Source organism: Streptomyces sp. NPDC048419 (assembly GCF_043200415.1).
Lineage (GTDB): Bacteria > Actinomycetota > Actinomycetes > Streptomycetales > Streptomycetaceae > Streptomyces.
Genome location: NZ_JBICXT010000001.1, coordinates 403382 through 461052 on the forward strand (window position 1 = coordinate 403382; position 57671 = coordinate 461052).

The 57671-nt window shown below is 72.3% G+C and carries 45 protein-coding genes and 2 pseudogenes (1 of these 47 cut by a window edge); 23 read left to right on the top strand and 24 right to left on the bottom strand.

Annotated features, from left to right (window positions below; genetic code table 11):
* Positions 1–171 precede the first annotated feature (171 nt).
* Together ACGFYN_RS01775 and ACGFYN_RS01780 are read left to right on the top strand one after the other, a co-directional pair.
* Positions 172–411, top strand: coding sequence for a hypothetical protein (locus ACGFYN_RS01775; protein WP_393863720.1), 240 nt, complete (start codon positions 172–174; stop codon positions 409–411).
* A gap of 60 nt (positions 412–471) precedes the next feature.
* Complete coding sequence (locus ACGFYN_RS01780; protein ID WP_393863721.1) at positions 472–1131, top strand: TIGR04222 domain-containing membrane protein; 660 nt, start codon at positions 472–474, stop codon at positions 1129–1131.
* A gap of 85 nt (positions 1132–1216) precedes the next feature.
* On the opposite strand, the gene gcl is transcribed toward ACGFYN_RS01780, so the two are convergent.
* The gene (gene gcl, locus ACGFYN_RS01785; protein ID WP_393863722.1) at positions 1217–3001 is read right to left on the bottom strand and encodes a glyoxylate carboligase; all 1785 of its coding nucleotides are present in this window, start codon (positions 2999–3001) and stop codon (positions 1217–1219) included.
* A gap of 187 nt (positions 3002–3188) precedes the next feature.
* Between gcl and ACGFYN_RS01790 the strand changes: the two genes are divergently transcribed.
* Positions 3189–3878, top strand: a complete 690-nt coding sequence (locus ACGFYN_RS01790; protein WP_393863723.1) for a hypothetical protein — start codon at positions 3189–3191, stop codon at positions 3876–3878.
* A 47-nt stretch (positions 3879–3925) separates the two neighbouring features.
* On the opposite strand, the gene ACGFYN_RS01795 is transcribed toward ACGFYN_RS01790, so the two are convergent.
* Both ACGFYN_RS01795 and ACGFYN_RS01800 read right to left on the bottom strand, forming a co-directional pair.
* Entirely contained in the window at positions 3926–5515 is a 1590-nt protein-coding gene (locus ACGFYN_RS01795; RefSeq protein ID WP_393863724.1) for an AMP-binding protein, read from the bottom strand.
* Positions 5512–7188 carry an AMP-binding protein gene (locus tag ACGFYN_RS01800; RefSeq protein WP_393863725.1) on the bottom strand — a complete coding sequence of 559 codons (1677 nt, stop codon included), beginning with the start codon at positions 7186–7188 and terminating at the stop codon, positions 5512–5514. Before ACGFYN_RS01800 ends, ACGFYN_RS01795 begins: the two co-directional genes overlap by 4 nt.
* 112 nt (positions 7189–7300) lie before the next feature.
* Here ACGFYN_RS01800 and ACGFYN_RS01805 point away from each other — a divergent pair, with 112 nt between their 5' ends.
* The 3 genes from ACGFYN_RS01805 to ACGFYN_RS01815 all read left to right on the top strand — a co-directional run bounded on the left by ACGFYN_RS01805 (position 7301) and on the right by ACGFYN_RS01815 (position 12091).
* Complete coding sequence (locus ACGFYN_RS01805; protein ID WP_393863726.1) at positions 7301–8134, top strand: response regulator transcription factor; 834 nt, start codon at positions 7301–7303, stop codon at positions 8132–8134.
* Positions 8135–8293: 159 nt separating this feature from the next.
* Positions 8294–11095: an AAA family ATPase gene (locus tag ACGFYN_RS01810; protein WP_393863727.1), complete on the top strand. Its 2802-nt coding sequence runs from the start codon at positions 8294–8296 to the stop codon at positions 11093–11095.
* Positions 11096–11299: 204 nt separating this feature from the next.
* Entirely contained in the window at positions 11300–12091 is a 792-nt protein-coding gene (locus tag ACGFYN_RS01815) for a S1 family peptidase (protein WP_393863728.1), read from the top strand.
* 120 nt (positions 12092–12211) lie between these two features.
* On the opposite strand, the gene ACGFYN_RS01820 is transcribed toward ACGFYN_RS01815, so the two are convergent.
* Positions 12212–13078, bottom strand: a complete 867-nt coding sequence (locus ACGFYN_RS01820; protein ID WP_393863729.1) for a LysR substrate-binding domain-containing protein — start codon at positions 13076–13078, stop codon at positions 12212–12214.
* 66 nt (positions 13079–13144) lie between these two features.
* Between ACGFYN_RS01820 and ACGFYN_RS01825 the strand changes: the two genes are divergently transcribed.
* A complete protein-coding gene (locus tag ACGFYN_RS01825; protein ID WP_393863730.1) occupies positions 13145–13792 on the top strand; it encodes a LysE family translocator in 648 nt (215 codons plus the stop codon).
* Between the two features lie 26 nt (positions 13793–13818).
* Here the strand turns inward: ACGFYN_RS01825 and ACGFYN_RS01830 are convergent, their stop codons facing one another.
* Positions 13819–14940, bottom strand: a complete 1122-nt coding sequence (locus ACGFYN_RS01830) for a winged helix DNA-binding domain-containing protein (protein ID WP_393863731.1) — start codon at positions 14938–14940, stop codon at positions 13819–13821.
* Between the two features lie 145 nt (positions 14941–15085).
* Here ACGFYN_RS01830 and ACGFYN_RS01835 point away from each other — a divergent pair, with 145 nt between their 5' ends.
* The 4 genes and pseudogenes from ACGFYN_RS01835 (at position 15086) to ACGFYN_RS01850 (ending at position 19826) form a co-directional block, all read left to right on the top strand.
* Positions 15086–16246 (top strand): magnesium and cobalt transport protein CorA, encoded by a 1161-nt coding sequence (locus ACGFYN_RS01835; RefSeq protein ID WP_393863732.1) that lies wholly within the window; start codon positions 15086–15088, stop codon positions 16244–16246.
* 97 nt (positions 16247–16343) lie between these two features.
* Complete coding sequence (locus tag ACGFYN_RS01840) at positions 16344–16961, top strand: thiol:disulfide interchange protein DsbA/DsbL (protein WP_393863733.1); 618 nt, start codon at positions 16344–16346, stop codon at positions 16959–16961.
* Between the two features lie 74 nt (positions 16962–17035).
* Positions 17036–17475, top strand: a pseudogene (locus tag ACGFYN_RS01845) (SRPBCC family protein).
* Between the two features lie 122 nt (positions 17476–17597).
* On the top strand, positions 17598–19826 hold the full coding sequence (locus tag ACGFYN_RS01850; RefSeq protein WP_393863734.1) for a PQQ-binding-like beta-propeller repeat protein: 2229 nt from the start codon (positions 17598–17600) through the stop codon (positions 19824–19826).
* Between the two features lie 9 nt (positions 19827–19835).
* On the opposite strand, the gene ACGFYN_RS01855 is transcribed toward ACGFYN_RS01850, so the two are convergent.
* The 5 genes from ACGFYN_RS01855 to ACGFYN_RS01875 all read right to left on the bottom strand — a co-directional run bounded on the left by ACGFYN_RS01855 (position 19836) and on the right by ACGFYN_RS01875 (position 26523).
* A complete protein-coding gene (locus ACGFYN_RS01855) occupies positions 19836–20987 on the bottom strand; it encodes an XdhC family protein (RefSeq protein WP_393863735.1) in 1152 nt (383 codons plus the stop codon).
* A gap of 46 nt (positions 20988–21033) precedes the next feature.
* Entirely contained in the window at positions 21034–22491 is a 1458-nt protein-coding gene (locus ACGFYN_RS01860; RefSeq protein ID WP_393863736.1) for an NCS2 family permease, read from the bottom strand.
* A 170-nt stretch (positions 22492–22661) separates the two neighbouring features.
* Positions 22662–25046: a xanthine dehydrogenase family protein molybdopterin-binding subunit gene (locus tag ACGFYN_RS01865; protein WP_393863737.1), complete on the bottom strand. Its 2385-nt coding sequence runs from the start codon at positions 25044–25046 to the stop codon at positions 22662–22664.
* Between the two features lie 5 nt (positions 25047–25051).
* Positions 25052–25633 carry a (2Fe-2S)-binding protein gene (locus tag ACGFYN_RS01870; RefSeq protein ID WP_393863738.1) on the bottom strand — a complete coding sequence of 194 codons (582 nt, stop codon included), beginning with the start codon at positions 25631–25633 and terminating at the stop codon, positions 25052–25054.
* Positions 25633–26523 carry an FAD binding domain-containing protein gene (locus tag ACGFYN_RS01875; protein ID WP_393863739.1) on the bottom strand — a complete coding sequence of 297 codons (891 nt, stop codon included), beginning with the start codon at positions 26521–26523 and terminating at the stop codon, positions 25633–25635. The genes ACGFYN_RS01870 and ACGFYN_RS01875 overlap by 1 nt, the downstream gene beginning before the upstream one ends.
* Before the next feature lie 343 nt (positions 26524–26866).
* On the opposite strand from ACGFYN_RS01875, the gene ACGFYN_RS01880 reads away from it, so the two are divergent.
* The gene (locus tag ACGFYN_RS01880) at positions 26867–28567 is read left to right on the top strand and encodes a PucR family transcriptional regulator (RefSeq protein ID WP_393863740.1); all 1701 of its coding nucleotides are present in this window, start codon (positions 26867–26869) and stop codon (positions 28565–28567) included.
* Between the two features lie 167 nt (positions 28568–28734).
* A complete protein-coding gene (locus ACGFYN_RS01885; RefSeq protein ID WP_393863741.1) occupies positions 28735–29502 on the top strand; it encodes a hypothetical protein in 768 nt (255 codons plus the stop codon).
* A gap of 1 nt (position 29503) precedes the next feature.
* Here ACGFYN_RS01885 and ACGFYN_RS01890 read toward each other — a convergent pair whose 3' ends face one another.
* Positions 29504–29809: a hypothetical protein gene (locus ACGFYN_RS01890; RefSeq protein ID WP_393863742.1), complete on the bottom strand. Its 306-nt coding sequence runs from the start codon at positions 29807–29809 to the stop codon at positions 29504–29506.
* A 127-nt stretch (positions 29810–29936) separates the two neighbouring features.
* Positions 29937–30758: a GntR family transcriptional regulator gene (locus ACGFYN_RS01895; RefSeq protein ID WP_393863743.1), complete on the bottom strand. Its 822-nt coding sequence runs from the start codon at positions 30756–30758 to the stop codon at positions 29937–29939.
* A 155-nt stretch (positions 30759–30913) separates the two neighbouring features.
* On the opposite strand from ACGFYN_RS01895, the gene ACGFYN_RS01900 reads away from it, so the two are divergent.
* Both ACGFYN_RS01900 and ACGFYN_RS01905 read left to right on the top strand, forming a co-directional pair.
* On the top strand, positions 30914–31774 hold the full coding sequence (locus ACGFYN_RS01900) for a (2Fe-2S)-binding protein (protein WP_393863744.1): 861 nt from the start codon (positions 30914–30916) through the stop codon (positions 31772–31774).
* 304 nt (positions 31775–32078) lie between these two features.
* Positions 32079–33122 carry a DUF2637 domain-containing protein gene (locus tag ACGFYN_RS01905; protein WP_393863745.1) on the top strand — a complete coding sequence of 348 codons (1044 nt, stop codon included), beginning with the start codon at positions 32079–32081 and terminating at the stop codon, positions 33120–33122.
* Positions 33123–33186: 64 nt separating this feature from the next.
* Here the strand turns inward: ACGFYN_RS01905 and ACGFYN_RS01910 are convergent, their stop codons facing one another.
* Positions 33187–33639 (bottom strand): ATP-binding protein, encoded by a 453-nt coding sequence (locus ACGFYN_RS01910; protein ID WP_393863746.1) that lies wholly within the window; start codon positions 33637–33639, stop codon positions 33187–33189.
* 217 nt (positions 33640–33856) lie between these two features.
* Here ACGFYN_RS01910 and ACGFYN_RS01915 point away from each other — a divergent pair.
* Positions 33857–36867 (top strand): annotated as a pseudogene (locus ACGFYN_RS01915) (alpha-mannosidase).
* Here ACGFYN_RS01915 and ACGFYN_RS01920 read toward each other — a convergent pair.
* Positions 36868–37329 carry a hypothetical protein gene (locus ACGFYN_RS01920; protein ID WP_393863747.1) on the bottom strand — a complete coding sequence of 154 codons (462 nt, stop codon included), beginning with the start codon at positions 37327–37329 and terminating at the stop codon, positions 36868–36870.
* A 101-nt stretch (positions 37330–37430) separates the two neighbouring features.
* The gene (locus ACGFYN_RS01925; protein ID WP_393863748.1) at positions 37431–38048 is read right to left on the bottom strand and encodes a hypothetical protein; all 618 of its coding nucleotides are present in this window, start codon (positions 38046–38048) and stop codon (positions 37431–37433) included.
* Between the two features lie 217 nt (positions 38049–38265).
* On the opposite strand from ACGFYN_RS01925, the gene ACGFYN_RS01930 reads away from it, so the two are divergent.
* Positions 38266–39657, top strand: coding sequence for a helix-turn-helix domain-containing protein (locus ACGFYN_RS01930; protein WP_393863749.1), 1392 nt, complete (start codon positions 38266–38268; stop codon positions 39655–39657).
* Between the two features lie 7 nt (positions 39658–39664).
* On the opposite strand, the gene ACGFYN_RS01935 is transcribed toward ACGFYN_RS01930, so the two are convergent.
* Entirely contained in the window at positions 39665–41407 is a 1743-nt protein-coding gene (locus ACGFYN_RS01935; protein ID WP_393863750.1) for a pyruvate dehydrogenase, read from the bottom strand.
* A gap of 78 nt (positions 41408–41485) precedes the next feature.
* Positions 41486–42895: a protein phosphatase 2C domain-containing protein gene (locus ACGFYN_RS01940; protein WP_393863751.1), complete on the bottom strand. Its 1410-nt coding sequence runs from the start codon at positions 42893–42895 to the stop codon at positions 41486–41488.
* Positions 42896–43397: 502 nt separating this feature from the next.
* On the opposite strand from ACGFYN_RS01940, the gene ACGFYN_RS01945 reads away from it, so the two are divergent.
* The 3 genes from ACGFYN_RS01945 to ACGFYN_RS01955 all read left to right on the top strand — a co-directional run bounded on the left by ACGFYN_RS01945 (position 43398) and on the right by ACGFYN_RS01955 (position 45372).
* A complete protein-coding gene (locus ACGFYN_RS01945) occupies positions 43398–44387 on the top strand; it encodes a helix-turn-helix domain-containing protein (RefSeq protein ID WP_393863752.1) in 990 nt (329 codons plus the stop codon).
* Positions 44388–44433: 46 nt separating this feature from the next.
* Entirely contained in the window at positions 44434–44916 is a 483-nt protein-coding gene (locus ACGFYN_RS01950) for a DUF456 domain-containing protein (RefSeq protein WP_393863753.1), read from the top strand.
* A gap of 87 nt (positions 44917–45003) precedes the next feature.
* On the top strand, positions 45004–45372 hold the full coding sequence (locus tag ACGFYN_RS01955; RefSeq protein WP_393863754.1) for a PPOX class F420-dependent oxidoreductase: 369 nt from the start codon (positions 45004–45006) through the stop codon (positions 45370–45372).
* 18 nt (positions 45373–45390) lie between these two features.
* Here the strand turns inward: ACGFYN_RS01955 and ACGFYN_RS01960 are convergent, their stop codons facing one another.
* The 7 genes from ACGFYN_RS01960 to ACGFYN_RS01990 all read right to left on the bottom strand — a co-directional run bounded on the left by ACGFYN_RS01960 (position 45391) and on the right by ACGFYN_RS01990 (position 53787).
* A complete protein-coding gene (locus ACGFYN_RS01960) occupies positions 45391–45873 on the bottom strand; it encodes a methylated-DNA--[protein]-cysteine S-methyltransferase (RefSeq protein WP_393863755.1) in 483 nt (160 codons plus the stop codon).
* Entirely contained in the window at positions 45873–47273 is a 1401-nt protein-coding gene (locus tag ACGFYN_RS01965) for a bifunctional transcriptional activator/DNA repair enzyme AdaA (protein WP_393863756.1), read from the bottom strand. The genes ACGFYN_RS01960 and ACGFYN_RS01965 overlap by 1 nt, the downstream gene beginning before the upstream one ends.
* A gap of 102 nt (positions 47274–47375) precedes the next feature.
* Entirely contained in the window at positions 47376–48479 is a 1104-nt protein-coding gene (gene rsgA, locus ACGFYN_RS01970; RefSeq protein ID WP_393863757.1) for a ribosome small subunit-dependent GTPase A, read from the bottom strand.
* 446 nt (positions 48480–48925) lie between these two features.
* On the bottom strand, positions 48926–50398 hold the full coding sequence (locus tag ACGFYN_RS01975) for a cellulose binding domain-containing protein (RefSeq protein WP_393863758.1): 1473 nt from the start codon (positions 50396–50398) through the stop codon (positions 48926–48928).
* Positions 50399–50628: 230 nt separating this feature from the next.
* Positions 50629–51957: a radical SAM protein gene (locus ACGFYN_RS01980; protein WP_393863759.1), complete on the bottom strand. Its 1329-nt coding sequence runs from the start codon at positions 51955–51957 to the stop codon at positions 50629–50631.
* A 58-nt stretch (positions 51958–52015) separates the two neighbouring features.
* Positions 52016–52690, bottom strand: coding sequence for a pyridoxamine 5'-phosphate oxidase family protein (locus ACGFYN_RS01985; protein WP_393863760.1), 675 nt, complete (start codon positions 52688–52690; stop codon positions 52016–52018).
* Between the two features lie 89 nt (positions 52691–52779).
* Positions 52780–53787 (bottom strand): hydroxyacid dehydrogenase, encoded by a 1008-nt coding sequence (locus ACGFYN_RS01990; RefSeq protein WP_393863761.1) that lies wholly within the window; start codon positions 53785–53787, stop codon positions 52780–52782.
* Positions 53788–53942: 155 nt separating this feature from the next.
* Between ACGFYN_RS01990 and ACGFYN_RS01995 the strand changes: the two genes are divergently transcribed.
* The 3 genes from ACGFYN_RS01995 to ACGFYN_RS02005 all read left to right on the top strand — a co-directional run.
* A complete protein-coding gene (locus ACGFYN_RS01995) occupies positions 53943–55196 on the top strand; it encodes an FAD-binding protein (RefSeq protein ID WP_393863762.1) in 1254 nt (417 codons plus the stop codon).
* A gap of 147 nt (positions 55197–55343) precedes the next feature.
* Positions 55344–56579, top strand: coding sequence for an ROK family transcriptional regulator (locus ACGFYN_RS02000; RefSeq protein ID WP_393863763.1), 1236 nt, complete (start codon positions 55344–55346; stop codon positions 56577–56579).
* 233 nt (positions 56580–56812) lie between these two features.
* On the top strand, positions 56813–57671 hold the 5' portion of the coding sequence (locus tag ACGFYN_RS02005; protein ID WP_393863764.1) for an ABC transporter substrate-binding protein. It continues 407 nt past the right edge of the window; the window shows 859 of its 1266 coding nt (coding positions 1–859); it begins with the start codon at positions 56813–56815; the stop codon falls past the right edge of the window.

Here is a 57671-nt window from a genome sequence, read left to right on the forward strand (position 1 = left end):
GCCCCCGCCCGGGGGCCCCTACCGTACGGCCCCCCCCCCCCCCCCACCCCGGCCGGCCAACCACCAAAACCCCCCCCGCCCGACGGCCGCGGGAGGCGCCCGGCCCCCCACCCGCCCCCGATTCGGTCTGTCCGGGGTGCGGAGCGATTGCTTCCGCAGGAGCCTGAAGGCATGGCACATCCACCGCAGCATCCGCACATCGTGGTGCACTCGCCGGCCCTGGACGGGTCCCGGCGGGTCACGGAGGGCGACGAGACGCTGGGGATCGCCACACACGTGGACGACGTGGGCGAGATCCTGCGGCTGGCCGACCTGTACGTCACCGACGTCGAGGGCAGCGAGCTCATCGAGTGGCAGGGCGGCGGGCCCGAGGACTGGCCCGGCCTCTCGGAACACCACGAGGAGGCGTGAGCGCGCACGTACGCCCGGGGACGTAGGACGTCTACGCAATCCTCAAGAGAACCTCTGAACATGGTTCAACGCGCTTCAACCGCCCCCGCCCTGGGGCACATTGATATCACGCGGAGCCTGCCGGCACGGGGGCGGCGGGCTCCGCGACGGGGGTGTGCGATGGCCAGGTCCACGACGGTCGTGCTCGAACCGCACGAGATCGCTCTGGTACGGGGCGGCCGCCGCGCCGCGGTCACGGTAGCGGTGCTCGATCTGCATCTGCGCGGCGTGGTCCGCGCGGGCCGCAGGGGCACGATGCGGACCACGGGACCGGCCACCGGCACCGCTCTTCCACGGCTGACCCGCGCCGTGCATGCGGCGCTCCACCGGCCCGCGGGCATGGGCCAGTTGCTGGAGCGCCGGGGCGTGCGCACAGCGCCGGCCGAGGCGCGCGACGCGCTTGCGTCCGCCGGGCTGCTGCGCGCCTTCCCGCCCGGCCGCACCGGCGCCGCCCGCCGGTCCCTGAAGGAGCTGCGCGCGGCATCCGCTGCCCGCGGACCGGGCCGGCCTGACGGTCGAAAAGATCCTGTTCGCGGTCGCCTGTACGGCGACCGGGCGCTGACGGCGCTCGTGCCGGGCTTCACGCGGGACGCGGTGCTGACCGGCCGCGGCGGCACGACGGAGCGAGCGCTGCCCGGCGCCTCCTGCGGCAGCGGCGGCCTGAGTTGCGCCTCGGCGTGACGGGCGCCTGCACACGCGAAGGGGCGGCCCGTCCCACCGGACGGACCGCCCCTCCTCCGCGCTTGTCCTGTCTGCGCCCGTTACGTCAGACCTTCAGCGTCCTGATCGAGGTCGGGGCGTGCCCCGGCTCGGTCGCGATCTCCTCGAACTCGGTCACGTTGCCGATGTCGTTGCTGGTCGACATCGAGATGTTGGTGACGCGCTCCAGGATCGCCTCGACGACCACCGGGACCTGGAACTCGGCCGCGAGCTTCTTGGCCTGCTCCAGGGCCGCGCCCAGCTCGGCCGGGTCGGTCACCCGGATCGCCTTGCAGCCGAGGCCCTCGGCGACCTTGACGTGATCGACGCCGTAGACGCCCAGCTCGGGCGAGTTGATGTTCTCGAACTCCAGGTTGACCTGGAAGTCGATCTCGAACGCCCGCTGCGCCTGGCGGATCAGGCCCAGGTAGGAGTTGTTGACCAGGACGTGGACGTAGGGGATCTTGTGCTGCGCGCCGACGGCCAGTTCCTCGATCATGAACTGGAAGTCGTAGTCGCCGGAGAGGGCGACGACCTGCGCCTCCGGGTCGGCCTTGGCGACGCCCAGCGCCGCCGGGATCGTCCAGCCGAGGGGGCCCGCCTGGCCGCAGTTGATCCAGTGCCGCGGCTTGAAGACGTGCAGCATCTGGGCGCCGGCGATCTGCGAGAGGCCGATGGTGGAGACGTACCGGGTCTCCGGCCCGAAGGCCTTGTTCATCTCCTCGTAGACGCGCTGCGGCTTGATCGGGATGTCGTCGAAGTGCGTACGGCGCTGAAGGGTCGCCTTCCGCTCCTGCGCGGAGGCGGCCCACGCGCTGCGGTCGGGCAGCCTGCCGGCCGCCTTCAACTCCCGTGCCACCGCGACGAACAGCTCCAGCGCGGCCTTCGCGTCCGACGCGATGCCGTAGTCGGGGGCGAAGATCTTGCCGATCTGGGTGGGCTCGACGTCGACGTGGACGAACTTGCGGCCCGCCGTGTAGACGTCCAGCTTGCCGGTGTGGCGGTTGGCCCAGCGGTTGCCGATGCCGAGGACGAAGTCGGACTCCAGGAACGTCGCGTTGCCGTAGCGGTGCGAGGTCTGCAGGCCCACCATGCCGGCGTTCAGCTCGTGGTCGTCGGGCAGGATGCCCCAGCCCATCAGGGTCGGGACGACCGGGGTGCCGGTCAACTCGGCGAACTCGACGAGCAGTTCGGCCGCGTCGGCGTTGATGACACCGCCACCGGCGACGATCAGCGGGCGTTCCGACTCGTTCAGGAGCCCGATCGCCTTCTCGATCTGGGCGCGGGTCGCGGCCGGCTTGTAGACGGGCAGCGGCTCGTACGTCTCCGGGTCGAACTCGATCTCGGTGAGCTGCACGTCGATCGGCAGATCGATCAGGACCGGGCCGGGGCGGCCGGAGCGCATCAGGTGGAAGGCCTGCTGGAAGACGCCGGGCACCTGCGCGGCCTCCAGCACCGTGACCGCCATCTTCGCGACCGGCTTGGCGATCGAGGCGATGTCGACGGCCTGGAAGTCCTCTTTGTGGATCACGGCGGTCGGGGCCTGGCCCGTGATGCACAGGATCGGGATGGAGTCGCCGATGGCGGAGTACAGGCCGGTGATCATGTCGGTGCCGGCCGGGCCGGAGGTGCCGATGCAGACGCCGATGTTGCCGGCGTGCGTACGGGTGTAGCCCTCGGCCATGTGCGAGGCGCCCTCGACATGGCGGGCGAGGGTGTGGTTGACGCCGCCGGCGGCCTTGAGGGCCGCGTAGAAGGGGTTGATCGCCGCGCCGGGCACACCGAACGCGTTGGTGACGCCCTCGCGCTTGAGGATCTCAACTGCCGCGCGGGCAGCGGTCATACGTGCCATGGAGTACTCCTGCTTCGGCTGTCGGATTCGCTCCCGTCGCGCCCCGCGGTGGCTCTTCCGTGTCGACTTCTCTATGTTTTCACATTGTTTCCGCAATGCGGAAAATTACTTCTACTATCTGGAATCAATGTAGGAGGGTGAGGGAAGGCAGTCAAGAGACGGACAAGCAGGCGCCCGCAGGAGGACGATGAGGGCCATGTCCGAGAGCGTCCCGGTGCGCTGTCCGGCCTGCCGGCGCGAGCACCACTACACGGCGCCGTCGTACCGCTGCGTGTGCGGTGCACGAGTCGTGCCTCTGCTGGACCGGCACGGGGCCGCCACGGCCGTCACGCACGAGTCCTGGGAGGAGGGCTGGGTCACGCTGCGGTGCGCCGCCTGCGGCCGCGGCGACCAGTGGCCGCGCCCGGAGCTGGGCTGCCCGTGCGGCACGCTGCTGCGCGTGCCGATGGCGGAGACGGGCGCCGTGGCGAAGACGGCCACCCGCCCCGAGCGCCGCCGCTCCCGCTTCCGGCCCGTCACCATCCACACCGCCCGGGACGCGGTGACGGCCGCCGCCGTGTATCTGCGCTGGCTCGGCTACCGGGACATCCGCCGCGCCGACCAGCGGCCTCCGTCCGGCATCGGCATCGCGGCCCGCGGACTGGTGGCCCAGGTCGATCCGACCTCGCACCCGGCGTCGCTGCGCGACGTGGAGTGCCTGTGGCTGACCGCCATGACGGAGTCGGCGAACTGCGTCTACTTCTCCCTCGCCGGCTACGCCGACGAGGCCCACACCCGCGCCGAGTCCCTGGGCATCGCCCTGTTCGTCCTCGACCTCACGGGCACCCCGCAGCCGGTGAACGGCCCGGCGGACGAACTGGACGCCACCGGCGCCTGAGCACCGGTGGCGTCACCGAAAGCAACTCGCGTCGCACGGAGGAGACTTCAGTCCCCGTACTTCTCCCGCAGCTCCACCTTGCGCACCTTGCCCGACACGGTCATCGGGAAGCCCTCCAGGACCTGGAGCAGGCTCGGCACCTTGTAGTGGGCCAGCCGGCCCTCGCAGTAGGCGCGTACGTCCTCGAGGGTCGGGGGGTCGGCCGGGTCGCGGGCGATGACGCAGGCGAGGACCTCCTCGCCGTAGCGCTCGTGCGGTACGCCCACGACCTGGACGTCCCGGATCTTCGGGTGGCCGTAGAGGAACTCCTCGATCTCGCGCGGGTAGATGTTCTCGCCGCCGCGGATGATCATGTCCTTGATGCGGCCGACGATCTCGACGTAACCGTCCTCGCGCATCGTCGCCAGGTCGCCGGTGTGCATCCAGCGGCCGGTGTCGACGGCCTCGGCGGTCTTCTCGGGCTCGTTCCAGTAGCCGAGCATCACGCTGTAGCCGCGGGTGCACAACTCGCCCGCTTCGCCGCGTGGTTGGGTCACTCCGGTGGCCGGGTCGACGACCTTCACCTCGATGTGCGGCAGCACCCGTCCGACCGTGCCGGTGCGGTGCTCCAGGTCGTCGTCCCTGCGGGTCTGGAGGGAGACCGGGGAGGTCTCGGTCATGCCGTAGCAGATGGAGACCTCCTCCATGTGCATCTCGGCCACCACCCGCTTCATCACCTCGACCGGGCAGGGCGAGCCCGCCATGATTCCGGTGCGCAGGGAGGTGAGGTCGTAGCCGGCGAAGTCGGGCAGGCCGAGCTCGGCGATGAACATCGTCGGCACGCCGTACAGGGAGGTGCAGCGCTCCTGCTGGACGGCGTCGAGGGTGGCCTTCGGCTCGAAGGAGGGGGCCGGGATGACGATGCAGGCGCCGTGCGAGGTGGCGGCGAGGTTGCACATCACCATGCCGAAGCAGTGGTAGAAGGGCACCGGCACGCAGATCCGGTCCTGCTCGGTGTAGGCGACCAACTCGCCCACGAAATAGCCGTTGTTGAGGATGTTGTGGTGGGAGAGCGTGGCCCCCTTGGGGAAGCCCGTCGTGCCCGAGGTGTACTGGATGTTGATCGGGTCGTCGCAGGACAGCGCCTCGTACGTCACGTCCGGCGTCGCGCGCCCGAGCAGCGCCTGCCAGCTCGGGTCGCCGATGTACACGACCTCGCGCAACTCGGCGCAGCGGCCGCGCACTTCGTCGACCATCGCGCGGTAGTCGCTCGTCTTGTGGCTGAGCGTGGCGAACAGCAGCGAGACGCCGGACTGGTTGAGGACGTACTCGACCTCGTGGGTGCGGTAGGCCGGGTTGATGTTGACCATGATCGCGCCGACGCGGGCGGTGGCGTACTGGACCAGGACCCACTCCGGGCAGTTGATCGCCCAGATGCCGACCCGGTCGCCCTTGGCCACCCCGCTCGCGCGCAGCGCCTGCGCCAGCCGCTCGACGTCCGCGCCGAATCGGGCGTACGTCCAGCGCCGCCCTGAGGGCACGTCGACGAGCGCCTCGCGGTCGGGCCAGGCCGCGACGGCCCGGTCCAGGTTGGCGCCGATGGTGTCCCCGAGCAGGACGGTCCCGCTCGTCCCGTGCGTGTACGACAGTTCACTCACCGGAAGTCCTCCTCGCGGTACTCCTGGTCCGAACCGGCGGCGGTCGCCTCGCGCAGCTCGACGCGGCGGATCTTGCCGGAGACGGTCTTGGGCAGCGCCCCGAACTCCAGCCGGCGGATGCGCTTGTACGGGGCGAGCACCTCGCGGGAGTGCTCGAAGATCACCTTCGCGGTGTCGGGGCCGGGCTGCCAGCCCTCGGCGAGGACCACGTACGCCTTGGGCACGGCGAGGCGCACCTCGTCCGGGGCGGGCACGACCGCGGCCTCGGCCACCGCCTCGTGCTCCAGCAGCGCGCTCTCCAGCTCGAAGGGGCTGATCTTGTAGTCGGAGGCCTTGAAGACGTCGTCGCTGCGGCCGACGTAGGTGATGTAGCCCTCGGCGTCCCGCGCGCCGATGTCGCCGGTGCGGTAGTAGCCGCGGGCCATCGCCTCCGCCGTGCGCTCGGGGTCGCCGTGGTAGCCCGTCATCAGGCCGACGGGCCGCGCCGACAGGTCGAGCGAGATCTCGCCCTCCGTGACGCCGGGCGCGCCGGTCACCGGGTCCAGCAGCTCGACCTTGTACCCCGGGCTCGGCCGCCCCATGGAACCGGTCTTCAGCTGCTGCCCGGGGCTGTTGGCGACCTGTACGGCCGTCTCCGTCTGCCCGAAGCCGTCCCGGATGGTGACACCCCAGGCGCGCCGCACCTGCTCGATGACCTCGGGGTTCAGCGGCTCCCCCGCGGCCACGGCCTCGCGCGGCTTGCCGCGCAGCTGGGTCAGGTCGGCCTGGATGAGCATGCGCCAGACGGTCGGCGGGGCGCAGAAGGTGGTGACGCCCGCGCGGTCCATCTCGGCGAGCAGCCGGGCCGCGTCGAAGCGCGTGTAGTTGTGGATGAAAACGGTCGCCTCGGCGTTCCAGGGCGCGAAGAGGTTGGACCAGGCGTGCTTGGCCCAGCCGGGCGAGGAGATGTTGAGGTGCACGTCGCCGGGCTTGAGCCCGATCCAGTACATGGTGGACAGATGGCCGATCGGGTACGAGGTGTGGGTGTGCTCGACCAGCTTGGGGCGGGCGGTGGTGCCCGAGGTGAAGTACAGCATCAGCGGGTCGTCGGCCAGCGTCGGGCCGTCCGGCAGGAACTCGGCGGGGGCGACGGCGTACGCGTCCTCGTACGGCTCCCAGCCCTCCACCGGCAGTCCGCCGACGCAGATGCGGGTGTAGGTGCCGGGGACGTCGTCGAACTTGGCGGCGTCCTCGGCCCGCGCGACGACGTGCCGGACGCGGCCCCGCTCGACGCGGTCGCGCAGGTCGCCCGGGCCGAGCAGCGGGGTGGCCGGGATGACCACGGCGCGCAGCTTCATCGCGGCCAGCGCGGTCTCCCACAGCTCGACCTGGTTGCCGAGCATGACCAGGACCCGGTCCTCGGCTCCGACGCCCCGGTCGCGCAGCCAGTTGGCCACCTTGTCCGAGCGCTCGGCCATCTCCGCGAAGGTGACCCGGACCTCGGTGCCGTCCTCCTCGACGATGTGCAGCGCGGTGCGGTCGTTGCCCTCGGCGATGACGTCGAACCAGTCGAGCGCCCAGTTGAAGTGCTCGGGCCTGGGCCAGCTGAACCCCTCGTACGCCTTCGCGTAGTCATCGCGGTGCTCCAGCAGGAAATCCCGGGCGCCCCGGAAGAGCTCCGTCGCCGTCGTCATCTGTCCTCCTCATGCCGGACCATTGCCGGGCGGCTCTCTGCCATCGTGTAATCCGTGATGCAGGTCTCACTACCCCCGAACGGGGGTGTGTGCTGCAGGAAAGGGCAAGCAGGTGACAGCAGAGACGGCCGGAGCGGTCGAGATACGCAACGCCCTGGTACGGCTGCGGCGCGCCACCGGGCTCCCGGTCGCCTTCGGCGGGCTGGTGGAGGCGGGCCGACACCAGGTGCGCATCAGCGAACTCAACGGCGCGGCCACGGTCGCGCTGAGCGGACTCCCGGTGAGCTCCGGAAACGGCCTGGGCGGCCGGGCGGTCGCGCTCGCCCGGCCGTGCGCCGTCACGGACTACCGCTCGTCGCCGCAGATCAGCCACGAGTACGACATCCCGGTCGCCACGGAGGGCCTGCGGTCGATCCTCGCGGTGCCGGTGGTCGTACGACGCCGGGTGCGGGGTGTGCTCTACGGCGCTCTGCGCACCGCCCAGCCCCTCGGCGACCGCACGCTGGACGCCGCGATGGTGGTGGCGCGGGACGTGGAGCAGGCGCTGGCCGTCGGGGACGAGGCGCGCAGCCTGGCGGCGGCCGCCCGCACCGAGCAGGCGCCGGACGCCGCCGTGGGCGCCGCCTGGGAGCAGGTGCGCGAGGCGCACGCGGCGCTGCGGGCGCTGGCGCCGCGGATCGCGGACCCGGCGCTGCGGGCGGAGCTGCTCGACGCGTGCGAGCTGCTGACGCCGGAGGCCGCCGGCGGGCCGGTGCGGCTGGCCCCTCGTGAGCTGGACGTGCTCGCCTGGGTCGCGGCCGGGGCCACGAACGCGGCCGCCTCGGAGCGGCTGGGGCTGCGCCCGGAGACGGTGAAGAGCTATCTGCGGTCGGCCATGCGCAAACTGGGCACGCACACACGGGGGGAGGCGGTCGCCGCGGCGCGGCGCACCGGGCTGCTGCCGTAGCCGGGGCCGCTGCCTCGAAGGTCATCTATTCATGCGGTCGAGCTTTGAATTTCCCCATGCTGCACCATTGTTATATCCCTCACCGCCTCGTCCGTCCGGATTTCAAAGAGACATTGCCTAGAATTTGGTGGGGACACGACACGTGGAGGGGAGCGGTCCGTGCGAGGGGACTTCAGCGAGCCTGCCCGTAGCCGCCCCGACCTGGTCATCGGCCGGGAGGAGCTGCTGAACGCGGCGCGCGAGCAGCTCGCCCGCGGCGGCAGCGTGCTGCTCCACGGCCCCGCCGGAATAGGAAAGTCGACCGCTCTGCGGGCATTGGCCTCCGAATACGGGACGGCCGACCGTACGGTGTTGCGCTGCTCGGCCACCGAGTCCGAATCACATCTCCCGTTCCTGGCGCTGGCGGACCTGTTCGGGCTGGTCGCGGACGAGGTGTCCCACAAGCTCCCGGCCGCCCAGCGCACGGCCCTGGAGTCGGCGCTCACCGGCCGCGGCGAGTCCACCCTCCAGCGCGACGGCCTCGCCCTGCGCCTGGCCGTGCTCTCCGTGCTGCGCACGCTGGCCGCCGAGGGCCCCGTCCTGCTCGTCGCCGACGATCTGCAGTGGCTGGACTCGGCGAGCGCGGAGCTGCTCGGCTTCGCCGCCCGCAGGCTCGGCGACACCCCGGTGCAACTGCTGTGCGCGGTGCGCACCGAGGGCCAGGAGTACGACCGGCACCTGGCCGCGTCGCCGCCCGACACCCTGGCCGTCCGGCTCGGCGCACTCTCCCGCGGCCAGGTCTCCGCCCTGCTCGACCACCGCGGCTACACCGGCCTGCCCCGCTCCACGGTCCGCGACATCCACCGCACCAGCGGCGGCAACCCGCTCTTCGCCCTCGAACTGGGCCGCGCCCTGGCCGAGAACCCGACTCCGCCCCGGCCCGGCGAGCCGCTGCCGGTGCCCACCTCGCTGCGCACCCTCGTACTGAACCGGCTGGACCTGCTCTCCGACGAGGCCCGCCGCACGCTCCTGGTGGCCAGCGCCGGCGCCCGGCCCACACTGGCCCTGCTGCACGCGGCCGGCCGGGACAACGCCGAGGCCGAGACGGTCCAGGCGGCCGAACTCGGGCTGCTGGCAACGGAACCGGAGGGCCCCGCCGTACGCTTCGCGCACCCGCTGGTCTCCGCCGCGCTGTACGCCGAGGCGCCCGCGCAGGAGCGGCGCGCCGCGCACGCCGCGCTGTCCACGGCCGCCTCGGACCCGATCGAGCGCGCCCGCCACCTCGCCCTCGCGACCACCGGCGCCGACCCGGAGGCCGCGGCCCGCCTGGCCGAGGCCGCCGCCCTGGCCCGGGACCGCGGGGCGCCCTCGGTCGCCGCGTCGCTCGGACTGCTCGCCGCCCGGCACACCCCCGCCGACGACGAGCCGGGCCCGGACGAGCGCCGGCTCCAGGCGGCCGAGGACGCGATCACCGCCGGCGAGGTGGACCTCGCCCGGGACATCGCCCGCGACGTGCTGACCCGGGCCACCGCGCCCGCGGACCGGGTGCGGGCCTGGATGGTCGTCATCGAGGCGGCCGGGCAGGCCCTCGGCGACGTCGACACGGTCTACCCCCAGGCGCTCGCGGACGCCGGCGACGACCCGGGGCTGCTCGCCCTGGTCCACTACCAGCTGGCCTGGCGCGGACTGGTCGTGGAGGGCGACTTCGCGGAGGGCCGCGAGGAGGCCGCGCACGCGGCGGAGCTCGCCGCCCGGGCCGGCGACCGCCGCACCGAGCTCCTCGCGCTCGCCTTCCAGGCGCAGACCGAGACCCTGATGGGCCACCCGGACGCCCCCGCGACCATCAAGCGCGCGCTGAAGGAACCCCAGGACCCGCAGGTGGCGTGCCACCACAACGGGGCGGGCGCGACCCGCTACCGCTGGCTGATCATGAGCGACCAGCTGCCCGAGGCCCGCAGCACGGTCAACGCCCTGCTGCGCGAGGTGCGCCGGCGCGGCATGGTCGAGAGCGAGGTGCACTTCGTGCGCCTGCTCGCCGAGACCGAACTGCGCTCCGGGCACTGCGGCCGGGCCCTCGACCTGGCCCGGGAGAGCATGCGGCTGGCCCGTGACTCCGGGATCGGCGAGATACCGTCCGCCGTGCTCGATTCCCTCGCCGAGGCCTCGGGCGGCGACCCGGAACGGGCACTGGCGCTGGCACGCGAGGCGGTGGAGCAGGCCGAGCAGGCCGGCGACCAGATGTACGTCTCGCGGGGACTGACCGCGCTCGGGCACGCCCAACTGGTCGCCGGGGACACCGAGGGCGCGGTGGGCTCGCTGCGCCGGGTGCGGGAACTGGAGCGCGGGCTCGGCATCACCGACCCGGCCCGCGGCCGCTGGCACGGCGACCTCGCCGAGGCGCTCGTACGGACCGGCGAGGTCGACGAGGCGCAGCATCTTCTCGACGTGGCGCGCGCCCATGCGCTGCGGCTCGGGCGCGAGAGCGTGCTGGGGGTGCTGGACCGGGCCGAGGCGCTGGTGCGGGCCGCGCGTGGGGAACACGAGGCCGCGCTCGCCCAGCTGACGTCGGCACAGGACCGGCTGGGCAAGCTGGGGTACGGCCTGGAGGAGGCGCGGGCCGCGTTCGCGCTGGCGTCGCTGCGCCCCGGCCGGCCGGGACCGACGTCGTACGACGAGGCGGCCCGGTTGTTCCGTCGCTGCCGGGCGCTGCCGTGGCTGCGTCAGGTGGAGGCGGCCGCCGCGACGAGCCGGGTGGAACCGATCGCCCCGGCCCCCACGTCGGAGGGCCTGGAAGGTCTCGCCTCGATGGAACGCCAGGTCGCCGCGCTCGTGATGGAGGGCTCGACCAACCGGGAGATCGCCGCCCGGCTGTTCATCAGCGTGAAGACCGTCGAGGCGACCCTGACCCGGGTGTACCGCAAGCTGGGGATCCGCTCGCGCGTGGACATCGTCCGTTTGGCGGCGGCACGGCGCGCGAAGTGACGGCGCGCCAGGTTAACTGAGGCGGACCGAGGGTTTTCCCTCACCCCAACCCGCTAGGGGGTTCCCTCATTGGGAGCCGGGGCTTCCGGGTCCTAGCGTGATGGACGTGCCGCTCGCCCGGGCATACGGGGGTCGGTCCCGCGACCCCCGTGCTACGCCCCCACCCGTGCGACCCCCCACCGGCAACCCCCGTTGAGGAGACTCATGTTCGGGCTAACCCGTGCCAGACAGGCAGCTGCAGCAGTGGCCGCGACCGCCGCGGCGGCCGCCACCGCACTGCTCGGCGCGCCTTCCGCGGCAGCCGCGCCTCAGCCCATCGTGGGCGGCACGACCACCACCACAACGGCCTATCCCTTCGTCATGCAGATCACCGACGCCTCGCAGAACCAGTTCTGCGGCGGCACCCTCGTCTCGGCCACCAAGGTGGTCACCGCAGCCCACTGCATGGCCGGGGAGACCCCGTCCGCCGTCCGCGTCGTCGGCGGCCGCACCTACCTCAACGGCACCAACGGCACCATCAGCAAGGTCAGCGAGATCTGGGTGAACCCCGACTACACGGATGCCACCAAGGGCGACGACGTCGCCGTGCTGACGCTCTCGACGTCCATGCCGTACACGGCGGCCAAGTACGTCACGTCCGCGGACACCTCGGTGTACGCGGCCGGTACCACCGCCCGCATCCTCGGATGGGGCACCACCTCGGAGAACGGCAGCTCCTCCAACCAGCTGCGGACCGCGACCGTCCCCGTCGTGGCCGACTCGGGCTGCAAGAGCTCCTACGGTTCGGACTTCGTCCAGTCCGACATGGTTTGCGCCGGATATTCCTCCGGCGGCGTAGACACCTGCCAGGGCGACAGCGGCGGTCCCCTGCTCATCGGGGGCGTCCTGGCAGGGATCACTTCCTGGGGCGAAGGGTGCGCGGAGGCGGGTTACCCGGGTGTCTACACCCGGCTGGCCACCTTCTCCGACCTGGTCACCGAGCAGATCGGCTCATGACCCGGAAGGACTCCTGAGCACCCCTCAGGTGAGAGACAAGGGGGCGTTGCGGGCTACCACGAGCAGCCCGCAGCGCCCCCTTTCCAGTGCGCGCGGGCCGGCTCGCGGGCTGCCCGCCGATCAGCTCTCGTGGTCGCCGCAGGCCAGCAGCAGGGCGTCCAGGTGCGGGGGCGGGGCGGTGGCGGGCACGGCGAGGCCCGTCGGCAGGGCGAGGCCCGGTGCCCGGAACGGCACGAAGGCGACGCGGGGGCTGCGCAGCACGCGCGCGTGGGACGCGTAGACGACCGTCCACGAGCGCCGGGTGCCGACAGCGGCGAGAGTGTCGCGCAGGGAGGGACCCGCCGGTCCGGGCAGCGGCTCGAAGCCGGCCTCGCGGCAGGCTCCGACGACCAGGTCGACGAGGGCGGGGTTGTTGCGGCGCTCGGTGAGGCTCAGCGGCAGCCGGGCCAAATCCCCTACGCCGATCTCCTCGCGTGCGGCGAGCGGGTGCGCGGCCGGCAGCGCGGCCACCAGGGGGTCGGGCCACAGGGGCAGCACGCGTACGCCCGGCACCGGCTCGACCGCCCGTACGAACGCGGCGTCGAGCTGCCCGCCCGCGACCCGGGCCAGCCGTTCGCCGGCCGGGAGCGCGAACAGCGCGACGGGCACGTCCGGCGCCCGCAGGGCGAACGCGGCGAGCACCCGGTCCAGACGCGTGCCGGGTCCCCTGCCGGTGCCGAGTCTGAGGCCCGGCGGCGGGGCGACCGCGGCACGCGCCTTCTCGGCCGCGGCCAGCACCGTCCGGGCCTCGGGCAGCAGGCGCTGCCCCGCCGCCGTGAGCCGCACGCGGCGCGGGGTCCGGTCGAACAACTCGGCGCCCAGCTCCCGTTCCAGACGCTGTATCTGCATGCTCACCGCGGACTGGACGATGTGCAGACGCTCGGCCGCCCGTCCGAAGTGCAGCTCCTCGGCGACCGTGACGAAGCAGGCGAGCTGCCGCAGTTCCATGGACCCGACTCTAGAGGGGAGTCGGCGGGCCCTGTTTCAATGAGCGCCCGGATGGGAGTGATACGCATGGTGTCCACGGACCGTTTCCTCGCCTTCGCCGCGATGTCCCTTCTGGTCATCGTGATCCCGGGGCCCAGCGTGCTGTTCGTCATCGGCCGGGCACTCGCCCACGGCCGCCGCACCGCCGTGGCGACGGCGATCGGCAACGTCTTCGGCTCGTATCTGCTGGTGGTGGCGGTCGCGGTCGGCATCGGCTCGCTGGTGGAGCGCTCGGTGACGGTCTACCTGGCGGTGAAACTGGCCGGCGCGGCCTACCTCGTGTACCTGGGCGTGCACGCCTTCCGGCACCGCAAGGAGCTGAAGGCGTCGGCCATCAGCGCCCGGTCCGACGAGCCGGCGCGCGGTGATCTGCGGACCGTGCTGGACGGCGCACTGGTGGGTGTCACCAATCCGAAAGGGGTGGTGTTCTTCGCCGCCGTGCTCCCCCAGTTCGTCGACCACTCGGCGGGCCGCCTCCCCCTGCAGATGCTGCTGCTCGGCCTGGTCCCGATCTCGATCGGCCTGGTCACGGACACCCTCTGGGGTCTGACGGCGTCGGCGGCCCGTGCCTGGTTCGCCCGCTCGGAGCGCCGTCTGTCGCTGATCGGCGGCGCGGGCGGGTGCACGATGATCGGGCTGGGGCTGACGGTGGCGGTGACGGGCCGCGCCGACTGACCGTCACCGGGTCGCGGCATCCGGCCTTACGGGATCACGGTCCCGAACCGGATGTCGTACGACGACTGCGGATGCATGGTCGCGAGCATCCGCGCCCCATCCTGCACCAGCTCCTCCCCATCGCGCTTGGCGAGCGTGCCGAAGGGCTCGACGACGAGCGCGTCGTCCGTCAGCTTCCACACCCCCGCCAGGAAGCCGTCGACGAGGAAGGTGCGGTGCACCATGTTGCCCGCCCAGCTGCGGCCCCAGTGCTCGGCGGGAATGACCCGGGTGCGGTCGGCGTGCGAGAGCAGCAGGTTGTCGAACTCGGGCAGGAAGCGGGGCGGGGCGGGCGTGTCCGCGTCGGGGCGGGGCGCGTCCGGGAGGTCGAAGAGCTCGACGCCGTTCTCGTCGCGGAAGGTGACGAGCTGCGGGCGCAGCCGCTCGAAGGCCTCGCGCAGCCGGGTCAGTCCGGCCCAGGTCTGCATGTCCTTGACGGAGGCGGGGCCGAAGGCGGCGAGGTAGCGCAGGACGGTCTCGTCCACCGCCGGAGCCGCCTCGGCAGGGCGGCCCAGCCAGTGCTCGGCGGTGGTCAGGGCGACCTGTCCACTCCTGCCCCACAGCCCGCGCGGGGTGACCTGGACGAGCGGGAGCGTGCAGCGGGCGGCGATGCCGAGGGACTGCGGGTCGGCGTCGGGCCACTCGGCCTGCAGGGCCTCGCGCAGCTCCTTCATGGTGCGCGGCTCGGCCTCGACCAGCGCACGGGCGAGCGCGGCGAGCCGGCCGAGCTCGACACCCGCAAGTCCCTTGCGGAAGGCGGTCAGTTCGCGGTCCCGGGCCGGCTGGACGAGCGGGCGCAGGGTGAGGCAGTCGTCCGCGGTGTGGGTGTGGATGGTCGAGCGCATGGTGACGATGCGGACGACCTCGCGGTCCGCCATCAGCGCGGACAGCTCCTCGGGGCGGAAGCCGTCGAGCCGGGCGGCGAGCGCGTAGTACGGCGGCTTGACGTTCTGCGCCTGGAGCCCGAGCAGATGCCCGACGGCGGACTTCGCGTCGAGCGGCGACCGGCGCAGCAGCAACTGCCGTTGCAGAGTGGCACGGTTGAGGTCGCGGGTGCTGAGCACTGGGCCCGTCGCGGTCGTCGTCTTCGGCATGCTCCGCTTCGTCATGCTCCGCACGCTAGCCGTGCTTGCGGACACCCGCTGTCCGCAACTCTCACCGGATCCCGGACCCGCAGGCCACCGCGGTGTCGTACGTCCCGGATATCCTGCCCGGGATCACGCCGGTCACCGGCACGACCCGGGAGGCAGCCGCATGTCCGAGCGCCGCGCCCGTCCGGAGAACGCGAACACGCGCAGGTCCGTCTGGCGCCGCGCGCTGACCCCGCCGCAGCCACCATCGTCGAAGACCCCGCCACCCGCGGCCGAACCGGCGTCCGCCGAGCCGTCCGAGGTGGCCAGCGTCGTCCAGGCGGCGCTGTACCGGGACGGCGTCCGCGTCTCCTCGCCGGCCACCCTCGCCGACACCTACCGCGAGCTGCGCGACCAGCCCTCCGGCATGGCGTGGATCGGCCTCGCCCGTCCCACCGAGGGCGAACTCCTTTCCCTGGCGGCCGAGTTCGACCTGCACCCGCTGGCGGTCGAGGACGCGATGGAGGCCCACCAGCGGCCGAAGCTGGAGCGCTACGGCGACACCCTCTTCGTCGTCCTGCGCGCCGCCCGCTACCTCGACGCCCCCGAGGAGGTCGACTTCGGCGAGCTGCACGTGTTCCTGGGACCCGACTTCCTCATCACCGTCCGGCACGGCGCCGCCCCCGACCTCTCCGCGGTCCGCCACCGTATGGAGGACTCCCCGGAACTGCTGAAACTCGGCCCGGAGGCGGTCCTGTACGCCATCCTCGACGCGGTCGTCGACGGGTACGCGCCGGTCGTCGCCGGCGTCCAGAACGACATCGACGAGATCGAGACCGAGGTCTTCCGCGGCGACCCCGAGGTCTCCCGCCGTATCTACGAACTCTCCCGCGAGATGGTCGAGTTCCAGCGCGCCACCCGTCCTCTGGTCGGCATGCTGCACGGGCTGATCGCCGGGTTCTCCAAGTACGGCACGGACGACGAGCTCCAGCGCTATCTGCGCGACGTCGCCGACCACGTCACGCACACCAGTGAACGCGTCGACGGCTTCCGCCAGGCCCTCGCGGACATCCTCACGGTGAACGCCACCCTGGTCACCCAGCAGCAGAACGCGGAGATGCGGGCGCTCGCGCAGGCGGGGTTCGAGCAGAACGAGGAGATCAAGAGGATCTCCAGCTGGGCGGCGATCCTGTTCGCGCCGACGCTGGTGGGCACGATCTACGGCATGAACTTCCACGACATGCCGGAGCTGAGCTGGGGCTTCGGCTACCCCTTCGCGATCGGCCTGATGGGCGTGGTCTGCTTCAGCCTCTACGTCATCTTCAAGCGACGGGACTGGCTCTGACGGCCGCCGCCCGACACCCCGGCCGCGGGCGGCCGATCGAGGGACCTTGCGTGTGTCAGCGGGGTGCGCCGGGAAGCGGGGCGCCAGGGTGGCCGCCATGAAGAAGACGATGCGCCTGCTGGCGCTCACAGCCGCGCTGACCTGCCTGCTCGGGGCCTCCTCCGGCGACCCGAAGGAAGGGGTGCAGTACTTCCGCCTCAAGCACCCGGTCGCCGGTGTGGCAGCCCGCCAGGTGGTGGAGGTGTTCTGGTACGACTGCCCGGACTCCTACGCGTTCGAGAAGCCGCTGGAGAACTGGGCCGCACGGCAGAGCCCCCGGGTCAAGGTGGTACGCGTCCCGGCGGCCTGGACGGACCAGCCCGGCCAACTCGCCTACGCCCGCCTGTTCTACACCCTGGACCGGCTCGGCCTCGCGGAGCGGGAGGCGCTCCCGGTCTTCCGCGCCGTACGCGACCAGCACCAGGCCCTCACCACCGAGCGCAGGGTCCTGGCCTGGGCGGCCACGCAGGGACTCGACGTGGACGCGGTGCGAACCGCCTACCGGTCCAAGGCCGTTGACGACAAGGTCAAGGCGGCGCCCGCGCTCCGTGAGCGCTACCAGGTGGTCGAGGAGCCCACGGTGGTCGTCGGCGGACGCTTCCGTACGTCGCCGCTGCAGGTAGGCAGCGCCTCCGACACCCTCTCGGTGATGGACCACCTGTACCGCACCGCGTGAACCGCCAGGAGCCGTGAACTCCTGGGAGTGACAGACATCCCGGTGAGCAGCGCGGATTGCCTACGATTCGTCGTGTGGTCAACTTTCGTCTCGAACGCACGGCACCGCTCCCCCTGGACGAGGCGTGGCGCCGCCTCACGGAGTGGCGCCGCCACGGCGACGTGGTCCCGCTGACCCGGGTCACAGTGGTGCCGCCCGCGCCGACCCAGGTCGGCACGCTGGTCGTGGCCCGTTCGGGAATCTGGCCCCTCGCCTTCGACGACTCGATGGAGGTCACGGTCTGGCGCCCGCCCACGGACGCGGCGGCGGGCCTGTGCCGGCTGGAGAAGCGGGGCCGGGTCGTCACCGGCTGGGCCGAGATCGAGGTGCGCCCGGGACCGGGCGGCCGCAGCCGGGTGGTCTGGCGCGAGGAGCTCGCCGTCGTCTTCCTCCCCCGCCTCGTCGACCCCTGCTCGGCGCGGCGGCCCGCTCGATGTTCGGCCGGGCCGCGAACCGCCTCCTCAGGATGCCGTGACGCCCCGGGGCGCGCCCGGATCTCGGGGCCCCTCCGGCGAGGCGTACGAACGTCCTAGGCTGATGCCTTCGTACGGAACGTCCGACGAGGGAATCAAGGGGATGGGGAAAGGTGACCGGCGTATGTCGCTGAGCCCCGGGAGTGCCGAGTCCACCGACGGCTCCATAGGCGGCTACACGCTGATCGACCGGCTGGGCAGTGGCGGGATGGGCGTCGTCCACCTGGGGCTCTCCGCCTCGGGGCGGCAGGTCGCCATCAAGGTCGTGCACGCGCAGTACGCGCTGGACGAGGAGTTCCGGGCCCGGTTCCGGCAGGAGGTCGCGGCGGCACGGCGGGTGAGCGGCGCCTTCACCGCGCCCGTCGTGGACGCCGACCCGGACGCCACACCGCCGTGGATGGCGACGCTGTACGTGCCGGGCCGCACGCTCTCCGACATCGTTGCCGAAGAGGGGCCGTTGACCGGGCGCGCGCTGCGCATGCTGGCGCTGGGGCTCGTCGAGGCGCTGCGGGACATCCACCGGGCGGGTGTCGTGCACCGGGACCTGAAGCCGAGCAACGTCCTGATGGCCGAGGACGGCCCGCGCGTCATCGACTTCGGCATCTCGCGCGCCGCCGACAACGAGGACCTGACGGTGACCGGCCGGCTGATCGGCACCCCGCCCTTCATGTCCCCGGAGCAGTTCTCCGCGCCGAAGGACGTCACCGGCGCCTCGGACGTGTTCTCGCTGGGCTCGGTCCTGGTGTACGCGGCCACCGGGAACCGCCCCTTCGACGGCGGCAGCCCGTACTTGACGGGCTACCAGGTGATGCACGAGCAGCCGCGCCTGGACGGGGTCCCCCAGCCGCTGCGGAGCATCGCCGGGCGCTGCCTGGACAAGGACCCGGCGGTCCGGCCCCGGCCGGCCGAACTCCAGGAGATGTTGCGGCAGTTGCCGACCGGGGATGTCCCTCCGCTACCGGACCTCGGGAGCGCCCGTACGGTGCCGGACCTCGCACGGTCCTCGTCGGCGCCGGGCTCCCCGCCCCGTCCGGACGGGGCGACCGTGGGGACCGGCGGGAGGTCCGCCGGGGGCGGTCGCCGGACCCGGCGGGTCCTGGTCGCGCTCGGCTCCGCGCTGGCCGTCACCGCGGTCGGCCTCACCGCGGCGCACATCGTGGCGGGCGGCGGGACGGACGGCGGCCCGGCCGCCACCGGCAGTTCGGCGTCCGCCCCCGCCCCGGTGAGCCTGCCCGCGGGCTGGCAGCCATGGCGGGCGAGCCTGCTCACCGGGAAGAAGGGCGATCCGCTCGACTACGGCGAGTCCGGCTGTGCGGCGGGCTCCACCGCCGTGTACTGCGGCGGCACCGGCTTCACGGTCACCAAGCTCGACGCGGCGTCCGGCCGCGTCCGGTGGCGGCACGGCACCAGCCCGGAGACCTCCCGCCCCATCGGCGTCCGGGACTCGCACGTCTACACCTACCGCAAGCCGGACTCGACCCGGACCTACATCGCCCGCCGGCTGGTCGCCCTGGACGAGAGGACCGGCAGCGAGCTCTGGGCCCGCCCGGTCAGCGAGGACGAGCCCGCCCTCCTGTTCGGCCGGGGGATCGTGGCGATGGACGAGAACAAGACCGCGTTCGTCGCCTACGACAGGACGGGCCGGCAGCTGTGGACGGCGCCGGCGAAATCGTCGGCCGGAAACGCCTGCGAGCCGGTCGTGCTCGGCGGTGCCCCCTACGGCCTGTGCACCCCCGCGGACGACCCGGCCAAGGGCAAGGTCGCCCTGCTGCGGTTCGACCCGGCCGACGGCACGTCCAAGGAGATCGCCACGCTGCCCGTGGGGGCCGACCCCGCGGGCACCGTCGCCGGGCAACTGCTGTTTCTGACGCCGAAGTTGGCGCCGAACCAGTTCGGCAGCAACGGGGAGGACCAGCCGTACACCGGGCTGCTGCGGGTGGACCCGCGCACCGGCGCCGTGCGGCGGGGCTCCCTGCCGGGCACACCGCGCGGTACGGTCACGCTGCTCAAGGGCGTGGTCTACTTCGTCCGGCCCGACGGCACGGTCACCGCCGTACGGGCGGCCGACGGCAAGCAGGTGTGGCAGCGGGCGAGCGAGATCGAGAACCTGTCGACGCCGGTGCTGTCGGCGAAGTCCGGCACGCTGTACCTCGCCAACCGGTACGGCCGGCTGCTCGCCCTGAACTCCGCCACCGGCGCGGTCCGTTGGCGCACCGCCGCGATCGGCGATCCGGGAGAGTCGGCGGAGCAGACCACGCCGTACGTGCTCCAGGTCAAGGACGCGATCGTGGCCGTGGCGGGCGACACGGCGTTCTCCGTACGCCCGGACCGGCCGAACTCCTCGGCCGGGTGAGCGGCCGGCTCAGGCCACCGACCCGATCCGTCCCGCCGGCACCGACGCCGCGTCGTGGTGGATCGGGGTGTGGGCGCCGGTGAGGGAGATGCCGGTGCCGCCGCGGCGGCCCGCGACGATCTCGGAGGCGATGGACAGGGCCGTCTCCTCGGGCGTACGGGCGCCGAGGTCGAGGCCGATCGGGGAGCGCAGGCGCGCCAGCTCCAGTTCGGTGACGCCGACTTCGCGAAGGCGTGCGTTTCTGTCCAGGTGGGTGCGGCGGGAGCCCATCGCGCCCACGTAGGCGACGGGCAGGCGCAGCGCCAGCCGCAGCAGCGGTACGTCGAACTTCGCGTCGTGGGTGAGGACGCACAGGACGGTGCGGCCGTCCACCGTTGTCCGCTCCAGGTACTTGTGGGGCCACTCGACGACGATCTCGTCGGCGTCCGGGAAGCGTGTCCTCGTCGCGAAGACGGGACGCGCGTCGCAGACCGTCACCCGGTAGCCCAGGAACTTGCCGATCCGGACCAGCGCCGACGCGAAGTCGATCGCGCCGAAGACGATCATCCGGGGGGCGGGCACGGACGACTCCACCAGGACCGTGAGCGGGGCGCCGCAGCGCGAGCCCTGCTCACCGATCTCGAGGGTGCCGGTACGCCCGGCGTCCAGGAAGGCACCGGCCTCCGCCGCGACCGTACGGTCCAGCTCGGGATGGGCGCCGAAGCCGCCCTCGGACGGGTCGTCGGGGCGCACCACGAGGGCCCGGCCCAGCAGTTCGGCGGGTCCCGACACGATCCGCGCCACCGCCGCCGCCTCCCCACGGGCGGCGGTGGCGAGCGCGGACGCGATCGCCGGACGGGCCGGGGCTGCGGCCCGTACCGGCGTGACGAGGATGTCGATGATGCCGCCGCAGGTCAGGCCGACGGCGAAAGCGTCCTCGTCGCTGTACCCGAACCGCTCGAGGACGGTTTCGCCGTCTTCCAGGGCCTGTTGGCACAGCTCGTACACGGCGCCCTCCACACAGCCCCCGGAGACCGAGCCGATCGCCGTGCCGTCGGCGTCCACCGCGAGGGCGGCGCCGGGCCGGCGGGGCGCGCTGCCGCCGACGGCCACCACGGTGGCCACGGCGAAGTCGCGTCCCTGCTCGACCCACCGGTTCAGCTCCTCGGCGATGTCCAGCATCTGTCGGTCTCCTCACGGGGTTGCTGCGAAGGGCTGTTCACGGGCGTCAGTGCACGCCCATCCAGCTCTCGATCGGATTGAGGGCGAAGTAGATCAGGAAGATCGCCGTCAGGCCCCACATGAAGGCCCCGATCTCCCGCACCTTGCTCTGGGCGATCTTGATGGCGACATAGGAGACGACTCCGGCCGCGACACCCGCGGTGATGGAGTACGTGAACGGCATGATCACGACGGTCAGGAAGACCGGGATCGCGGTGGCGCGGTCGGCCCAGTCCACGTGGCGGGCGTTCATCATCATCATGGCGCCGATCACGACGAGGGCCGCGGCCGCGACCTCGCCGGGGACGATCGCCGTGAGCGGGGTGAAGAACAGACAGGCCGCGAAGAACAGGCCGGTGACCACTGAGGACAGGCCCGTACGGGCTCCCTCGCCGACGCCGGTGGCGGACTCGACGAACACCGTCTGGCCCGACGCGCCGGCGACGCCGCCGATCGCGCCGCCCGCGCCGTCGATGAACAGCGCCTTGGACAGGCCAGGCATCCGGCCTTGCTCGTCGGCCAGCTTGGCCTCGGTGCCGACACCGATGATGGTGGCCATGGCGTCGAAGAAGCCGGCGAGCACGAGCGTGAAGACGATCATGCCGACGGTCATCGCGCCGACGCTGCCCCAGCCGCCGAACTCCACCTTCCCGAAGAGCGAGAAGTCCGGCATGGACACCGCGCTGCCGTGCAGTTCGGGAGCGCCGCTCGCCCACTGCTTCGGGTCGATGACGCCGGCCGCGTTGAGGACGACGCTCGCCACGGTGCCGCCGAGGATGCCGATCAGGATCGCGCCGGGGACGCCGCGCGCCTGGAGCATGAAGATCGCGAGCAGGGTGATCGCGAAGAGCAGCACCGGCCAGCCGGCGAGTTCACCGGTCGCGCCGAGGGTGACGGGGGTCGCCTTGCCCTGGTGCACGAAGCCGGCCTTCACCAGGCCGATCAGGGCGATGAACAGCCCGATGCCCATGGTGATCGCGTGCTTCAGCGCGAGCGGGATCGCGTTCATGATCATCTCGCGCAGGCCGGTGACGACCAGCAGCATGATGACCACGCCGTACATCACGCACATGCCCATGGCCTGCGGCCAGGTCATCTGCGGGGCCACCTGCGAGGACAGCACGCCGGAGACGGAGAGCCCCGCGGCGAGGGCGAGCGGCACCTTGCCGACGAAGCCCATGAGCAGCGTGGCGAAGGCCGCTCCGAACGCCGTCGCGGTGATCAGGGCCTGCTGGCCGAGGGTGTTCCCGGCCGCGTCCTTGCCGGACAGGATCAGGGGGTTGAGCAGCAGGATGTACGCCATCGCCATGAAGGTGGTGACGCCGCCGCGCACTTCTCGCGCAACGGAGGATCCACGCTGGGATATGTGAAAGTACCGGTCGAGCCAGGACCTGCCGGCCGGGACGCGGGTTCCCGCACCCGCGTCGTCGGCGGTCGTCGCCGGCTCCAGTGACTGCTGGGTCATGTGGGCCTACTCCCAAGGTTCACAGGGGCACCCGGCAGCGCCGGGGCGGCGACTGCGGGATTTGGGATGGTGCTGCGGCCGCACGACCCGGGGGACGGCCCGAGACGAACGAACTGGGTTCTCCGGGCGGCGCGGAGTGTGTGACGTTCCGTGCGCCGCCCGGAGGTCTTTCACACGGTTCCGGTGAGGTGCTCGGGCCGGACCGGGGTCCTGTTCAGCTCAAGACCGGTGGCGTTGCGGATCGCCGCGAGGACAGCCGGAGTCGACGACAGGGTCGGTGCCTCACCGATGCCACGCAGCCCGTACGGGGCGTGGTCGTCGGCGAGTTCGAGCACGTCGACGGGGATGGTCGGCGTGTCGAGAATCGTGGGGATCAGGTAGTCCGTGAAGGAGGGGTTCCTGACCTTCGCCGTCTTGGGGTCGACGATGATCTCCTCCATCACCGCCACGCCCAGGCCCTGGGTGGTGCCACCCTGGATCTGACCGATGACGGAGAGCGGGTTGAGCGCCTTTCCGACGTCCTGGGCGCAGGCCAGTTCGATGACCTTGACCAGGCCGAGCTCGGTGTCGACCTCGACGACGGCGCGGTGCGCGGCGAAGGAGTACTGGACGTGGCCGTTGCCCTGGCCGGTGCGCAGGTCGAAGGCCTCGGTCGGGCGGTGCCGCCACTCCTCCTCCAGCTCGACGGCCTCGCCGTCGAGGACGTCCACCAGGTCGGCGAGGACCTCGCCGCCGTCGGTGACGACCTTGCCGCCCTCCAGGAGCAGCTCGGCGGTGGCCCAGGCGGGGTGGTACGTACCGAACTTGCGGCGGCCGATGTCCAGCACCCGCTCGCGGACGAGCTCGCAGGCGTTCTTGACGGCGCCACCGGTGACGTACGTCTGCCGGGAGGCCGAGGTCGAACCGGCCGAGCCCACCTGGGTGTCGGCGGGGTGGATGGTCACCTGCGCGACGCCCAGCTCGGTGCGGGCGATCTGCGCGTGGACGGTGACGCCGCCCTGGCCGACCTCCGCCATCGCGGTGTGCACGGTGGCGACGGGCTCGCCGCCGACGACCTCCATGCGCACCTTGGCGGTGGAGTAGTCGTCGAAGCCCTCGGAGAAGCCGACGTTCTTGATGCCGACCGCGTAGCCGACACCTCGTACGACGCCCTCGCCATGGGTGGTGTTGGACAGACCGCCGGGCAGCTGCCGTACGTCCGCGCCCTCGCTGGACTCCCACTGGCGCTCCGGCGGCATGGGCATCGCCTTGACGCGGCGCAGGAGTTCGGCGACCGGGGCCGGGGAGTCGACCGGCTGCCCGGTCGGCATCAGGGTCCCCTGCTCCATGGCGTTCAGCTTCCGGAACTCCACCGGGTCCATGCCCAGCTTCTTCGCCAGCTTGTCCATCTGCGCCTCGTAGGCGAAGCACGCCTGGACCGCGCCGAAGCCGCGCATCGCGCCGCAGGGCGGGTTGTTGGTGTAGAGGGCGATGGCCTCGATGTCGACGTCGTCGATCACGTACGGGCCGACCGCCAGGGACGAGGCGTTGCCGACGACCGCCGGGGAGGCGGAGGCGTAGGCGCCGCCGTCCAGCACGATCCGGCACTTCATGTGGGTCAGCTTGCCGTCGCTGGTGGCCCCGTGCTCGTAGTAGAGCTTGGCCGGGTGGCGGTGGACGTGCCCGAAGAAGGACTCGAAGCGGTTGTAGACGATCTTGACCGGCTTGCCGGTGCGCAGCGCCAGGAGGCAGGCGTGGATCTGCATCGACAGGTCCTCGCGGCCGCCGAACGCGCCGCCGACGCCGGCCAGGGTCATCCGCACCTTGTCCTCGCGCAGGCCGAGCACGGGCGCGATCTGGCGCAGGTCGGAGTGGAGCCACTGGGTGGCGATGTAGAGATGGACGCCGCCGTCCTCCTCCGGCACCGCGAGGCCGGACTCGGGGCCGAGGAAGGCCTGGTCCTGCATGCCGAAGGTGTACTCGCCCTTGACGATCACGTCGGCGCGCCTCGCGGCCTCGTCCGCGTCACCGCGGATGATCGGCTGGCGGTGCACGACGTTGGGGTGCGGGACGTGCCCGGAGTGGTGGTCGTCGCGGCCCTCGTGGACGAGGACGGCGTCGGGTGCGGTCGCGGAGGCCTCGTCGGTGATGACGGGCAGTTCGCGGTACTCGACCTTGATCTTGGCGGCGGCGCGGCGCGCGGTCTCCGGGTGGTCGGCGGCGACGATCGCGACCGGCTCACCGTGGTGGCGCACCTTGCCGTGCGCGAGGACCGGGGTGTCCTGGATCTCCAGGCCGTAGTTCTTCACCTCGGTCGGCAGGTCGTCGTACGTCATGACGGCGTAGACGCCCGGGGTGGCCAGCGCCTCGCCCGTGTCGATCGACACGATCTCGGCGTGCGCGACGGTGGAGCGCAGGATCTGGCCCCACAGCATGTCCTCGTGCCACATGTCGGACGAGTACGCGAACTCGCCGGTGACCTTGAGGGTGCCGTCCGGGCGGAGCGTGGACTCGCCGATGCCGCCCTTGGTCTGCGACCCCTGGGTGATCTTGGTGGGAGCTCCGTTGGTGGGCATCGGGCTCAGACCGCCTCTCCCTGCCGGGCGGCCGCGAGGCGGACCGCGTCCATGATCTTCTCGTAGCCGGTGCAGCGGCACAGGTTGCCCGACAGCGCCTCGCGGATGTCCGCGTCGCTCGGGTTGGGGTTCTGCTCGAGCATCTCGTCGGCGGCGACCAGCAGGCCCGGCGTGCAGAAGCCGCACTGGACGGCTCCGGCGTCGATGAACGCCTGCTGGATCGGGGAGAGTTCGCCGCCCTCGCCGGTCTGCGAGTCCTGGCCCTTGGCCGCCCACTGCTGGGCGTCCTGCAACGTGGTGCCGCAGGCGCCGCTCGCGCAGCCGCCCTCGGCGCGCTGCTTGGCGAAGTCCGCGAGGCCCTCGACGGTGACGACCTCACGGCCCTCGACCTGGCCGGCCGCGACCAGACAGGAACACACCGGCACCCCGTCCAGGCGGACCGTGCAGGAGCCGCACTCGCCCTGCTCGCAGGCGTTCTTGGAACCGGGCAGACCCAGGCGCTCCCGCAGGACGTAGAGCAGGCTCTCGCCCTCCCAGACGTCGTCGGCCTCCTGCCGGCGTCCGTTGACGGTGAAGTTGACGCGCATTACGCAGCTCCCTCGGTGATGCGGCGGGCGCCGCGGTACGACTCCCAGGTCCAGGTGAGGGTGCGGCGGGCCATGACGCCGACCGCGTGGCGGCGGTAGCTCGCCGTGCCCCGGACGTCGTCGATCGGGTTGCAGGCACCGGAGCACAGCTCCGCGAACTGCTTGGCGACCGACGGGGTGATGATCTTTCCGTTGTCCCAGAAGCCGCCCTCTTCGAGCGCCGCGTTCAGGAACTCCTCCGCGGCCTTGGCCCGGACGGGGGTGGGCGCGGCCGAGCCGATTCCGGTGCGGACCGTGCGGGTGCGGGGGTGCAGCGCGAGACCGAAGGCGCACACCGCGATGACCATCGCGTTGCGGGTGCCGACCTTGGAGAACTGCTGCGGGCCGTCGGCCTTCTCGATGTGCACGCACTTGATGAGTTCGTCCGCGGCGAGTGCGTTCCGCTTCACGCCGGTGTAGAACTCGTCGATCGGGATGCGGCGGCTGCCGCGCACCGACTCGACCTCGACCTCGGCGCCCGCCGCCAGCAGGGCGGGGTGGGCGTCGCCGGCCGGGGAGGCGGTACCGAGGTTGCCGCCGACACCGCCGCGGTTACGGATCTGCGGGGAGGCGACCGTGTGCGAGGCGACGGCGAGACCCGGCAGCTCGGCGCGCAGGTTCTCCATGATCTTCGTGTACGGGACGGACGCGCCCAGCCGTACGCTCTCCTCGCCGACCTCCCACTCGAAGAGGTCGCCGACGCGGTTCAGGTCGAGCAGGTACTCGGGCCGGCGGTGGTCGAAGTTGATCTCGACCATCACATCGGTGCCACCCGCAATCGGCACAGCGGTGGGGTGCTCGGCCTTCGCGGCGAGCGCCTCCTGCCAGCTGGCGGGGCGAAGGAAGTCCATTGCCGGCTCTCTTCTTCGTCTCGTGGTCGTACGGATCGAGCCAGATCAGGTGCGGCGGTCCCGGCTCGTTCATGTGCTGTTTACGCGGAGTGGAGCCAGTACACAGCGGTGTACTCCGCCGGGGTCAGTCACGGAAACCATGAAGGAGTTGGCTGGCCAAGCCGGGCATCTTGTAGATTCGTATGAACGGAGGTCATCAGCAACCTCTTCGTTTTCCTGTAAAAACGCAGGAAACAGCCTGGCAATCGAAGGATGCGCCTGACATGGCGGTCGCCGGGCGTCTTCCACCGGCCCTCCTCACCACTCATCGTAGATTTCGAGACAAAGAACGGCGGCGACGAGAATGCGGCTGCGCGCACTGCTGGACACCGACGCGCTGGGCCTGCGGCTGCTCGGCGGCGACGACGAGCTCGACCGCACCGTGCGCGGTGTGATGACGACGGACCTCCGCGATCCCAGCCGCTATCTCTCGGGCGGTGAGCTGGTCCTGACGGGGCTGGCGTGGCGCCGGGACGCCGACGACTCGGAGCCGTTCGTACGGATCCTGGCGCAGGCCGGGGTCGCCGCGCTGGCCGCCGGTGAGGCGGAGCTGGGGGCCATCCCCGACGACCTGGTCGCGGCCTGCGTCCAGCACCGGCTCCCGCTGTTCGCGGTGCACGAGTCGGTGGCCTTCGCGACGATCACCGAGCATGTCGTACGGCAGGTGTCCGGCGAGCGCGCGGGGGATCTCGCGGCCGTCGTCGACCGGCACCGGCGGATGATGACCTCGGGCCCGACGGGCGGCGGCCCGGACGTGGTCCTCGACCTGCTCGGCTCCGACCTGGACCTGCGGGCCTGGGTGCTCTCCCCCACCGGGCGGCTCATCGCGGGCCCGAAGGCGGCGGGGCCCGGGATGCCCGCCGATCTCTGCGCCAAGCTGGCCGCGGAGCACCTGGCCGCCGTGCGCACGGGCCGGCGCGGGCCGCACCGGGTGACGCTCGGCCCGGCCACGTACAGCCTCTTCCCGATCCGCTCCTCGGGGCACCGCCCGGCGGCGGCCGGGGGAGCGCGTTCGGCGCAGGCCTCGCGGGACGTGCGCGAGACGGTGCTGTCCGACTGGCTGCTCGCCGTCGAGGCGGACGCCGGCGACTGGCCCGCGGAGCGGCTCGACCTGCTCCAGGGCGTCACACAGCTGATCTCGGTCGAGCGGGACCGCCGGGACGCCGCGCGCACCGTGCGCAGACGGCTGGCGCAGGAGGTCCTGGAGCTGGTGCAGTCGGGCGCGGCGCCCGCCGAGATCGCGGCCCGGCTGCGGGTGGCCGCCCCGGTGCTGCTGCCGGGCCTCGGGGCGGCCCCGCACTGGCAGGTGGTCGTGGCCCGGGTGGAGTGGGAGGGCTCGGACGTCGAGGCGGGGCCGGTCGCGCAGTCGCTCCTGGAGGAGATCCTGGTCGACCCGCTCGCCACGGGTCCCGAGCCGTCCGACCGCATCGCCGTGGCGCACACGGGTGACGAGGCCATCGCGCTCGTACCGCTGCCCGCCGTCTCGGCGGAGCACGACGGCTCCGAGGCGGGGATCCTCGCCGACACGCTGCTGGAGTCCGTACGGGACCCGCTGTCGGCGGGCCTGGACGGCGACGGGCAGGTCACGCTCGGCGTCAGCGCGGCCGTGCACTCGGCGGAGGGCCTGCGCGGCGCGCTGGAGGAGGCACGGCACGCACGGCGGGTGGCGGCGGCGCGGCCCGGGCCGGTGTGCGCGGCGGGCCATCAGGAGCTGGCCTCGCACGTTCTGCTGCTGCCGTTCGTGCCGGACGACGTCCGCCGCGCCTTCACCGCCCGCCTGCTGGATCCGCTGCGCGACTACGACCGCCGGCACCGCGCCGAGCTGATCCCCACTCTGGAGGCCTTCCTCGACTGCGACGGCTCCTGGACGCGCTGCGCGACCCGGCTGCACCTGCACGTCAACACGCTGCGCTACCGGGTCGGGCGGATCGAGCAGTTGACGAGCCGTGATCTCTCGCGCCTGGAGGACAAGCTCGATTTCTTCCTGGCATTGCGGATGAGCTGAGGTCACACAGGCCCCGGCCCGGATGGCACCAAGTGCCGTCACCGTCCCACGACTTTGTGAAATCCTTCACCCACCCTCTTGGCCGGGCGCCGGAATTCGTGCTGAGATGCCGCCACCACTCATAGCTCGATGGCGTGCTCGGGGAGGGCAACGTGGCGCATACCGCCATGTCTGGTTACGGAACGACCCCTGGTGACGATCCCCTCCAGACCGCGGTATGGCGGCTGCGCTCGCGGGCCTGCTGGGCCGACGCGGCCGCACTGCTCCAACCCGGCACGGCGGACGCCGCCCTGCAGCGGGTCGCTCTGCTGGTCGAGCGGTGTCTGTACACCGAACAGGGCTGGGAGGAGGCCGAGGACGCGCTGCGCACGGCCGAGGCACTGGCCCACACCGACGACGAGCGCGGCGCGGCCGCTTGTGAACGCGGGCAGCTTGCGTACGCCGCGACGCTGCACGGAGTGCGCGACCGGTCCGACGAGGCGCGGTCGGCGCTGGGACGGGCGGCGGCGCTGATCGCCCCGGGCGCGGCGGGCCGCGCCGTGCTGGACTTCCGGCGGGGGCTGCTCGCGGAGAACCTCACCGGGTCGCCGCAGGCCGCCCGGGCGGCGTTCCGGCGGGCGCACGCGGGCGCAACGGCCCACTCCGACCCGCTCCTGCTGTCCTTCACCTGGCGCCATCTCGCCGGACTCGCCCTGCGGGAGGGCGAGTTGGCCGAAGCCCGGCACGGCTTCGCCGAGTCCCTGCGCATCCGCGAGGAGTTGGGCTATCTGGTCGGCACGGCCCCCGCGCTGGTCTCGCTGGCCGACACGGAGACGGAGCCGGAGGCGTCCCGCCTGCGGGAGGAGGCGCGACGGCTGTTCCGGCTGCTGGGGGGCGTACCGACGTGGCTGGCACTGCAGTTGGCCCCGCCGGCCACCGGAGCGGCGACGGCCTGAGTCAGCGGTGCAGCACCGTCACGAGCAGGTGGTGGAGCGAGCCCAGGACGGAGTGGCGCAGTGCGGCGTCACGGGCGAAGACGACGGCCACGGCGACCAGCAGCAGGAACGGGACGAGGCCGCCGGCGCGGCCCCGGTGTCCCGTGTGGACCGGCGCGGACGGCGGGCGGTGGCCCCGTTGCGCGGCGTCGCGGACCGCCCGCTGGTGGGCCTGCACGGCCTGCTGGTGCGCCTGCTGCGCCTGCTGCTGGGCCTGCCGGGAAGCCTGCTGCGCGGCCTGCTGGGCGTAGAAGGAAGGGTCGGGCATCGGTGTCACCTCCGTCACCGGCACTGTCCGTGCCGTGTGCGGACGTCCACGCGTACCGTGCGGTGAGGGTTCGCCGCGTCGGGAACCGTCACCTGGAACCCACCGTTCCGTGACGGCGGCCGGTCACTCAGGGCGCGCCGGTGAAGTGCTCCCCCACCAGTCCCCGTACCACCTCGAGGTCCCGGGCGATCAACGCGTCCAGCAGGGCCGCGTGTTCGGCCGCGTCCGCGAGGAGCTCGGTCCGGCCGCGGGACGCCGGGGTGCCGACGAGGGGCCACTGGGCGCGGCGGTGGATGTCGTCGGCGATCTTGACGAGCTGGTCGTTGCCGGACAGGGAGAGCAGGCCGCGGTGGAAGGCGCGGTCGGACTCGGCGTACGTGGCGCGGCAGCCGGAGGACGCGGCGCGCACCGTCGCCTCGGCCAGCGGGCGCAGTTCCGCCCACCGCTCGACCGGGACCGTGCGGGCGAGTCGCAGCACCACCGGGACCTCGATCAGCGCGCGGACCTCGGCCAGTTCGGCCAGTTCACGGGTGCCGCGCTCGATCACCCGGAAGCCGCGGTTGGGGACCACCTCGACCGCGCCCTCGAGCGCCAGTTGCTGCATCGCCTCGCGGACGGGCGTCGCGGAGACCCCGAACCGCTCCCCGAGCGCCGGGGCCGAGTAGACCTCGCCCGGCGTCAGCTCGCCCGCGACCAGCGCCTTGCGCAGCGCGGCGAGGATCTGGCCGCGCACGGAGGAGCGCTGCACCGGCCGGGGCCGCGGGATCGGGAGCTCGCTGTGCGTGTGCTCGCCGCGCGTGGCACCCGCGGCGGCACCCGCATGCCCGGCTCCTCCCCACCGCTCCCGGTCGACGTCCGCCGCGGCGGGCTGCTGCGGCACCCGCGGCACGGCCGCCGTCCACGCCTGAGGGGTCCCCGTCTCCGCCGAGCCCTGCGCGCTCTGCCTCACGGGTCCTCCTTCGGACGTGTCGGTACTTGGGGCCATTACGACGGGTTGTTACTCGTCCGTCAAGCACCATAGGCGCAGGAGCCGCCAGTTCAAACCTGCCCGATCTTGGGTAAGGTAAGGCTTACCTCCAAACGATCCCGGATCGGCGGTCCCGCATGCCCGCGCACATATCCGTGCCCCCGTCGGCGCTCACGGCCGCGTACACCCGGCTGACCGCGGCGTTTCCGGGCCTGGAGATCACTCAGCTCGGGGCGGGAGAACAGGTGCCGCGGACCGGCGGATGGGTCGGTGCCGACGCGCTCGCGGAGGGCGGGGCCGGACTCGAGGCGTTCCTGGAGTGGGACGACGCACAGGTCTTGCGCGACTACGGAACGCGAGCCCGCCCCGACGTGGTCGCGAGCTTCGGCCTGCACCGGTACGCCTGGCCCGCCTGTCTGCTGATCACCGTGCCGTGGTTCCTGCTGCGCCGCGTGCCCCGCCTCCCGGTGACGCACGTCGCCTACGACCGCACCGCCCCCGGCCTCTCCATCGGCCGCATGGCCGTGCGCCCGGCCGGCTTCGCCTGCCTGCCGGGCGATCCCGCCGCCGCACTGCCCGGCGCGCGCGTCGTCGCCGACGAGGCGGCGCTGCGGGCGGAGGTGCGGGCCACGGTCGCCGAGCACCTCGAACCGGTCCTCGCCGGGTTCGGGCCGCGGATGCGCCGGCGCGGGCGTGCGCTGTGGGGCATGGCGACCGACGAGATCGTGGAGGGCCTCTGGTACGTCGCCCATCTGCTCGGCGAGGAGCGGCGCGCGATGCGCGAGCTGGAGGCGCTGCTGCCGGGTGCCACGAAGCCGTACGCCGGGTCCGCCGCCTTCCGGGAGCTGACCGGACCGGACGGCGAGATGCTGCCCACCCGGGACCGGGCGAGTTGTTGCATGTTCTACACCGTGCGCCCCCAGGACACGTGCGCGACCTGTCCGCGCACCTGTGACACCGACCGGGTGGCCAAGCTGCTGGCCACAGCCGTGAGTTGAGGCCCCTTCAGCCACAAGGGTCGCCGTCCGTCCCGTAGGATCGGCCACGGAACAAGGCGCCCTCCCGGTTACCGGCAATTCACAACTTCCTCACTTGCCGCAGGAACTTTCCGTGGAACCACCCGTACGGGTAGTCTTATTCGAACTCAACTCCCGCCCCTCAAGCGGCAGTTCGAGCAGATCGCTGCCATGGGCATCCCCTTGCACTTCCTTGGCGGCCTCTTGCCCCGAAACCCCCTGAGGGCCCGAGGGATTGGGCCACTATGGCGGGCGTTACGCCCTATCCCAATGCAAGGGACCCCAGATGAGACTGACCGACATATCGCTGAACTGGCTGCTTCCCGGCGCCGTACTGCTCCTGGGCATGCTGGCGGCGGTGGCGGTGCTCGCGCGCAGCAAGCGGTCCGGGGAGCACGCGAAGACGGACGACTCGTGGGAGCGCAGCGAGGAGCGCCGCAGGCGCAAGGAAGCCATATACGGCACCGCTTCCTACGTCCTGCTGTTCTGCTGTGCGGCGGTCGCCGCGGCACTCTCCTTCCACGGCCTGGTCGGCTTCGGCCAGCAGAACCTCGGCCTCACAAACGGCTGGGAGTACCTGGTTCCGTTCGGCCTGGACGGCGCGGCCATGTTCTGCTCCGTGCTCGCGGTCCGCGAGGCCAGCCACGGTGACGCGGCCCTCGGCTCCCGGATACTGGTGTGGACGTTCGCGGGCGCCGCGGCCTGGTTCAACTGGGTGCACGCACCGAGGGGCATCGACCACGCGGGCGCCCCGCAGTTCTTCTCCGGCATGTCCCTGTCCGCGGCCGTCCTCTTCGACCGCGCGCTGAAGCAGACCCGCCGCGCCGCCCTGCGCGAGCAGGGCCTGGTGCCGCGTCCGCTGCCGCAGATCCGTATCGTCCGCTGGCTGCGCGCCCCTCGCGAGACCTACAAGGCCTGGTCGCTGATGCTCCTGGAGAACGTGCGCAGCCTGGACGAGGCGGTAGACGAGGTGCGCGAGGACCAGCGCCAGAAGGAGACCAACCGGCTGCGCCGGCGCGAGCAGGAGCGTCTGGAGCGGGCCCAGCTCAAGGCCATCAGCCGGGGTCACCGCGGGTTCATCGGCCGAGGCGGCGGCCGTCAGGCCGAACCGCAGGCCCTGGAGCGGGCCTCCGCCCCGGTCTCAGCGGAGCCTGCCATATCGAACCCGGACCCGCTGCCCGTACGCTCTCGCCCGTCCCTGCAGCCCGTCCGCAAAAGCGGTTCTGAGCCGGTGACCGTCGATCTCACCGCGGAGGACGACACCATGGCCCTTCCGCGCCTCGACTCCCTGGAGCGCAAGCTCAAGGACCTCGAGCAGCAGTTCGGCTAGCAGCGGGATCAAGGGGGCGTGGCCTGCGGGCCGCGCCCCCTTCCCGTTGTCTTGTATCAGCCGACTAGGCGGCTCCGGCGTCCAGTTCGAACCACACCACCTTCCCCACCCCGTGCGTGCGGACGCCCCAGGCGTCGGCGAGGGACTGCACCAGCAGCAGACCTCTGCCGTGCGTGCCGTCTTCGGTGTTCGTGACGCGCAGTCTGGGTCTGCGGCCCACGAAGTCCCGGACCTCGACCCGCAGTCCACCGGGTGAGACCGTGGCCGTCAGGACCGCGTCGGTGTCGGTGTGGATGAGTGCGTTCGTGACGAGTTCGCTGGTCAGCAGCTCCGCTATCTCCGACCGGCCGGGCCTGCCCCACTGCGTGAGCAGCTCGCGCAGCGCCCTGCGTGCCTCCGGCACCGCCTTGAGGTCCGCCCGTCCGAGTCTCTGCCGCAGCTGGGACGCGTGCGCCTGCCCCGCGCCGTCATCCGCCCGTGTCTGCGCCGTCTTCGCCGAGAAGGCCCCGATCGCCATGGGACCGCCCCCTCGCGCCTGCCTCTTCATGACCCCCGCCCGCGTGCCGATGTCGGTCCCCTCCGTGTCGAACACGTTCACGGGGGATGCTTGCCCCTCTGAGCACGCGCCAGTCATGTCCAATCCTCAACGACCAGGCGTTCGGCCACGGATGCGACGATTCCGGCCGGGTAGGTGCCACCCTGGGCAGTACCGTCCGAGCGACGAGGGAGCCACCGTGCACGACGACCGAACACTGGTGGAGGCGCGCCTGGAGCGCGCCATGGGACAGTTCGTGCGACCCGCCCAGTACGCGGAGCGTGTGCCACTGGTCCTGTCCGCCTGGCATGTGCCCGGCGAGCCGGTTCCCGTGGACCAGGCACTGCAGGCCGAGTACGCCCCCTTCACCACCGGAACGGCGTGGGGAAAGCCCTGGTCGACGAGTTGGTTCCGGTTGAGCGGCCGGGTGCCCGAGGAGTGGACGGGCCGCCGCGTCGAGGCGGTGATCGACCCCGGTTTCTCCGGCGACGGCCCCGGTTTCCAGGCCGAGGGACTCCTCTACGACGCCTCGGGCGTGCCGCTCAAGGGCATTCACCCGCGCAACCGGCACCTGACCGTCGGCTCCCCGGCGGGCGGAGGCGAACCGGTGCATCTGCTTCTGGAGGCGGCCGCCAATCCGGCTGTTCTGCACGGGTTCGCACCTACGCGGCTGGGCGACGTCCTGACCGCGGGGGATCGGCCCGTCTATCGATTCCGCTCTGCCGACCTCGCCGTACTCGACGAACGCGTGTGGCAGTTGGTGCTGGATGTGGAGGTGCTGTCGGAGCTGATGCACGAGCTGCCCATGGACCGGCCGCGCCGGCACGAGATCCTGCGCGCCCTGGAGGACATGCTCGACGCCCTCGACCTGCACGACGTCGGCGCCACGGCGGCCGCGGCCCGGGCCGCGCTGGCGGACGTGCTGTCCCGTCCGGCCTCGGCGAGCGCGCACCGGATCTCCGCGACCGGGCACGCGCACATCGACTCGGCGTGGCTGTGGCCGCTGCGTGAGACGGTCCGCAAGGCCGCGCGCACCTTCGCCAACGTCACGGCACTCGCGGCCGACTACCCGGAGCTGGTGTTCTCCTGCTCGCAGGCCCAGCAGTACGCCTGGGTGAAGCAGAACCAGCCGCACATCTGGGAGCGGATCAAGAAGGCGGTGCGGGACGGCAACTGGGCCCCGGTGGGCTCGATGTGGGTGGAGTCGGACGCCAACATGCCCGGCGGTGAGGCGCTCGCGCGGCAGATCGTGCACGGAAAGCGGTTCTTCGCCGAAGAACTCGGCGTGGAGACCGAGGAGATCTGGCTGCCGGACTCCTTCGGCTACACCGCCGCCTTCCCGCAGCTCGCGAAACTGGCCGGAATCCGCTGGTTCCTGACCCAGAAGCTGAGCTGGAACCAGTCCAACAAGATGCCCCACCACACCTTCTGGTGGGAGGGCATCGACGGCACCCGCGTCTTCACCCACTTCCCACCCGTCGACACCTACAACTCCCAGTTGCACGGCCGCGAACTCGCCCACGCGGAACGCAACTTCGCCGACAAGGGCCGCGCCACGCGCTCGCTGGTCCCCTTCGGCTGGGGCGACGGCGGCGGCGGCCCGACCCGCGAGATGCTGGAGAAGGCCCGCCGGCTGCGGTCCCTCGAGGGCTCACCGCGGGTCGAGGTGGAGAAGCCCTCCGCCTTCTTCGCGGCGGCCGAGCAGGAGTACGGACCGCAGGCCCGGTGTGGTCGGGCGAGCTGTACCTGGAGCTGCACCGGGCTACGTACACCACCCAGGCCAAGACCAAGCAGGGCAACCGGCGCTCCGAACACGCCCTGCGCGAGGCCGAGTTGTGGTGCGCGACGGCGGCCGTACGCGATCCGTCGTACGCGTACCCGTACGACGCGCTGGACCGGCTGTGGAAGACGGTGCTGCTGCACCAGTTCCACGACATCCTGCCCGGGTCGTCGATCGCCTGGGTGCACCGGGAGGCGCGGGAGACCTATGCGCGGGTGCTGACCGAGGTCGAGGACATCACGGCCGAGGCGGTGGCCGCGCTCGGGACGGGCGGTCCCGCGGTGCTCAACGCCTCGCCGTACCCGCGCACCGAGGTGGTCGCGGACGGGCTGGTGACGGTGCCGGGCCTGGGCGGCGCGGCGGTTGCGGACGGCACCGCGGAGGAGACCGTACGGGCGTGGCGGGACGGCGGCGCGTACGTGCTGGAGAACTCCCGGCTGCGGGTGGGCGTGGACGAGCGGGGGCTGCTCGCCTCCGTCCGCGACCTGGCCGCCGGCCGCGAGGTGCTGTGCGGCCCGGGCAACCTGCTCCAGCTGCACCCCGACCATCCCAACGCCTGGGACGCCTGGGACATCGACCGGCACTACCGGCGCCGGCACACGGATCTCACGGACGCCGAGTCGGTGGAGCTGGTGGCGGCCGGACCGCTCGGGGCGGCGGTGCGGGTGACCCGCACGTTCGGGAAGTCCCGCATCACGCAGGAGATCCGGCTGGCGGCCGCGAGCCGCCGCGTCGACGTCGTGACGGACGTCGACTGGCAGGAGTCCGAGAAGGTGCTCAAGGCCGCCTTCCCCATCGACGTGCACGCCGAACGCTCCACGGCGGAGATCCAGTTCGGGCATGTGCACCGCCCGACGCACGCCAACACCTCCTGGGACGCGGCCCGTTTCGAGATCTGCGCGCACCGCTGGCTGCGGGTGGCGGAGGACGGCTACGGCGTGGCGGTCCTCAACGACTCGACGTACGGCCACGACGTGATCCGTACGCCGCACGAGGCGGGCCTCGGCACGACCGTGCGGCTGACGCTGCTGCGCGCCCCGCACAGCCCCGACCCGGAGACGGACCTCGGCGCACACCGCTTCACCTACGCGCTGCTGCCGGGCGCGGACGTCGGGCACGCCGTAGCCGAGGGTCTCGCGCTGAACCTGCCGCTGCGGGTGGCGCCGGCGCCCGCCGTGGAGCCGCTGGTCCGCGTCGACCACCCGGCCGTGACCGTCGAGTCGGTCAAGCTCGCCGAGGACCGCAGCGGTGACGTGGTGGTACGGCTCTACGAGTCCCGGGGCGGGCGGGCCCGGGCCACGCTGGCGCCCGGGTTCCCGGTGGCCCGCGCCGAGGTGACGGACCTGCTGGAACGACCGCGGCACGAAAGCGACTTGAGCTTCGAGCTGCGGCCGTTCCAGATCCTCACGGTGCGGCTGCGGCCGCAGTGACTACTCGGCTGCCGCGCCCTTCTCGCCGATGTGGAAGATCAGGCGGCTGTCGCGGGCCATGTCGACGACCAGCTTGGTGGTGCTGTTGCGGCTCCAGGTGAGGGTGACGACGGCCTCCGTGCGGTTCGCGGTGCTGCCGTTGTCGGTGACCTTCCAGGACAGCGGCACGTTCTGGGCGCGCAGGACGCCGTCGGCGTGCTCGGTCTCCTCCCAGGCGGCCAGTTCCTTCTGGAAGCCGGCGGTCAGGTAGTGGCTGCGCAGCGCGGTGCCGAGGTTGCCGCTGTCCTCGTCGGTCACCGCGTCGATGTAGGCGCCGTAGAAGTTCGCGATGCGGGTGACGTTGTCGGACGGCTTGCCGCTGACGCTGCGCGGCGTGCCGGCGGAGGCCGTGGCGGTGGCGCCGAGGCCGAGGGCGACGGCGAGGACGCCGGCGGTCAGGACGGTGCGGGTCTTGCTGGACATGTGTGTTCCCCGTTTTCCGATGAGTGCTGTGGTCGTTTCGGTGGTCGTGTGCGGGCCGCCCTCCCGACCCCCGTGGCGAGAGGGCGGCCCTGGTGCCGCGGTCAGTGGAGCTTGTTCACGGCCGTGACGGTCGTCTTCTTGAAGGCCTTCAACGGGGCGCCGTCGAAACCGCCCATCTGCCCCCAGTTCACGACCGTGACGGTTCTGCCGTCCCGGCCGGCCGACAGCAGCCGGACGTCGCTCGCCCCCCAGGTGGTCTCGGTGTGCAGGCCGTAGACGTGGGCGCCCTCCTCGACGGTGAGCTTCCCGTAGTCCTTCACCGTGGCCGCGGTCTCCGGATCGGCCCCCTCGATCCGCTCCGGGCAGGACTTGATGTCCCTGTCCAGCGCCGAGATCACGTACTTGGCCGAGCGGACGTCGGGCAGCACGACGGTGATCTGGCGGGCGTTCGTGTCGAGGTCCGTCCGGAAGTCGCGGTGCCAGGCCCACTCGTGCCCCGGCAGCGCCAGGAGGCAGGTGTCCCACTCGGTGTCCTCCGGTACGCCGACGGCGACCTTGTCGGCCGTCCATGACGAGGACGGGTGCGGCGGCAGGTCCCTGGCCGCGAGGAAGCCCGGCGTGGTGGTGGCCGCGTTCGCCGGTGCGGCGAGTGCGGTGCCGAGAGCGAGGCCCGCGGCGGCGAGTGCGAGGAGCGCGCCTGCTCCGGTGCGCTTGGGCATGGATGTCCCCCGTAAACGAGTGCATGGGTCGAGAATCGGTGCATGGGTGCGGGATGCCGCCCCGCCGGCGGATGGTCTGTCCGGCCCTGGTCGGTGCGACACCAAGAGCATCGGCCGTCACAGGGGCCCGGCGCAACGACAGACGGCCGATCGGCGACGGTGGAACCATCCCAGCCCATCTGACGTGCAGGTATATGAGTGCCTGGGATGCGGGGACATGGTGGACGACGGGGGAAGAGTGGAGACTGGGGACGACGTCGAGGAGTTCGCGGCGCTGCTGCGCCGGCTGAAGGCGCGCACGGACCGGAGCTACGGTTCGCTGGCCCGCCGCCTGAACATGAACACCTCCACGCTGCACCGGTACTGCGCGGGCGAGGCGGTACCCCAGGACTTCGCCCCCGCGGAACGCCTCGCGGCCTTCTGCCGGGCGACACCCGAGGAACGCCTCGAACTCCACCGCCTGTGGCTGCTCGCGGTGGCGGCACGCCGGCGACCACGAGCGGCGAGCCCGGCGGATGACGGTCCGGCGCATGGCGGTGCGGATGACGGTCCGGTGGATGGCGGTCCGGCCGATGAGACGCCCGCGTCCGATGGTGAGGGCGTCGCGCCCGGCGGCGGCGGTGCCTCGGCGCAACCCCCGAAGGGCCCCGAATCCTCCCCCGCCCCGGCCCCCCGTCCCTGGTACCGCCGCCGGCGCATCCTCGCGTCCACCGCCGTCGCCTGTGCGCTGCTCGCCACCCTCGGTGGTCTGTCCGCGCTGTCGGCCGACCGTTCCTCGGACAGGGCCGGGCCGCGGTCCTCCTCGGGGCCGCTCACGAGTGCTCCCGCGGCGCCGCACGGCTCGGCGAAGGCGAAGCCGTCCGCGAGCTCCTCCCCCACCGGCACCCCGAGCGCGTCCGCGTCCGGCACCGGCAAGAAGCCGGCCGGCACGTCCGCCGCTCCGGGGCACGACCCCACCGGCGCCGGCCGGCCGGTCACCGGCGTGCCCCTGGCCTGGCACGCGGACTCCCAGGTCTGGCAGAGCGGCTGCGGCCACGACTACGTCGTCGACAAGGCGCCCGCGCAGGTCCCGCCGCCCCCGGTGCAGCAGGACGCCGGGACCTGGGCGGCGACGCAGGGCGCGGTGCACGGGCGGCAGACGCTGGTGCAGATCTCCGTGCAGGGCCGGTCCTCCACGGCCGTGGTCCTGGAGGCGCTGCGGGTCCGCGTCGTCAGCCGCGGCACCCCGGCCGCCGGCAGCGCGTACGCCATGGACCAGGGCTGCGGCGGCGAACTCACCCCGCGCAGCTTCACCGTGAACCTCGACGCCGACCGCCCCGTCGCCCGCCCGAAGAACGGCGCCGACAGCGAACACGCCATCCCCGCCGTGCACTTCCCCTACCGCGTCTCCGCCGAGGACCCGGAGGTGCTGCTGGTCGACGCGACGACGCAGGCCTACGACGCCCGCTGGTACCTGGAGCTCGACTGGTCCTGCCAGGGCAGCAGCGGGACGCTCCGCATCGACGACCACGGCCGCCCGTTCCGCACGAGCAGCATCAAGGGCATGCCGCGCTACTGGTACGGCACGAACGGCTCCGGCGACCGCGCCTGGGTCCCCTACGACAGCTGAGACTCCGCTACGGCCGCGGCATGTTGCGGATGTTGCTGCGGGCCATCTGCACCATCCGGCCGACACCGCCGTCCAGCACGATCTTCGAGGCGGACAGGGCGAAGCCGGTCACCATCTCGGCGCTGACCTTCGGCGGGATGGACAGCGCGTTGGGGTCGGTGACGATGTCGACGAGCGCCGGGCCCTTGTGCTTGAAGGCGTCCTTCAGGGCGCCGGGGAGGTCCTTGGGCTTCTCCACCCGCACCCCGTGGGCCCCGCAGGCACGGGCGACGGCCGCGAAGTCGGGGTTCTTGTTCGTGGTGCCGTAGGACGGAAGGCCGGCGACCAGCATCTCCAACTCCACCATGCCGAGGGAGGAGTTGTTGAAGAGGACGACCTTCACCGGCAGGTCGTACTGCACCAGGGTCAGGAAGTCGCCCATCAGCATGGAGAATCCGCCGTCCCCGGACATCGAGACGACCTGCCGCCTGCGGTCGGTGAACTGGGCGCCGATCGCCATCGGCAGCGCGTTCGCCATCGAACCGTGGGAGAAGGAACCGATGATGCGGCGGCGGCCGTTGGGCGAGATGTACCGCGCGGCCCACACGTTGCACATACCGGTGTCGACGGTGAACACCGCGTCCTCGTCGGCTAGTTCGTCGAGCACGGACGCCACGTACTCCGGGTGGATGGGCACGTGCTTCTCCACCTTGCGGGTGTAGGCCTTCACCACCCCCTCCAGCGCGTCCGCGTGCTTCTTGAGCATCCGGTCCAAAAAACGCCGGTTCTCCTTGGTCCGCACCCGCGGGAGCAGACAGCGCAGCGTCTCGCGCACATCGCCCCACACGGCCAGGTCGAGCTTGGAGCGGCGGCCCAGGTGCTCGGGCCGTACGTCGATCTGCGCGATCTGGACGTCGTCGGGGAGGAAGGCGTTGTACGGGAAGTCCGTGCCGAGCAGGATCAGCAGGTCGCACTCGTGGGTGGCCTCGTAGGCGGCGCCGTAGCCGAGCAGTCCGCTCATGCCGACGTCGTAGGGGTTGTCGTACTGGATCCACTCCTTGCCCCGAAGGGCGTGTCCCACGGGCGACTTGAGCTTGCCGGCGAACTCCATGACCTCCGCGTGCGCGCCCGCCGTGCCACTGCCGCAGAACAGGGTGACCTTCTCGGCGCGGTCGATCATGTCGACGAGGCGGTCGATCTCGGCGTCGCCGGGGCGGACGCTCGGCCGGGAGGTGACGAGCGCGGTCTCGGCGGCCCGTTCCGGGGCCGGCTGGTCGGCGATGTCGCCGGGCAGCGAGACGACGCTGACACCGCTGCGCCCGATCGCGTTCTGGATCGCGGTCGTCAGCAGGCGCGGCATCTGCTTCGGGTTGGAGATGAGCTCGCTGTAGTGGCTGCACTCGCGGAACAGCTGGTCGGGGTGGGTCTCCTGGAAGTAGCCGAGGCCGATCTCGCTGGACGGGATGTGCGAGGCCAGAGCGAGGACGGGCGCCATCGAGCGGTGGGCGTCGTACAGGCCGTTGATCAGGTGGAGGTTGCCGGGTCCGCAGGAGCCGGCGCAGGCGGTCAGCTCTCCGGTGATCTGGGCCTCCGCACCGGCAGCGAACGCGGCGGTCTCCTCGTGGCGGACGTGCACCCAGTCGACGGCGGCGTTGCGGCGCACAGCGTCCACCACCGGGTTGAGGCTGTCGCCGACGACGCCGTAGAGGCGCTTCACTCCGGCGCGGACGAGGATGTCGACGAACTGCTCGGCGACGTTCTGCTTGGCCATGGCTGTCAGTGCCCTTCGGTCTCCGCGGTCTGCGTCTTTCGGATCCCTCCGGGTTCCATCAATTCACAGCGCGGACCCTCACGCCTCCCAAACTGCTGCGGCCGTACGGTCGTCCGCGTATCCCTTGACCCTGACCTGGGTGTCGGAGAGGAACGAGGCGAGACCGGGGGGGCTGGCACCGGACCACCGGGTCGCCAGGTGGCGGCACAGGTCGGGTTCGCCGCGCAGGGGTTCGGCGAGACCGCCGGTGCACATCAGCAGCGCGTCACCCGTGCGGGCGATGGAGGCGCGGAAGCGGAAGGGTTCGCGGGGCGGTTCGGGCGCGGGGTCGTACGGGCTCGGGGGTGTGGGGATCCCGAGGTCCATGGTGAGCCGGTCGCCGTCGGGGGTCTCGGCCGGCAGTGAGCCGAAGCCGACGACGGGTTCGCCGGCGACCTCGCCGACGCGCGGCTCGATGTCCTGCCAGTCACCGTCGCGCAGCCGGAACAGCCCGCCCGCGCCCACGCCGAAGAAGACACGGGTACGGCACTCCGGGTCGGCCGGCAGCAGCAGGCAGCGCAGGGTGGCGGCGTACTCCTCCGGCTCGATGCCCTGCTCGGCGGCGCTCGCGCGGAGCTTGCCGAGGCTGCGGTCGGTGAGGCGGTGCAGACCCGACTTGAGGTCGCCGCGCCGGCCGGCCCTTATGTCCTCGGCGAGCCGGGAGTGGCTGCGGCCGACGGCCCGGCCGATCCAGTGGCAGGCCTCGGCGGCCGCGCGGTGCGCTCCCGGTGTGGCGCGGGCGCCGGTGGCCATCGCGACCAGGACCAGGGCCTGCTCGCCGGTGCCGAAGCGGGCGGTGAGGAGGGAGTCGCGGCGCGGTTCGCCGCGGTAGCGCGCCGAGTCCCCGCGGACGGAGGCGGCACGCAGGACGCAGGCGCCGTAGCGGGCGCCGTCGAGCACGGTGTCCGCGACCACGTCGTCGAGGTCGTCCGGGTCGGCGGGCGGCAGCGCGGTGGGCTCGGCCTCGTAGGTGGGCGGGCCCGAGCCGACGTAGTCGACCGGGGCCGGCGGGAGGGTGGGGACGTCCAGGCGGGTGTCGGTCCGGGCCACCTGGCCGTCGGGCGCGGGCTCCTCGGGCAGGCCCGCCTCGGCGCCCGCCACTTCCGCGACGGTGTCCGTCGTGGAGGTGGCGGAGGCGGGGGCCGTCGTGGCGGGCGTCTCCGTGGAGGTACGGCCGCCTGCCTGGGCGGAGGTCGCCGCCGGGCCGGCGGGCGCGGCGGGCGGCGGCTCCCAGGGGGCCCGCTGCGGGGCGATCGCGGCGCGGGGCGGTGCCTGGGCCGTCTCGGCGCCCTCGTGATCGGGCGCGCCCACGGCTCCCGAGGCCGAGGCGAACCGGTCGTCCAGGCTGTCGGGCGCGGGTGTGGGCCCCGTGTCCTCGGTGGCCTCGTCGTACAGCTGCCCCCACCAGTCGTCGTCGTGACCGGTGGGACTTCCCCCCTGCTGGCTCATGCCCCTAATTGTCCACCGACCGGGCCGTATGGAAACGGGGCATCAGGAAAATCGGGTACGGCACTCCGCGTCGGACGGTGCGGGATTCCGCCTCGAACGGCCCCTCGGGTGAGCCGTCGAACGGCGGTGCGTCAAGGCCGCCGGGCGGTTCCACCCCCCACGGGAGAACCGCCCGGCGACGCGGGAGTGACCCGGGCCCGAATCCCCTTCGTACCGGCGCTGCGCCGACGGCACGTCTCGGGCCCGGATCACGTTCTCGATGCCCGGATCACGCCAAGGTGCCGGTCGACCGGCCCCGAGTGTGACCGATTTCCCTGAAGATCGGCTGTGAGTCGCCGACTTGCCCCTCCGCCGCGCACAAGTGCTGATCAACACAGGCGTGTCCACACCTTGGCAGAGGGCCGGGTGATACGGCGATGATGGGCCGAGGCGGGTTTGCGCCGTGGCTGTTTTCCGCCACCGCGCTCCCCCGCGCGGAACTCCGGGGAGGGGCGAGAGGCCGATGCTGGGCGTGCTGGGGCTGGACGAGACGCACGAGTCGGCGTACCGGGCGCTGGTGTCCGTGGGCGCCGCGGACGTGCCCGATCTCGCGCGGCGGCTGGTCCTCGGCGAACAGGACACGGAGCGCGCGCTGCGCCGGCTGGAGCGGCACGGGCTCGCCGCGCAGTCGTCGGCCCGGCCGGGGCGCTGGGTCGCGGCGCCGCCCGCGGTGGCGCTGGGCGCGCTGCTCACCCAGCAGCGGCACGACCTGGAGCAGGCGGAGCTGGCGGTGGCGGTGCTCGCGGAGGAGTACCGGGCGGCGGCGGCCGAGCCCGCCGTGCACGACCTGGTCGAGGTGGTGATCGGCGCGGCCGCGGTCGCCCAGCGCTTCCTCCAGCTCCAGCTCGGGGCGAGCGAGGAGGTGTGCGCCCTGGTCACCGGCGCCCCGGTCGTCGTCTCCGGCCCGGACAACGAGGCGGAGGAGCAGGCGGCCGGGCGCGGGGTCCGTTACCGCGTGGTGGTCGAGCGCGCGGTGCTGGACCTGCCGGACGGCATCACCGAGCTGTCCGCAGCGCTCGGCCGCGACGAGCGGGTGCGGGTGGTGGAACGAGTGCCCACCAAGCTGGTGGTGGCCGACCGGACACTCGCCCTGGTGCCGCTCACCACGCACACCGCGGAGCCCGCCGCCCTGGTCGTCCACGAGAGCGGGCTGCTGGAGCTGCTGTCCGGGCTGTTCGAGTCGGTGTGGCGGGAGGCGCTGCCGCTGCGGCTGGGGACGGACGGCGTCACCGAGCAGGAGCCGGACGGCCCCGACGCCACGGATCTGGAGGTCCTGTCCCTGCTGCTGGCCGGCCTCACGGACGCGAGCGTGGCGAAACAGCTCGACCTGGGCCTGAGAACCGTGCAGCGCCGGGTGAAGCGGCTGATGGAGCTGACGGGCGTGACGACCCGGCTGCAGCTGGGCTGGCATGCGTACGAGCGGGACTGGGTGGCCCGGGACCACTCCGGCTGATCACCGCTGATCTGCGGCTTCCGCGCTCCTCCGGCACTCTGGTCAGATGGGAGTGTGGGACCTCCTGCTGGTCGGACTGGTCCTCCTGCTCGGCCTGTGCGGAGTGCTGGTGCCCGGGCTGCCGGGGTCGTGGCTCGTGTGGGCCGCGGTGATGTGGTGGGCGCTGAAGGATCCGCAGCCGGTGTCGTGGTGGGTGCTGGTGGGGGCGACCGTGGCGCTGTTCCTCGCCCAGGTGGTGCGCTGGGCCCTGCCGCCCAGACGCCTGCGCGCGAGCGACGCCACCGCCCGCACCTGGGCGTACGCGGGGGCGGGGGCGTTCCTCGGCTTCTTGCTGATCCCCGTGCTCGGCGCGATCCCCGGCTTCATGGGCGGCATCTACCTCTACGAGCGCCGCCGCCTCGGCCGGCACGGGGAGGCGATGGCGGCGCTGCGGACCGCGATGCGCTCGGGCGGCTCCAGCCTGCTGGCGGAGCTGTTCACCTGCCTGCTGATCGCGGGGGCGTGGCTGGGGGCGGTGATCTGGGGCTGACGGGGGCGCTCCGGGGCGGGCGTAGGGCCGGCGGCGTAGGGCGGGAACCCGATGTGCGCGCCGGCCGGGCGTGTTTGGCTGAGGGGCATGACCGAATTCAGCGAGGCCGAGCGCGCGTATCTGAAGTCGCAGCGGCTGGGGCGGCTGGCCACCGTCGACCCGCACGGGCAGCCGCAGGCGAACCCGGTCGGCTTCTTCCCGCAGGACGACGGCACGATCCTGATCGGCGGCCACGCCATGGGCACCACCAAGAAGTGGCGCAACCTCCGGCAGAACCCCAAGGTGGCCCTGGTCGTCGACGACATCGTCAGCCTGCGCCCCTGGAGGGTACGCGGCATCGACATCCGCGGCGACGCCGAACTCCTCACCGGACCACACGGGTTGGGCCCGCACTTCAGCGAGGAGGTGATCCGCATCCGTCCTCGGCGGATCCACAGCTGGGGCCTGGAGGACTAGGGGGTGTCGCGCCCGTCCCTAGAGGATCCCCTCCAGGGTGAGCAGCCGCACCTTCCGCTCCAGGCCGCCCGCGTAGCCGGTCAGCGACCCGTCCGCGCCGATCACCCGGTGGCACGGGCGGACGATCAGCAGCGGATTGGCGCCGATCGCGCCGCCGACCGCCCGGACGGCGGCCCGGGAGGCGCCGATACGGGCGGCGATCGCGCCGTACGTGGTGGTCGCCCCGTACGGCACGGTGTCGATCGCGGCCCACACCCGCTCCCGGAACTCACTGCCCGTGGTGCTGAACTCCAGCTGGAATTCCTTGAGTTCACCGGCGAAGTAGGCCGCGAACTGCTCCTCGGCGGGGCGGAAGAGGGCGGGCTCGTGCCGCCAGTCGTCCAGCACCGTGCGGCCGTTCTTCTGCCCGGGTACCGAGACGGAGGTCAGGGCGCCGCTCGAGTCGGCGGTGAGCAGGAGGGGGCCGACCGGGCTGTCGACGCGGGTCCAGAGGGTGGTCATCACGGTCGGTCCAACTCTCCTGCTGCGCGCAGGTGTTGCAGGGCGTACGAGCGCCAGGGGCGCCAGCTGTCGGGAACGCCCGGGCCCGGCGGGGCGACATCCGGGTCGCCGAGGGCGCGGGTGCGGATCACGGCGACCGTACCGGCGTCCAGGCCGGGCAGCGCCAGCAGGGCCGCCTCCGCGTCCTCCCGGTCGGCACCCGGATCGAGGTGTACGGCGCCGTCGGCGAGGGCGGCGGTGAGCGCCCCGAGCGTGCCGTGGGGTTCGGCCCCGGCGAGGACGGCGGGTTCCGGGAAGAGATGGGTGAGCCCGCCGGAGGGTGCGTCGAGCGCCTTCCCGTACCGCCGCACCAGCCGCTCGGCCTCCGTCCTGCCGGCCACCGCGCGCACCGCCAGCTCCTCGGCATCCGCCGCGCCCGGGGACCGCAGCCCCGGCCGGGCGGCGACCAGGGGCGCGAGCCGGTCGTCGGCACCGAGCCGCTCGTCGACGGCATACGGGTCTGCGTCGAGGTCGAGGAGCCGCCGCAGCCGTCCGACGGCGGTGGTCAGATCGCGGGGGTCGGTGAGGTGCAGCCTGGCGTCCAGCCAGCCTCCGGGGTGGGCCCCGGAGGCGGACCGGGCGCTGCCCGCCCGCTCGCCGACGGCGACGATGCCGGTGCCGTGCGGCAGCCGGAGCGTGCGGCGGTACGTCCGCCGCCCGCGCTCTCCGCCGATCTCCTCGACCCCCGGCACGGCCTCGCCGGCCAGCAGGTCGAAGACGGCACCGGACTGGTACCGCCCCCGGTAAGCGAGCCGCAGCGGGATCCCGGCGCTCGGGGTGACCCGCCGGCCGCCCCGGCCCCCGTCCGGTGCGGTGGTCCGCAGCTCGGTCGGGGTGGCCGCGTACACCTCCCGGACGGTGTCGTTGAACTGCCGCACGCTGGCGAACCCGGAGGCGAACGCGATCTCCGTGATCGGCAGTTCCGTCGTCTGCACCAGCACCCGCGCGGTGTGCGCCCGCTGGGCCCGGGCGAGGGCGACGGGCCCGGCACCGAGCTCGGCGGTCAGCTGCCGCTGCACCTGCCGGGCGCTGTAGCCGAGCCGCGTCGCGAGCCCGGCGACGCCCTCACGGTCGACGACGCCGTCCCCGATCAGCCGCATGGCCCGTCCCACGACGTCCGCGCGGACGTTCCACTCGGCCGATCCGGGCACGGCGTCCGGCCGGCACCGCCGGCAGGCCCGGAACCCGGAGCCCTGCGCGGCGGCGGCCGTCGCGAAGAAGCGCACGTTGCGCCGCTTGGGCGTCACCGCCGGGCAGCTGGGCCGGCAGTAGATCCCGGTCGTCTCGACCGCGAAGAAGAACTCTCCGTCGAAACGGGCGTCGCGGCTGCGTACGGCTTCGTAGCGTGTGTCCTCGTCCATCACGGTGTCCAGTCTCCGCCCTGGCGGCGCACCGGGCTGGCGGAAATCGGACGTGACGCTGGAAGCTGACGCGGGCCGCCGCACCGGCCCGCGCGGCCGGCGCTAACGCCGTCGGCCCTGCTTCAGGTCCATCGCCGCCTTCCCCTCGGCCCCCCTCTTCTTCCACTCCCGCCGAAGGTCCGCACGCAGCCGCGCGTCGGTCTTGGCGACGATCCACTGGTTCTCGCGCATCAGCTTGCGGTAGCTCTCCAGCCGGCGGACCGGCAGGTCACCGGAGTCGAGGGCGGCCAGCACCGCGCACCCCGGCTCCGCGTCGTGCGCGCAGTCGTGGAAGCGGCACCGCCGGGCCAGTTCCTCGATCTCGGAGAAGACCTGCCCGACCCCGCTCTCGGCGTCCCACAGGCCGACGCCGCGCAGGCCCGGTGTGTCGATGAGGACGCCCCCGCCCGGCAGGGCGAGCAGGTTGCGCGTGGTCGTCGTATGGCGTCCCTTGCCGTCGACGTCCCGGGTGGCCTGCACCTCCATGATCTCGGCGCCGAGGAGTGCGTTCGCGAGGGTCGACTTGCCCGCGCCCGACTGGCCGAGGAGCACCGACGTGCCGCCCGCGACGGTGGCGACGAGGACGTCGAGCCCGTCGCCGTCCACGGCGCTGGTGGCCAGCACCTGCACGCCCGGCGCCGACAGCTCGACGTCCTGCACGAGGTGCGAGCGCGTCACCGGGTCCGGGACCAGGTCGGCCTTGGTGAGCACGACGAGCGGCTGTGCGCCGGACTCCCAGGCCAGGGCCAGGAAGCGCTCGACGCGCCCGAGGTCGAGCTCGGCGGCGAGGGACACGGCGACGATCGCGTGGTCGACGTTGGCGGCGAGGATCTGCCCCTCGGACCGCTTGGAGGAGGTGGAGCGCACGAAGGCGGTACGGCGCGGCAGATACGTGCGTACGTAGCGGGGGTTACCGCCGGGTTCGACGGCGACCCAGTCGCCGGTGCACACGACCCGCATCGGGTCGTTCGGGGTGACGAACGCGGTGTCGGCCCGCACGACCCCGCCGGCGGTGACCACGTCGCACTGACCGCGGTCGACCCGGATCACTCGCCCGGGCAGCAGTCCTTCGGTGTCGTAGGGGGCGAACTCGTCCGCCCATGCCTCGTCCCAGCCGTAGGGAGCGAGCGCGGAGAAAACGGATGAAGCAGCAGAGCTGGAAGTCAAGGGGTGACCCTTCGAAGGGCGGCCCCGGCGAGGTGAGAGGTCGTCAGCCGGCGGCCACGGAGGTGGACTTGATGATCTGGATGCGAGCAGCGCTCATCGCAGTGACAGCCATCGGTCGACACCTCCTCGGAACTTCGCCCTGTACGTGGGTTCGGCAGGAACACGCACACCGTAGCCGGAGGGCCCTCGGGCCCGTCAACCGATTTTCAATGGCCGGTCGGATCCAACGCCCTTGCGTGGTGGCTGAATTATGCCCCCTGGAAACACATCTGAGACGGCTTGCGTCCGCAGCGTGGGGGGATTTGCGTGATTCGAATATTGCCGGCCGAGGACATGCACATGGTGCGTGGCGCACCCCGCCGGCAGCTGCGCGGCGACCCCTCGCCCCAGATCTCCTCCCTCAGGGAGGTCGCCGGGACCACCTGGTTCGCGTACAGCTGCAGGCGTCAGGATGTGGTGCATTCCTGTCCGTTGAGGGAAAAGCCGTAGGGCGGCGAGTTCTTTCCCCGCCAGGACGCGAGGAAGCCGAAGGTGAGGGTGGAGCCCGCGGAGACCGACTTGTTGTAGTCGGCGGCGGACGCCGTGACGCGGGAGCCGTTCTGGGCAACGTTCGCGTCCCACATCTGGCCGACCTGCTGGCCGTCCCGGAAGGACCAGGAGACCTGCCAGCCGTCGAGCGCGCCGGCGGTGGTGACGGAGACGGTGGCCTGGAAGCCGTCGGGCCACTGGCTGTCGAGGTGGTACGTGACCTCGCAGCCGGCCGGCTCGCTCTTGTCGGGCACCGGCTTGCTCGCGGCCGTGGACGAGGTGGTGCCCTGCGGCTCGGGATCCGGGTTCTTCCCCTTGCCGCGGGTCCTCGTCGCGGTGGGCGTGGGCGTCGCGGAGGCGGCGGGCGAGGTGGTGAGACCGGGCAGCGAGGGCGCCGGGGCCGCCACCGGCGAGCTGTCGGCCGGGGCGTCGCCGCGCCCGGCACCGTCGTCCGCGGAGCCGAACGGCATCAGCGACACCGCCAGCGCGAGCAGCGACACGGCCACGGCGGCGGCGAGGAGGCCGCCGCGCAGCATCCGCGCACGGTTCGTGCCGTTCTTCGGTTCGCCGCCCTCGGCGTCGGGGCGCTCGGGGCGGCCCGCGCCCAGCCGCACCTCGGCCGCGCGGCGGCGGCGCTCCAGGTAGGCGAGACCGCCCCAGCCGATGACGCCGCCGGCGAGGGCGGCGGGCAGCCCGGCGCCCTGCGGGCGCAGACAGGCGGCGGCCTCCGCGCAGTCCACGCAGGTGGCCAGGTGCCGCGAGAGGTCCGGCGGGACGTCGGCGGCCGGTGAGCGGGTGACCGCGTCGAGGAGGCGGGCGTAGCTGCGGCACTGCACGTCCATCGGGGTGTCGATGTGGGCGCGGTGGCAGCGGTCCCGGAACAGGCCGCGCACCTGGGCGAGTTCGTCGCCGACGAGGTCCGGGTCGAGGCCTAGCCGACGGGCGACCACGGGCAGCGGCAGCGCCTCCACCTCGGCCAGCCACAGCAGCGCCGCGTCCGGCTCCTGGAGGTCGCGCAGGGCCCGCAGGGCGAGCGGGCGGCGCAGCGGGATTCCGGTGTAGCGCGCGGCCTTGTCGGAGTTGAGCCACAGCCGCAGGTCCGGATCGAGGTCGGGCCCCTGCCCGCCGGACTCCCAGGCCGTCGCCGTCGTGCGTACGGCGGTCAGCAGCAGCGGGATCACCGGCAGCCGGGGCCGGCGGCGGCCGCCGCGGACGGCCCCGGTCTCGGCCGCGCGGACCTCACGGATACCGAGCGCGAACGCCTCCGTGGCCAGCTGCGTCGCCGCGGCCGCGCCGGCGGTGCACAGGTCCGCGTAGGAGAGCACCGCGTCCCAGCACTCGGTGAACAGCGCGGCCTCGGCGGCGTCCTTCGGGGTCGGCAGGTCGGGCATGGGTCTCCTGCATCCACAAGCGAGGTCAACTCACCATGACGGCAATGGAGTTGGGGGGACCCTCGCGGCAGGGCAGGAGCCTTTCACGTTTTTCTCACAACTGACAAGCGCTGTGTTCAGTTGTCCTGACAGACCCTGTGGAACCGGCCGCGGGGCACAACTCCAGCCTCATGTACGCAAGGAGACCATGCTTCGACTCACCGTGCCCAGAGGTCACTCGGACCTCCGGCTCACACCTCCGCGGTCTCCGTGGGCTCCAGCGCCGGCAGGCTGTCCATGAAGGAGCTGACGGAGAAGACGGCGCGGCCGGGTCCGGGCGGGCCGTAGCCGGGAGGCGAGGACAGGCCGAAGTCCTCCATCGTCCGGCGATAGGCCTGGAGCAGCCGGATGTGGTACTCCAGCGGCGCGCCGTTCGGGTTGGCCTTGCCGAGCGGCGTGGTCGGCTCCGGGCACCAGGTGGTGAAGCGGGGCGTGATGCCGTGCGACATGAAGAAGCGCAGGCCCTCGGTGGTCGAGGCGACCGCCTCGTCGACCGTCTTGAACCCGAAGGGCTCGGCCATCTCCACGCCCGCCACGAAGTTGGGGATCACGTTGCGTGCGCCGAACACGTCCGCCGAGTCCAGGATCCGCCGGTGCCACTCGTCCCGGCCGACGTACCGCTCCTTGCCCGGGCAGTACATCTTGAACAGATACTCGTCCCACACCTCGTAGTTGGGGTGGTAGATCTGCACGCCGTAGTCCTTGAACCGCTGCACGTCGTCCTTGGGCAGCGCCTGCGCGACGACCTTGCCGATCCAGCGTCCCGGGAAGCGCTCCTCGATGGCCTTGGCGTAGTGGCCGTAGAAGTCGGCCTCGTCACGGCCCGAGACCGTCTTGGTGATCGCGCCGCCGGTGAGCGTGTAGGCGGTGGACGCCTTTGCGGTGTCGTAGCGGTCGATGATCTCCAGCGCCTCCAGGACCTCCTCCACGTCCTTCACGCCGGTGTACGGCCGCCCGGCCGCCTTGTGCTGGCGCCAGTTGTGGTTGATGTCGCAGTACTGGCACTCCTCCTTGGCGCCGAAGTACTGGCACACGCGGAAGACGGTGAGGTAGATCAGGTAGCCCCACTGGATGGTCGGGGCGACCTCCATGACCGACTTCCCGTTGGAGAGGGTGTGCCGGTAGTACTCGGGCATGGGCGGCACGCCGACGTCCGAGATGCGCTTCCCGTCGAGGTAGAGGCCGAGCACGCCGTGCTCGTCGGCGGCGACCCGGTAGGGCGAGGACGGGTTCACGCGCACGGAGACGACGGTGCGGCGCAGGTCGTACGGACCGCCGGTGAGGATGATCTCCTCCGGCGGCCTGCGCAGCGCGGCCTCGCCCAGCTCCGGCAGGGTGCCGTGGTCGAAGGAGAAGATGAAGTACGACTTCGGCTTGACCTCGCCGGACTCGTTGTCGCTCAGCGCGGACGGGTCGAAGGCCACGCCTCCTCGCAACAGGTCCTCTTTGAAGACGGCTTCCCGCGGCACATGCGGGAACCGCTCCATCAGATCCTCGACCAGTGCGGTACGGCTGCCCATCCCCACTCTCCTCCCGGTTCGGACGTTCGACTCCTCACGGTATGCCTTCGCCTGCGCGTCAGCCGTGCCGGGTCCCCCCACGGTGCGCGATGTGTCCTGGTACGGGGGTGTCCGGCGGCAGCGCCGGGTCGGGGACGGGGGCGCCCCAGACCGAGGTCAGGGGCAGCGTGCCGGCCCACAGACCGAGTTCCGCGTCCGGGCCGTCGCCGTCGTCGGGCGGCCCGGTGCGGATCTTGACGGAGGCGTGTTCGAGGGAGAGGGCGAGCAGGGTGGTGGCCGCGAGCTCCTTGCGGTTCGGGCGGCGGGCGTACGACCACTGCCCGGGCGCCCCGTGCTCGGAGAGGCGGCGCAGCCCCTCCAGCTTCTCCTGCGGGTCGGTGACCTGGCGGGCCTCGCCGTGGATCATCGCGCTGCGGTAGTTCACGCCGTGCTCGAAGACGGAGCGGGCGAGGACCAGGCCGTCGACGTGCGTGACGGTGACGCAGACCGGGGTGCCGCCGGCGAGGCTGCGACTGGCCACGGACCCGTGGAGGTAGAGCTGCCGTTCGTCCCGTCCGTAGACCGTGGGGACGACCAGTGGCCGCCCCTCGACCACCACACCGAGATGGCAGACGAAACCGGCGTCGAGGATCGCGTCCAGGTCGGCCCGTTCGAGGCTGCCCTGCTCGCGCAGGCGGCGGTGGCGGGTGAGGCCGGTCTGCGGAAGGGCCGGGGGCAACGGTTCAGGAGCCATGAGCCCGTACGCTACTGATATCGCATCGATTTGGCTACAGAGTTTCGATATCGCCAACAGCGGCGAGTCTCAGCTGCGAAATCCGTAGTTCATGCCTCTCTCTCCAGCGCATGCGGATCCACCGCGTACGCCAGCCCCTCACCCCTCACGAACCGTCTCGCCTCCTCCGCCACCACGCCGCCGAGGCGCGCGACCTCGTTGCCCTGGGAGCCGGCGAGGTGCGGGGTGACGAAGGCGTTCGGGAGGTCGTACAGGGGTGAGCCGGGCGGCAGCGGCTCGGGGTCGGTGACGTCGAGGATCGCGGCCAGGCGTCCCGTGCGCAGCTCGGCGGTCAGGGCCTCGTGGTCGACCAGGCCGCCCCGCGCGGTGTTGATCAGCACCGCTTCGTCGGGCATCAGGGCGAGTTCGCGGCGGCCGATGAGACCGTGCGTCTCCGGGGTCGCGGGGGCGTGCAGCGTCACGATGTCCGAGGTGCGCAGGAGGTCGTCCAGGGCCAGCAGCGGTACGCCGAGTGCGGCGGCCTCCGCCTCGTCCACGTACGGGTCGGTCAGGCTCGGGCGCAGGTCGAAGGGGCGGAGCAGGTCCAGCAGGCGGCGGCCGATGCGGGAGGCACCGACGACGCCCACCCGGCGGCCGTTGTTGCCGATGCCGGGGACCACCTCCCAGCCGGGGAACGCGCGCCCGGTGCGCAGCCGGTCGCGGGCGCCGAGGACGTCCTTGCCGGCCAGCAGGATCATGGCGAGGGTGTACTCGGCGACCGGGATGGCGTTGGCGGCGGCCGCCGAGGAGACCGCGAGGCCGCGCCGCCACACCTCGGGCGTGGCGAAGGCCTTGACCGACCCGGCCGAGTGCAGGACGGCGCGCAGCTTCGGCGCCGCGTCGAGAACCGCCGCGTCCAGTCGGGGGCAGCCCCAGCCGGTGACCAGGATCTCGGTGCGGGCCAGCGCGTCGCGGGCCCCGGGATCGCCGAAATCCCGGACCACCCGGGCGGGATCGATGTCCACGGACTCACGCAGCCTCGCCAGCACCTCCGGCGGGAACACGTGCGGAACGTTCTCTGCGGTCATGGCGAACAGCGCCTGGGGACGCTCGGGCAACGACGTGACCTTCCCGCTGGGCGGCACGAATGCCGGGGGCGAACACCGGGGCACGAATGCCGGGGGCCCGGAAACCGTGTGGAAAACGCTCTCTAAAGTAGGCGGGTGCGGATGAGAGGGTCAACGCGCACACACTCCGCGGAGGGAACGCACGCATGACGGACACGGTCACCAACTGGGCGGGCAACATCACCTACACGGCGAAGGAGTTGCACCGCCCGCACTCGCTCGACGCGCTCCGGGCCCTGGTCGCCGCGAGCGCGGCGGTGCGCGTCCTGGGCAGCGGGCACTCCTTCAACGAGATCGCCGAGGCCGGCCCGGAGGGCGTCCTGCTCTCGACAGCCGGGATGCCGCCGGTGCTCGACATCGACACGACGGCCCGCACGGTACGGGTCTCGGGCGGCGTCCGGTACGCACAACTGGCCCGCGCGGTGCAGTCGCACGGGCTCGCCCTCCCCAACATGGCGTCCCTGCCGCACATCTCCGTCGCCGGTTCGGTGGCCACCGGCACCCACGGCTCGGGCGTGGTCAACGGCCCGCTCGCCTCGGCCGTACGGGAGGTGGAGCTGGTCGTGGCGGACGGGGCGACGCTGCGGATCGCACGCGGCGAGGACCGCTTCGACGGCGCCGTGACCTCGCTGGGCGCGCTCGGTGTCGTGACCGCGCTGACCCTCGACCTGGAACCGGCCTACGAGGTCGAGCAGCACCTGTACACCGAACTCCCCCTGGACGGGCTGGACTTCGGGACGTTCGAGACGATCATGGCGTCGGCGTACAGCGTGAGCCTGTTCACCGACTGGCGGGCGCCGGGCTTCCGTCAGGTGTGGCGCAAGCGGCGCACCGACCAGCCGCTGCCGGACTTCCCGTGGGCGGCACCCGCGACCGAGAAGCTGCACCCGGTGCCAGGCATGCCGGCGGTCAACTGCACCGAGCAGTTCGGTGTGCCCGGGCCCTGGCACGAGCGACTGCCCCATTTCCGGGCCGAGTTCGTCCCGAGCAGCGGCGCCGAGCTCCAGTCGGAGTACCTGCTGCCCAGGACCCAGGCCCTGGACGCCCTGCACGCGCTCGACGCGATCCGGGCGACGCTCGCACCCGTCCTGCAGACCTGCGAGGTGCGCACCGTGGCCGCCGACACGCAGTGGCTGAGCCCGGCGTACGGGCGGGACACCGTCGCGCTGCACTTCACCTGGGTCGAGGACACCGAGGCCGTGCTGCCGGTGGTGCGGCGGCTGGAGGAGGCGCTGGACGCCTACGGCGCCCGGCCGCACTGGGGCAAGGTGTTCACCATGCCGGCGCCGACGGTCCGGGCGCTGTACCCGCGCCTCGGCGACTTCCGGACGCTGGCGCGGGCGCTGGACCCGGCGCGGAAGTTCACCAACGCGTTCGTGCGGGACGTGCTCGACGACTGATCTCCGCCGTGCGTCCCGTGCGGGCCGCACCCCCCGGCGCAGGGGATCAGGACTTTCTCGGACCCCTTTCCTAACCCCTTGTCGAAAGTCCTCCGCAGGCCATAGCCTTGCGCCGCGCCGGAGAGTCCCGGCGGCGAGGGGAGTTCGATGAAGCGCGGCACATCACGGGACATCCGCACCGCGAACCGCTACGAGGTGCTGCGCCAGATCATCGCCCAGTCTCCCACCTCACGGCAGGAGTTGGCGGCCGCCACCGGACTGAGCCTCGCGACGGTCGCCACGCTCGTCGGCGAGCTGCTCGAACTGCGGATGATCACCGAGGTCGGCTTCGAGGACTCGGCGGGCGGCCGCCCTCGCGGCCTGGTCGCCGTCAACGCCTCGGGCGGCGCGCTGATCGGCGTCGACATCGCCGAGACGTACGTGCATGTCGAGCTCTTCGACCTGGCGCTGAACGTGCTGGCACGCGCCGATGAGGACGTCCGCCCCGGCGAGAGCCTTCCCGAGCAGGTGGTCGGCCACGTCGCCGCCGCCGTCGGCTCGGTGATGGCGCAGGCCGGGATCGAGGGCGCCCGGGTGCTCGGCGTCGGCGTGAGCGTCCCGGGCCAGGTCGACCGCGCGACCGGCTTCTCGGAGTACGCGCCCAACTGGAACTGGCACGACGTGCCACTGCTGGACCTGCTCACCGAGCACATCGCCTACCCGCTGTACCTGGACAACCCGCTGCGCGCGTCCGCGGTCGCCGAGCTGTGGTTCGGGGCCGCGCGCGGTCGCGGGGACGCCGTGGTGGTCAACCTCGGCACCGGCGTGGGCGCCGGACTCGTCCTCGGCGGCGCCCTGCACCGGGGCGTCAGCAACAGCGCCGGCGAGTGGGGCCACACCACGATCGTCCTGGACGGCCGGCTGTGCCGGTGCGGCAAGAACGGCTGCGTGGAGGCCTATGTCGGCGCGTCCGGGATCATGCTGACCCTGCGGGAACTGAGCCCCGACAGCGCACTGCTGCACACCGAGGACCAGACGGCCACCGTAGACGCGCTGGCGCGGGGGCTGCGCACCGGCGACCCGGTGGCGCTCAAGGTGGTCCGCGACACCGTCAAGTACCTCGGCGCCGGGATCGCCGACCTGGTCAACCTGTTCAACCCCGAGGTGGTCGTGCTCAGCAGCTGGGTCGCGAGCGCCCTCGGTGACCCTCTGATCGCCGAGGTGCGCGAGGCCGTCGCCCGGCACGCGCTGCCGCGGCCGATGGCCGCCACCGAGATCGTCCTCTCCCCCATCCCCACCGACCCGGTGTGCCTGGGCGCCGCGACGTTCGCTCTGGAAGGGGCACTTCAGTCCGTCGGGCTGCGGCGCACCGCCGCGAGGAGCCGTACCGCACCATCTTCATGACGACGGAAGGGATCCACTCCGCCGCCGGCGACCCCTGAACCGGCGGTTCTCAACCCCCTTGCGCCATCCGTCCGTTCGGCATCCCGAACCGTTGACAACGCTTCGTACAGACTTCGTCCAACCCCTTGCCGAAGGATTGGCCGAAGATTAACGTCCCCGCACCGCACCGCAATTCGAGCCACGTCGCGCTGAAGCCGTGGAGCCGCAGCCGTATTCGAGACAAGGACGTCAGCATGTCGGCAATGAGCAACAGCAACTGGTCCCGCCGATCCCTCTTCCGCGCCGCCGCGGGCATGGCGGCCGCCGGCACGCTCGCCGCGTGCGGCGGCAACAACGGCCGTGGGGGCGGCTCGGGTTCGGGCAAGAACCTGAGCCAGTACTTCCACGCGTACGGTGAGACCGGAGTCGAGCAGGCCATCAAGCGGTACGCGTCCGGATACAAGGACGCCAACGTGACCACGCAGTGGATCACCAGCGCCGACTACGAGACCAAGCTCTTCTCGGCCCTGCTCACCAAGCAGGCGCCCGACGTCTTCGAGTTCCACCCGCAGATCCAGCTCGTCAAGAGCGGGCAGGTGGCCGACCTGAGCGACATCATCGACCCGGTCAAGGGCGACTTCAACCCGGCCGACATCAAGTCGCACACGTTCGACGGGAAGATATACGGCATCCGCATGATCGACGACCCGCAGTTCTTCTTCTACCGCAAGTCCATGCTGGAGAAGGCGAACGTCTCCGTGCCGACCACGCTGGACGAACTGATCGAGGCCGCCGACAAGCTCACCACCTCCAAGGTCAAGGGCCTCTTCCTCGGCAACGACCTGCACGCCATCGAACTGCCGCTGGTCTGGTCGGCCGGCGCCGAACCCCTCACCGCGAGCAACGAGATCGGTTACCACACCGACGCGGTCGCCGGCGGCCTGAAGCAGCTCCGCAAGCTGTTCACCAGCGGCAACCTGCTGCTGGACGCCCCGGCCGACTACTGGGACCCGTCCGCGATCAACCAGGGACTGTGTGCCATGCAGTTCTGCGGCATGTGGGCGATGCCCGCCATGCAGAAGGCCCTCGGCGACGACCTCGGCGTCTTCCCCT

Coding starts and splice junctions, on each gene's coding strand:
- ACGFYN_RS01775 (WP_393863720.1), top strand. CDS start 172: ATGGCACATCCACCGCAGCATCCGCACATCGTGGTGCACTCGCCGGCC.
- ACGFYN_RS01780 (WP_393863721.1), top strand. CDS start 472: ATGGTTCAACGCGCTTCAACCGCCCCCGCCCTGGGGCACATTGATATC.
- gcl (WP_393863722.1), bottom strand. CDS start 3,001: ATGGCACGTATGACCGCTGCCCGCGCGGCAGTTGAGATCCTCAAGCGC.
- ACGFYN_RS01790 (WP_393863723.1), top strand. CDS start 3,189: ATGAGGGCCATGTCCGAGAGCGTCCCGGTGCGCTGTCCGGCCTGCCGG.
- ACGFYN_RS01800 (WP_393863725.1), bottom strand. CDS start 7,188: ATGACGACGGCGACGGAGCTCTTCCGGGGCGCCCGGGATTTCCTGCTG.
- ACGFYN_RS01815 (WP_393863728.1), top strand. CDS start 11,300: ATGTTCGGGCTAACCCGTGCCAGACAGGCAGCTGCAGCAGTGGCCGCG.
- ACGFYN_RS01820 (WP_393863729.1), bottom strand. CDS start 13,078: ATGGAACTGCGGCAGCTCGCCTGCTTCGTCACGGTCGCCGAGGAGCTG.
- ACGFYN_RS01825 (WP_393863730.1), top strand. CDS start 13,145: ATGGTGTCCACGGACCGTTTCCTCGCCTTCGCCGCGATGTCCCTTCTG.
- ACGFYN_RS01830 (WP_393863731.1), bottom strand. CDS start 14,940: ATGACGAAGCGGAGCATGCCGAAGACGACGACCGCGACGGGCCCAGTG.
- ACGFYN_RS01835 (WP_393863732.1), top strand. CDS start 15,086: ATGTCCGAGCGCCGCGCCCGTCCGGAGAACGCGAACACGCGCAGGTCC.
- ACGFYN_RS01840 (WP_393863733.1), top strand. CDS start 16,344: ATGAAGAAGACGATGCGCCTGCTGGCGCTCACAGCCGCGCTGACCTGC.
- ACGFYN_RS01850 (WP_393863734.1), top strand. CDS start 17,598: ATGTCGCTGAGCCCCGGGAGTGCCGAGTCCACCGACGGCTCCATAGGC.
- ACGFYN_RS01855 (WP_393863735.1), bottom strand. CDS start 20,987: ATGCTGGACATCGCCGAGGAGCTGAACCGGTGGGTCGAGCAGGGACGC.
- ACGFYN_RS01860 (WP_393863736.1), bottom strand. CDS start 22,491: ATGACCCAGCAGTCACTGGAGCCGGCGACGACCGCCGACGACGCGGGT.
- ACGFYN_RS01865 (WP_393863737.1), bottom strand. CDS start 25,046: ATGCCCACCAACGGAGCTCCCACCAAGATCACCCAGGGGTCGCAGACC.
- ACGFYN_RS01870 (WP_393863738.1), bottom strand. CDS start 25,633: ATGCGCGTCAACTTCACCGTCAACGGACGCCGGCAGGAGGCCGACGAC.
- ACGFYN_RS01875 (WP_393863739.1), bottom strand. CDS start 26,523: ATGGACTTCCTTCGCCCCGCCAGCTGGCAGGAGGCGCTCGCCGCGAAG.
- ACGFYN_RS01880 (WP_393863740.1), top strand. CDS start 26,867: ATGCGGCTGCGCGCACTGCTGGACACCGACGCGCTGGGCCTGCGGCTG.
- ACGFYN_RS01885 (WP_393863741.1), top strand. CDS start 28,735: ATGTCTGGTTACGGAACGACCCCTGGTGACGATCCCCTCCAGACCGCG.
- ACGFYN_RS01890 (WP_393863742.1), bottom strand. CDS start 29,809: ATGCCCGACCCTTCCTTCTACGCCCAGCAGGCCGCGCAGCAGGCTTCC.
- ACGFYN_RS01900 (WP_393863744.1), top strand. CDS start 30,914: ATGCCCGCGCACATATCCGTGCCCCCGTCGGCGCTCACGGCCGCGTAC.
- ACGFYN_RS01905 (WP_393863745.1), top strand. CDS start 32,079: ATGAGACTGACCGACATATCGCTGAACTGGCTGCTTCCCGGCGCCGTA.
- ACGFYN_RS01910 (WP_393863746.1), bottom strand. CDS start 33,639: ATGGCGATCGGGGCCTTCTCGGCGAAGACGGCGCAGACACGGGCGGAT.
- ACGFYN_RS01920 (WP_393863747.1), bottom strand. CDS start 37,329: ATGTCCAGCAAGACCCGCACCGTCCTGACCGCCGGCGTCCTCGCCGTC.
- ACGFYN_RS01925 (WP_393863748.1), bottom strand. CDS start 38,048: ATGCCCAAGCGCACCGGAGCAGGCGCGCTCCTCGCACTCGCCGCCGCG.
- ACGFYN_RS01930 (WP_393863749.1), top strand. CDS start 38,266: ATGGTGGACGACGGGGGAAGAGTGGAGACTGGGGACGACGTCGAGGAG.
- ACGFYN_RS01935 (WP_393863750.1), bottom strand. CDS start 41,407: ATGGCCAAGCAGAACGTCGCCGAGCAGTTCGTCGACATCCTCGTCCGC.
- ACGFYN_RS01940 (WP_393863751.1), bottom strand. CDS start 42,895: ATGAGCCAGCAGGGGGGAAGTCCCACCGGTCACGACGACGACTGGTGG.
- ACGFYN_RS01945 (WP_393863752.1), top strand. CDS start 43,398: ATGCTGGGCGTGCTGGGGCTGGACGAGACGCACGAGTCGGCGTACCGG.
- ACGFYN_RS01950 (WP_393863753.1), top strand. CDS start 44,434: ATGGGAGTGTGGGACCTCCTGCTGGTCGGACTGGTCCTCCTGCTCGGC.
- ACGFYN_RS01955 (WP_393863754.1), top strand. CDS start 45,004: ATGACCGAATTCAGCGAGGCCGAGCGCGCGTATCTGAAGTCGCAGCGG.
- ACGFYN_RS01960 (WP_393863755.1), bottom strand. CDS start 45,873: ATGACCACCCTCTGGACCCGCGTCGACAGCCCGGTCGGCCCCCTCCTG.
- ACGFYN_RS01965 (WP_393863756.1), bottom strand. CDS start 47,273: ATGGACGAGGACACACGCTACGAAGCCGTACGCAGCCGCGACGCCCGT.
- ACGFYN_RS01975 (WP_393863758.1), bottom strand. CDS start 50,398: ATGCCCGACCTGCCGACCCCGAAGGACGCCGCCGAGGCCGCGCTGTTC.
- ACGFYN_RS01980 (WP_393863759.1), bottom strand. CDS start 51,957: ATGGGCAGCCGTACCGCACTGGTCGAGGATCTGATGGAGCGGTTCCCG.
- ACGFYN_RS01985 (WP_393863760.1), bottom strand. CDS start 52,690: ATGGCTCCTGAACCGTTGCCCCCGGCCCTTCCGCAGACCGGCCTCACC.
- ACGFYN_RS01995 (WP_393863762.1), top strand. CDS start 53,943: ATGACGGACACGGTCACCAACTGGGCGGGCAACATCACCTACACGGCG.
- ACGFYN_RS02000 (WP_393863763.1), top strand. CDS start 55,344: ATGAAGCGCGGCACATCACGGGACATCCGCACCGCGAACCGCTACGAG.